This window comes from Alteromonas sp. 07-89-2 (assembly GCF_013113925.1).
Classification (GTDB): Bacteria; Pseudomonadota; Gammaproteobacteria; order Enterobacterales; family Alteromonadaceae; genus Alteromonas; species Alteromonas macleodii.
This window is the reverse complement of the sequence record NZ_VTYM01000002.1, coordinates 115,343-173,013: the sequence shown is the minus strand read 5'-3', so window position 1 is coordinate 173,013 and position 57,671 is coordinate 115,343. Positions and strand designations below refer to the sequence as shown.

Annotated in this window: 45 protein-coding genes (2 of these 45 running past the window's edge); 36 read left to right on the top strand and 9 right to left on the bottom strand. The window is 44.6% G+C overall.

What is annotated here, in order from left to right; translation table 11 throughout:
- From F0261_RS02050 to F0261_RS02015, 8 genes are all read left to right on the top strand, one after another.
- Positions 1-843, top strand: partial view of a DUF2157 domain-containing protein gene (locus F0261_RS02050; protein ID WP_171337092.1) — the 3' portion only. The gene continues 204 nt to the left of window position 1, outside the view; the window shows 843 of its 1,047 coding nt (coding positions 205-1,047); its start codon lies beyond the left edge, outside the window; its stop codon occupies positions 841-843.
- A 94-nt stretch (positions 844-937) separates the two neighbouring features.
- Positions 938-1,657: a DUF4328 domain-containing protein gene (locus F0261_RS02045; RefSeq protein WP_171337091.1), complete on the top strand. Its 720-nt coding sequence runs from the start codon at positions 938-940 to the stop codon at positions 1,655-1,657.
- Positions 1,658-1,924: 267 nt separating this feature from the next.
- Positions 1,925-3,640 (top strand): OFA family MFS transporter, encoded by a 1,716-nt coding sequence (locus tag F0261_RS02040; protein WP_171337090.1) that lies wholly within the window; start codon positions 1,925-1,927, stop codon positions 3,638-3,640.
- A 127-nt stretch (positions 3,641-3,767) separates the two neighbouring features.
- The gene (locus F0261_RS02035; protein ID WP_253819163.1) at positions 3,768-4,814 is read left to right on the top strand and encodes a succinylglutamate desuccinylase/aspartoacylase family protein; all 1,047 of its coding nucleotides are present in this window, start codon (positions 3,768-3,770) and stop codon (positions 4,812-4,814) included.
- A 95-nt stretch (positions 4,815-4,909) separates the two neighbouring features.
- Positions 4,910-5,086, top strand: coding sequence for a hypothetical protein (locus tag F0261_RS02030; RefSeq protein WP_014979255.1), 177 nt, complete (start codon positions 4,910-4,912; stop codon positions 5,084-5,086).
- A gap of 100 nt (positions 5,087-5,186) precedes the next feature.
- Positions 5,187-5,879: an energy transducer TonB gene (locus F0261_RS02025; RefSeq protein WP_171337089.1), complete on the top strand. Its 693-nt coding sequence runs from the start codon at positions 5,187-5,189 to the stop codon at positions 5,877-5,879.
- A 9-nt stretch (positions 5,880-5,888) separates the two neighbouring features.
- On the top strand, positions 5,889-6,491 hold the full coding sequence (locus F0261_RS02020; RefSeq protein ID WP_171337088.1) for an RNA polymerase sigma factor: 603 nt from the start codon (positions 5,889-5,891) through the stop codon (positions 6,489-6,491).
- 2 nt (positions 6,492-6,493) lie between these two features.
- Entirely contained in the window at positions 6,494-7,162 is a 669-nt protein-coding gene (locus F0261_RS02015) for a hypothetical protein (protein ID WP_171337087.1), read from the top strand.
- 93 nt (positions 7,163-7,255) lie between these two features.
- On the opposite strand, the gene cdd is transcribed toward F0261_RS02015, so the two are convergent.
- Entirely contained in the window at positions 7,256-7,663 is a 408-nt protein-coding gene (gene cdd / locus F0261_RS02010; RefSeq protein ID WP_039220705.1) for a cytidine deaminase, read from the bottom strand.
- A 135-nt stretch (positions 7,664-7,798) separates the two neighbouring features.
- Between cdd and nlpI the strand changes: the two genes are divergently transcribed.
- Both nlpI and F0261_RS02000 read left to right on the top strand, forming a co-directional pair.
- The gene (gene nlpI / locus F0261_RS02005) at positions 7,799-8,701 is read left to right on the top strand and encodes a lipoprotein NlpI (protein WP_014949420.1); all 903 of its coding nucleotides are present in this window, start codon (positions 7,799-7,801) and stop codon (positions 8,699-8,701) included.
- Positions 8,702-8,713: 12 nt separating this feature from the next.
- Positions 8,714-10,378, top strand: coding sequence for a sel1 repeat family protein (locus tag F0261_RS02000; RefSeq protein WP_171337086.1), 1,665 nt, complete (start codon positions 8,714-8,716; stop codon positions 10,376-10,378).
- A gap of 35 nt (positions 10,379-10,413) precedes the next feature.
- Here the strand turns inward: F0261_RS02000 and cysZ are convergent, their stop codons facing one another.
- Complete coding sequence (cysZ, locus tag F0261_RS01995) at positions 10,414-11,151, bottom strand: sulfate transporter CysZ (RefSeq protein WP_171337085.1); 738 nt, start codon at positions 11,149-11,151, stop codon at positions 10,414-10,416.
- Between the two features lie 262 nt (positions 11,152-11,413).
- Between cysZ and smc the strand changes: the two genes are divergently transcribed.
- The 3 genes from smc (at position 11,414) to ligA (ending at position 18,879) form a co-directional block, all read left to right on the top strand.
- Positions 11,414-14,953, top strand: coding sequence for a chromosome segregation protein SMC (smc, locus tag F0261_RS01990; RefSeq protein ID WP_171337084.1), 3,540 nt, complete (start codon positions 11,414-11,416; stop codon positions 14,951-14,953).
- 20 nt (positions 14,954-14,973) lie between these two features.
- The gene (gene zipA / locus F0261_RS01985) at positions 14,974-16,551 is read left to right on the top strand and encodes a cell division protein ZipA (protein ID WP_110289635.1); all 1,578 of its coding nucleotides are present in this window, start codon (positions 14,974-14,976) and stop codon (positions 16,549-16,551) included.
- Positions 16,552-16,842: 291 nt separating this feature from the next.
- Positions 16,843-18,879, top strand: a complete 2,037-nt coding sequence (ligA, locus tag F0261_RS01980) for an NAD-dependent DNA ligase LigA (protein WP_171337083.1) — start codon at positions 16,843-16,845, stop codon at positions 18,877-18,879.
- Between the two features lie 224 nt (positions 18,880-19,103).
- On the opposite strand, the gene F0261_RS01975 is transcribed toward ligA, so the two are convergent.
- Positions 19,104-19,631, bottom strand: coding sequence for a DUF2062 domain-containing protein (locus F0261_RS01975; protein ID WP_014949426.1), 528 nt, complete (start codon positions 19,629-19,631; stop codon positions 19,104-19,106).
- Positions 19,632-19,841: 210 nt separating this feature from the next.
- On the opposite strand from F0261_RS01975, the gene F0261_RS01970 reads away from it, so the two are divergent.
- The 6 genes from F0261_RS01970 to F0261_RS01945 all read left to right on the top strand — a co-directional run bounded on the left by F0261_RS01970 (position 19,842) and on the right by F0261_RS01945 (position 27,203).
- Positions 19,842-22,436, top strand: a complete 2,595-nt coding sequence (locus F0261_RS01970) for a DNA internalization-related competence protein ComEC/Rec2 (RefSeq protein ID WP_171337082.1) — start codon at positions 19,842-19,844, stop codon at positions 22,434-22,436.
- Positions 22,437-22,643: 207 nt separating this feature from the next.
- A complete protein-coding gene (msbA, locus tag F0261_RS01965; RefSeq protein WP_014979268.1) occupies positions 22,644-24,392 on the top strand; it encodes a lipid A export permease/ATP-binding protein MsbA in 1,749 nt (582 codons plus the stop codon).
- A complete protein-coding gene (gene lpxK, locus F0261_RS01960) occupies positions 24,389-25,420 on the top strand; it encodes a tetraacyldisaccharide 4'-kinase (protein WP_171337081.1) in 1,032 nt (343 codons plus the stop codon). The genes msbA and lpxK overlap by 4 nt, the downstream gene beginning before the upstream one ends.
- A 5-nt stretch (positions 25,421-25,425) precedes the next feature.
- Positions 25,426-25,620, top strand: coding sequence for a Trm112 family protein (locus tag F0261_RS01955; RefSeq protein ID WP_014949430.1), 195 nt, complete (start codon positions 25,426-25,428; stop codon positions 25,618-25,620).
- A 42-nt stretch (positions 25,621-25,662) separates the two neighbouring features.
- Positions 25,663-26,412: a 3-deoxy-manno-octulosonate cytidylyltransferase gene (kdsB, locus tag F0261_RS01950; RefSeq protein WP_171337080.1), complete on the top strand. Its 750-nt coding sequence runs from the start codon at positions 25,663-25,665 to the stop codon at positions 26,410-26,412.
- Positions 26,413-26,543: 131 nt separating this feature from the next.
- A complete protein-coding gene (locus F0261_RS01945; protein WP_014949432.1) occupies positions 26,544-27,203 on the top strand; it encodes an SDR family oxidoreductase in 660 nt (219 codons plus the stop codon).
- A 158-nt stretch (positions 27,204-27,361) separates the two neighbouring features.
- Here F0261_RS01945 and F0261_RS01940 read toward each other — a convergent pair whose 3' ends face one another.
- Together F0261_RS01940 and rimO are read right to left on the bottom strand one after the other, a co-directional pair.
- Entirely contained in the window at positions 27,362-28,204 is an 843-nt protein-coding gene (locus F0261_RS01940; RefSeq protein WP_253819162.1) for an ABC transporter substrate-binding protein, read from the bottom strand.
- Positions 28,205-28,335: 131 nt separating this feature from the next.
- Positions 28,336-29,796 carry a 30S ribosomal protein S12 methylthiotransferase RimO gene (rimO, locus tag F0261_RS01935; RefSeq protein ID WP_171337079.1) on the bottom strand — a complete coding sequence of 487 codons (1,461 nt, stop codon included), beginning with the start codon at positions 29,794-29,796 and terminating at the stop codon, positions 28,336-28,338.
- Between the two features lie 305 nt (positions 29,797-30,101).
- On the opposite strand from rimO, the gene F0261_RS01930 reads away from it, so the two are divergent.
- Positions 30,102-30,572 carry a DUF2919 family protein gene (locus tag F0261_RS01930; RefSeq protein WP_014976532.1) on the top strand — a complete coding sequence of 157 codons (471 nt, stop codon included), beginning with the start codon at positions 30,102-30,104 and terminating at the stop codon, positions 30,570-30,572.
- A 90-nt stretch (positions 30,573-30,662) separates the two neighbouring features.
- Here the strand turns inward: F0261_RS01930 and F0261_RS01925 are convergent, their stop codons facing one another.
- Both F0261_RS01925 and tcdA read right to left on the bottom strand, forming a co-directional pair.
- Positions 30,663-31,076, bottom strand: coding sequence for a hypothetical protein (locus F0261_RS01925; protein WP_171337078.1), 414 nt, complete (start codon positions 31,074-31,076; stop codon positions 30,663-30,665).
- Between the two features lie 111 nt (positions 31,077-31,187).
- A complete protein-coding gene (gene tcdA / locus F0261_RS01920; protein WP_014949437.1) occupies positions 31,188-31,964 on the bottom strand; it encodes a tRNA cyclic N6-threonylcarbamoyladenosine(37) synthase TcdA in 777 nt (258 codons plus the stop codon).
- A 220-nt stretch (positions 31,965-32,184) separates the two neighbouring features.
- Between tcdA and F0261_RS01915 the strand changes: the two genes are divergently transcribed.
- From F0261_RS01915 to F0261_RS01900, 4 genes are all read left to right on the top strand, one after another.
- Positions 32,185-33,150, top strand: coding sequence for a glutathione S-transferase family protein (locus tag F0261_RS01915; RefSeq protein ID WP_171337077.1), 966 nt, complete (start codon positions 32,185-32,187; stop codon positions 33,148-33,150).
- 84 nt (positions 33,151-33,234) lie between these two features.
- Entirely contained in the window at positions 33,235-34,098 is an 864-nt protein-coding gene (locus tag F0261_RS01910) for a pirin family protein (RefSeq protein ID WP_156078339.1), read from the top strand.
- 115 nt (positions 34,099-34,213) lie between these two features.
- A complete protein-coding gene (locus F0261_RS01905) occupies positions 34,214-34,408 on the top strand; it encodes a hypothetical protein (protein ID WP_014979278.1) in 195 nt (64 codons plus the stop codon).
- 222 nt (positions 34,409-34,630) lie between these two features.
- Complete coding sequence (locus tag F0261_RS01900) at positions 34,631-36,091, top strand: phosphomannomutase CpsG (RefSeq protein ID WP_171337076.1); 1,461 nt, start codon at positions 34,631-34,633, stop codon at positions 36,089-36,091.
- 515 nt (positions 36,092-36,606) lie between these two features.
- Here F0261_RS01900 and F0261_RS01895 read toward each other — a convergent pair.
- Positions 36,607-37,029 (bottom strand): DUF3429 domain-containing protein, encoded by a 423-nt coding sequence (locus tag F0261_RS01895; protein ID WP_014949443.1) that lies wholly within the window; start codon positions 37,027-37,029, stop codon positions 36,607-36,609.
- Between the two features lie 99 nt (positions 37,030-37,128).
- Positions 37,129-38,406: a citrate synthase gene (locus F0261_RS01890; protein WP_014949444.1), complete on the bottom strand. Its 1,278-nt coding sequence runs from the start codon at positions 38,404-38,406 to the stop codon at positions 37,129-37,131.
- A 704-nt stretch (positions 38,407-39,110) separates the two neighbouring features.
- Between F0261_RS01890 and sdhC the strand changes: the two genes are divergently transcribed.
- The 12 genes from sdhC to F0261_RS01830 form a co-directional block, all read left to right on the top strand.
- Positions 39,111-39,485, top strand: coding sequence for a succinate dehydrogenase, cytochrome b556 subunit (gene sdhC, locus F0261_RS01885; protein WP_014949445.1), 375 nt, complete (start codon positions 39,111-39,113; stop codon positions 39,483-39,485).
- Positions 39,479-39,826 carry a succinate dehydrogenase, hydrophobic membrane anchor protein gene (gene sdhD, locus F0261_RS01880; RefSeq protein WP_014949446.1) on the top strand — a complete coding sequence of 116 codons (348 nt, stop codon included), beginning with the start codon at positions 39,479-39,481 and terminating at the stop codon, positions 39,824-39,826. The genes sdhC and sdhD overlap by 7 nt, the downstream gene beginning before the upstream one ends.
- Before the next feature lies 1 nt (position 39,827).
- A complete protein-coding gene (sdhA, locus tag F0261_RS01875) occupies positions 39,828-41,600 on the top strand; it encodes a succinate dehydrogenase flavoprotein subunit (protein ID WP_014949447.1) in 1,773 nt (590 codons plus the stop codon).
- 14 nt (positions 41,601-41,614) lie between these two features.
- The gene (locus F0261_RS01870; protein WP_012518362.1) at positions 41,615-42,325 is read left to right on the top strand and encodes a succinate dehydrogenase iron-sulfur subunit; all 711 of its coding nucleotides are present in this window, start codon (positions 41,615-41,617) and stop codon (positions 42,323-42,325) included.
- A 176-nt stretch (positions 42,326-42,501) separates the two neighbouring features.
- Positions 42,502-45,321 carry a 2-oxoglutarate dehydrogenase E1 component gene (locus F0261_RS01865; protein WP_171337075.1) on the top strand — a complete coding sequence of 940 codons (2,820 nt, stop codon included), beginning with the start codon at positions 42,502-42,504 and terminating at the stop codon, positions 45,319-45,321.
- Positions 45,322-45,330: 9 nt separating this feature from the next.
- Positions 45,331-46,842 carry a 2-oxoglutarate dehydrogenase complex dihydrolipoyllysine-residue succinyltransferase gene (gene odhB, locus F0261_RS01860; protein WP_171337074.1) on the top strand — a complete coding sequence of 504 codons (1,512 nt, stop codon included), beginning with the start codon at positions 45,331-45,333 and terminating at the stop codon, positions 46,840-46,842.
- A 152-nt stretch (positions 46,843-46,994) separates the two neighbouring features.
- Positions 46,995-48,161, top strand: a complete 1,167-nt coding sequence (sucC, locus tag F0261_RS01855; RefSeq protein WP_014949450.1) for an ADP-forming succinate--CoA ligase subunit beta — start codon at positions 46,995-46,997, stop codon at positions 48,159-48,161.
- Positions 48,161-49,033 (top strand): succinate--CoA ligase subunit alpha, encoded by an 873-nt coding sequence (sucD, locus tag F0261_RS01850; protein WP_012518366.1) that lies wholly within the window; start codon positions 48,161-48,163, stop codon positions 49,031-49,033. The genes sucC and sucD overlap by 1 nt, the downstream gene beginning before the upstream one ends.
- Positions 49,034-49,361: 328 nt before the next feature.
- Positions 49,362-52,178: a TonB-dependent receptor gene (locus F0261_RS01845; protein WP_171337073.1), complete on the top strand. Its 2,817-nt coding sequence runs from the start codon at positions 49,362-49,364 to the stop codon at positions 52,176-52,178.
- 130 nt (positions 52,179-52,308) lie between these two features.
- Positions 52,309-53,829 (top strand): tryptophan halogenase family protein, encoded by a 1,521-nt coding sequence (locus tag F0261_RS01840; protein ID WP_110289622.1) that lies wholly within the window; start codon positions 52,309-52,311, stop codon positions 53,827-53,829.
- A gap of 290 nt (positions 53,830-54,119) precedes the next feature.
- A complete protein-coding gene (locus tag F0261_RS01835; protein ID WP_171337072.1) occupies positions 54,120-57,179 on the top strand; it encodes a TonB-dependent receptor in 3,060 nt (1,019 codons plus the stop codon).
- Positions 57,180-57,262: 83 nt separating this feature from the next.
- Positions 57,263-57,671 carry the start of an alpha-1,6-glucosidase domain-containing protein gene (locus F0261_RS01830; RefSeq protein WP_171337071.1) on the top strand. The gene runs 3,923 nt beyond the window's last position, so the window shows 409 of its 4,332 coding nt (coding positions 1-409); its start codon is at positions 57,263-57,265; the stop codon falls past the right edge of the window.

Here is a 57,671-nt window from a genome sequence, read left to right as displayed (position 1 = left end):
GGTGGTGCCTGCATCGTATTTATCTCTATGCTTTATGCTGGCGTGGGCTTAAAGCTTGCCAATTCCTTTGCGCGTAAGCATTTAATAATACCAGCAGGGATCTGTGCCACGTTCGTAGTTTGTTTAACGCCAATTGCTATCTACGGTGCGCAGCAATGGCTAGGGCTATGGCCCGACGACAATACGGTTTTTCGCCAGTTTCACCACCGCATTAAATGGCTATGGTTATATATGGAACTTGGAACGCTAGTAACTGGACTTATCGTAGCATGGCGATATAAATACCCGTTCTTAATAATGCCGATTGCGGTAACGCTCTGGTATATCAGTATGGACGCTGTGATGCTCATTATTGACCATGAGGACTTATGGAACAGCTACACGTGGCAATTCCGAGCACTTGTGTCGATGTACTTTGGCGCGTTGATGACGCTATTGGCGTTCTGGGTGGACATAAGAGCACGGAACACAGCAGATTACGCGTTTTGGCTTTATCTTTTCGGCGTTTTAGCGTTTTGGGGCGGCCTTACCAGCCAAGATTCAGACAGCGAACTGTCTAAGTTTATCTATTTCTGTATAAACCTTGCCATGATTGGCGCTGGTGCTCTGTTGGTTCGACGTGTATTTGTCATATTTGGTGCTTTGGGATGCTGTTTATATTTTGGTCATCTTGCTTCTACCGTTTTTGAAGATAGTTGGCTTTTCCCTGTAGCGCTATCAGCGATCGGTTTAGGCGTCGTATATTCGGGAATTTGGTGGCAAAAGAATGAGGCTCGCATAACAAAGAGTGCGCAAGCGATACTGCCGAAAGCGCTACAGGAACTATTAGCTAATAAAGCTTAGTTCACCTAGGCAGTAAATAAACCAGTAACTAACTCAATACAAATAACAATTAACAAAAGATAACGCTTACGCAGTAGTAAGGGGAAAGAGGTAAATGGAGATGTCGGAAAATAACGTAGAATTTAAGGAGCCTGGTCGCCTCACTACGTGGATAAAGTATTTATTGTACGTACAGGTGGCTTTAGCGCTCATAGCCATTGGTTCCAACTTAATGGAGTATCAACTTTTAACAGATTTTCAAAATGGCGTTTATTTCAATCAAGAAATGGCCGTTGCAGACGCTGAATCCAATGACAAAAGGCAGCAGATAATTGCTTTTTCGTATTTGGCGGTGTTTATCATTTCCGGCATCTTAATTCTTAAATGGATTTATCAGTCAAACCAAAATGCGCGTTATTTAGGCGCTAAAGATATGACGTTTACACCTGCTTGGTCGATAGGTTTCTATTTCATTCCTATTGTGTCGTTATGGAAACCTTATCAAGCGATGAAAGAGATTTGGCAAGCCAGCCAAAACCCTAACAATTGGCAGTTAGAAAAAGCAGGCCCTATTTTAGGCATATGGTGGTTTTTCTGGATCGCCAACAGTGTGGTTGGACAGGTCGTTTTTCGTATGTCCAGAAGGGCACAAGAAATCTCCGAAATAATGAATGTTAATCTGGTTTCGCAGGTTTTTGAGGTCCTATCCATTTCACTAGTCATAGTTACTTGGTTATTGATTAACAACATCTCTAACATGCAAAAAGCACAGCTTGAAGGTGACGTGGAAAAAGCAGAAACCGCAGAAGGTTCTGATTTACAACCCGCAAAATAGTAGTATCCATTTCGCTTGTTGCTCTGCCACAAAGGTAGAGCAACTGTCTTTATAAGACTAAAGTCTTACTCCATATGTAAACATTAAGTAAAAATTAAGTTGCGCGACAGTATCGTTATACTTAAGTATAACAAAAGGTCAGGATGACGCTGGCTCACGTACACATCTTCGTTTCTATACCTTTGATTTAATACAATAATGGGAGCCATACACCCCCAGTAATAAAGCGGCATAGAAACGCGCACAATACATGTAGGGGAAAAATGTATGTCAACTTCAGGAACGGGGGCGCTTGCTTTCTTACGCAAAGAAAACATTGTCGCACCAGATGGTTATAACCGCTGGCGGGTTCCGCCAGCATCTATCGCAATCCACCTTTGTATCGGGTCTGTTTATGCGTGGTCAGTTTTCAACACGCCGCTAACTCGAGACTTGGGCGTTGTTGCGTCTTCTGCTAACGATTGGAGTTTATCTTCGGTTGTTTGGATCTTCTCAGTGGCTATTGTTTGCCTTGGTTTAGCTGCCGCATTTGCGGGTAAATGGCTAGAGAAAGTAGGGCCGCGTTTTGTAGGCGTGGTTGCGGCTTTTTTGTGGGGCGGTGGTTTTATTATTGGTTCGATAGGTATCTCTTCCCATCAACTGTGGCTGCTGTACTTGGGCTACGGCGTACTCGGCGGCTTCGGGCTTGGGCTCGGTTATGTATCACCGGTCTCAACACTCATACGGTGGTTTCCCGATCGACGAGGTATGGCGACAGGCCTCGCAATTATGGGGTTTGGTGGAGGTGCAATGATAGGCGCTCCGCTTATTAGTGCACTGCTTGAAACCTTTCAAAGAGCGCCAGAATACTTAGGTGCAGAAAACATGGTTGCGCTGGTTACCGAAGAAGGGCGTCGTTTTGCAGAGACGGCAGCAGGAAAAGTAGAAGTGGTTATTGCCTCTGCAAATCAAGCAGCCTCGTTCGGTGGCGAAGCCGGTGTTTATGTCGTTGGTACGGGCGAAACTGGTGCGGCATCGACTTTCCTTACCCTTGGTATCGCTTATTTTATTGTAATGATGTTTGCGTCTTTCCAGTATCGCGTACCGAAAGAGGGGTGGAAACCAGAAGGATGGCAGCCTAAACCTGAAGCATCATCGAAAGGGATGGTATCGAAAAATCACGTCCATATTGATCAAGCCCTTAAAACGCCTCAATTTTGGTTGCTTTGGATAGTTCTATGTTTCAATGTTACCGCGGGTATTGGCGTTATTGGCGTAGCCAAGACCATGATCAATGAGATCTTTGGAAACTTAGCTATTGTTACCGCAGGTTTTGCCGGTACCTATGTATTGATGATCTCGGTGTTTAATATGGTAGGGCGCTTCTTCTGGGCGTCTACGTCTGACTACATTGGCAGAAAGAATACCTACCACTGCTTTTTCGTAATAGGTACGCTGCTTTACTTGTCTATCCCATTTTGGGCTGGAATGGGGAACACCACCGCGTTAATTGGGTTCTACATTGCAACAATGATAATTTTCACAATGTATGGCGGTGGCTTTGCAACCATTCCTGCATACTTGGCAGATTTGTTTGGTACCTTACATGTAGGCGGCATTCACGGCCGATTGCTAACAGCATGGTCTACTGCCGGCGTATTAGGGCCATTCGCTATTACTTATTTGCGCAATATGTCAGTAGAGAATGCAATTGCCGATTTAGCGGCAAAAGTCGACCCTGCCGCGTTTGCAAGTAAGTTTGGTGCGCCAATGGCTGACTTGCAAAAATTGGTAGAAGCTAAAACGGTAACGGTTGCACGTTTGCTGGAAATTGCGCCAGCCGGAACGGTAGACCCAACCTCTACGCTCTACAATACCACTATGTATGCAATGGCTGGGTTATTGGTATTGGCATTTATTGCTAACTTACTTGTAAAACCTGTGCGAGAGAAGCATCACGTAGAGAACACGCACCCCGAACTGGAGCCCGCGCAAGCAAGCTAATTTACCAATCGAGAATACCCGCTTTATAGCGGGTATTTTTTTGCAAAGGTGTTTTAAAATACTCTTTATTGATTAAGTTGAAACGTTCTGGCTTACTAGTGCGCTATTTTCTCATGAGTTGTCAGCTATGCTATTTAAGAAGAATCCTCTTGCCTCCATTGTTGTTTCTCTATGCTGTGCGTTTAGCCTCAATGTTAGTGCAAATGCGCCCTATGAATTAATGGGGGTGACAACAAAAACGGGGCAGAAAACGTCATATCTTGCTAAAGAAAACAACATAACTTTGCCAGTGACGGTTATTAACGGAAAAAGTGACGGTCCTGTATTGTTGCTTACCGCTGGTATTCATGGCGATGAGTTTCCATCTATGTATGCGTTGCAGCAACTACAGCAAAGCATTGATCCTAAAGAGATGAGCGGTGTGTTGGTTGTGTTGCACTTGGCAAACTTAGATGGGTTTCACGCAAATAGAATCGCGTTGAACCCTAAAGATGAGAAAAACCTAAATCGGGAATTCCCAGGGAGCGTTGATGGCACACCAACAGAACAGATTGCGGAGCTGCTAACCAGAGAGTTTATTGGCAAAACAGATTTTTTGATCGACATGCATTCTGGTAGCGCAAACCAAACGTTGCTGAATCATGTGTATTCTCCTTTTGTGGGCGACGAAGAACTTGATGCGTTAACATTTGAATTTGCCAAAGCCACGGGCATGCAGCATATCGTTATGTATGGCGACCGCCCAAGAGATCCCAACAATTCAATTTCATACCCTAACACAGCGATGACGAGAGGAAAGCCGGGACTGACGACTGAAATTGGGCATTTGGCACAGACAGATGAAGAATCGGTAGCAAAAGCGCTAGATGTGGCTAAAAACGCCATGTATTTTTTGAAAATGCTGCCAGAGACGCCAAAGCAGCACCCCGAGCCAGTTATCTATGAAACAATCAAATATCCTAAGAGCTCAAAAAACGGGTTCTTCAAAGCTTCTGTGGTGATAGGCGATAAAGTAAAGACAGGGCAGGATGTAGGTGCGGTCACGGACTATTTTGGAAATCACGTTGAAACCATTAAATCGCCCGTTGATGGCACGGTTATGATGGTTAATCAAATGCCAGCCATCAAAGACGGACAGTCTGTTATGGCTATTGGTGTTGAGGTTTCTGAATAAATAAGCTGGTGGCGTAGTTACAGTGGTGATCTAATTAACCTACTCAAACAAATAAATGTTAAAGTTATTTCACGAAATTGTGATTAGGGAATGATATGGACTTTCTTTTTAATGTTTTGATTTGGGTGGGCGTTGTTATTTTTGCCATATTTTTTATTGGATTTATGGCCGCTGCTAAGCTGAATAAACGCCAAGAAGAAAACCGCGCCAATCAGACGTCTGCAGAGCCTACTCGTGAAGGCGAAAAGCCGAGTAACCAAAATAAAAGTTAACCTTTCGTTCATTGTAAAACGTCAACTTTAAATAAAATCGTTCACATTTATTCACCCCTTTATATCAGTTCCCCCGTTTAGTGAAAAAAGGGGGAACATTATGCAAACAACAATTTTACCAAACGCCAACCCAAAGCACTTAACACACCAAAGTGTACTACCGTTTGAAAAAGCGCCTTTCGCTAAACGAGCTTTAGACGCGGCCACAATTGCTATAGCTGGATGTACCGTTACGGCAGGGCTTTTCGTATTAATGGCAGAGCTCATTAAGCAAGACAAAGTAAACATAAGCGAAGCCCCACCGGTGTTCTTTGAGCCGATCATTTACCAACCTGAAGACGAACGGACCATCACTAAAAAACCAATGGTGCCAATTGAGCAGGTAATTAAAACGCCACCTCAAAAAGTTATTGAGATTGACCCTGAGCCCAATGAAGGCCCAGGCGGCTTTGAGATAAAAACGCACATACCTAATACTGCGTTAGATTTGTCGATTAACCTAAATAGTGCGCAAGGTGATATGCAAGCCACACCCCAATTTAGGGTAGACCCCACTTATCCACCTGAGGCCAGTCGCGACGGTATTGAAGGCTGGGTAAAGCTAGGGTTTACGATAAGTGCTAGTGGCTCAGTGTCTGATATTACAGTACTAGATTCAGAGCCCAAGCGCGTGTTCGATAGAGCTGCGCGCAGAGCGCTTAAAAAATGGAAGTACAAACCCAAGCTGAATGGCGGTAAACCTGTTAGTCAGTCAGGTATGGTTGTAGTATTAGATTTCAAACTAGAACAATAAGGACTGCCTATGAGTATAGGCGCAAGCTTGCAAAGCCTGTTTCAAGGCAAGCGCGAAAAAGTGCTGGGAGTTAGCGAAAGGCTGATGCTGCGGTACAGCGCAAAAGGTGATGAAGCATCGTTAGCCGCGCTGTTTGACTTACACAGCCATAAGCTATTTTATTTTTTGAAGGTGTTAAGTGATAGCACTGTTGCAGAAGATATGTGTCAGCGCACTTGGATTAAGGTTATCGAAAATCGTCACTTATTTAAAAGCGGGGATAATTTTCAGGCTTGGCTTTTCACTATTGGTAGGCGAACGCTTATTGATGAATTCAGAAAAAACGCCAAGCTTGAATTTAACAACGAGACAGTTGAGTCGTTTTCGTTAAGCGAGTTACTTAAAAATGCACAGTCTTCGGTAGAGGACGATGTAGCAAAAGGGATAGAAAAAGACGTGTTTAAGGCATGTATTCAGCAGTTACCCTGCAAGCAGAAAGAGGCGCTTTCGCTACAGTTTGAAGGTTTTTCGTTAGCGGAAATCGCCACTATTTGCGGCGCTGAAAAAGAAACGATTAAAACCCGGATACGTTATGCCAAAGACAGCCTTAAAACCATGCTGGAGAAACTGTAATCATGTCTACATCAGATAAAGAGCTACAAGATGCGTTTAAACGCAGCCAGCAGGTACAAAAGCAAAATGATGGAATGAGCGAAAAGGCTAATGCTAGAATTCGTGAAAGGGTTCTCGCGTACAACAAGGCAATAGAAAGTGATAGTGGAATAAAACGCGTATTTGCTGCTACGGCAGCTAATATTCGAGCGTACTTCGCTTCTTCAACCTTACGTTTCACGGCTGTGGCATTTGCAATTGTCGCCATGTTGGGCGTTTACAACATAGGAACATTTCAACGTAACCATTCGTCGCCATTACAGACGGCAGCACACCGTGTAGACATTGTTCAATATCACGGATTCGAAGGGGAAGATAAGCTGCTAGCTGGTAAAGCCGGTACTGATTATAAAGCGCGATTTAATGCCTATACTCAACAATATCTTGAAAGCAATTTAGTCGCCAGAGCGGTTACGTTAGAGCCAGCCACGCTTACGGCGCAAAATGGGTATTGGCTCTTGGTGAGCTGCAAAAATCAGCAAGTTGTGGTTTCTGAAAACCTTATCGCATCATTAAATATTAACGGTCGCATAGAAGGGGATATCAATATTGGCACGCATGTAGCGCTCGCCTTTGATGCGCAAGGAAGAATACTTTCAATTAAACAGTCGAGTAAGCCGTTGATGTGCTGATTTATATGGCGTTTAGCTGGATGCGTTCGTAAACGAAGTAAGGGCGGTGAAACTCGCTCGAGCCTCGATTACGAACAATATTTTAGGAATGACTTATTTGTCTAAATCGTGTGCTCTAAAGGCATTTGGAAGTAACTCACCAATGGTGGTTTCGAATGTCTCGCCGTTTTGACTTACCATGGTAACGGGAGTTTCATCTGGGGCAAATTCAGCAATTTTCTGTCTGCATCCACCGCACGGAAAGCAAAACTCGTCGTTCGGGCTCGCAATAACGATATGCGAAATACGTTTTTGTCCCTGTGTGACCATATTGCCAATAGCTGTGGCTTCAGCGCATTGTCCTAATGGAAAAGCAGCACTTTCTACATTACAACCAGAGAAGGTTTCGCCACTTGGAGTAAGCACCGCAGCACCAACTTTAAAGTTGGAATAAGGTGAGTGTGAGTTTTTCTGTGCGTCAAAAGCAAGTTGTGATAGTTGTTCTAAATTATTTTTCTTCATAGCTACCTGTGTTAACCACCCAATACGCTTTACTTTTATCATCAAATGCGAGAAGGTTGGCGGCATTAGCGCCGCAACAAGCGTATACTTAATACTCAGGCGGTTTTTTCTTTTTTTATAGAATGCTTTTTTACCATGTGCAGAAACGTTAGTCTCATCTTTTTTTCTCTATTCGCTGCTATTTTAACCGGTTGTGCGCAAACACCACCTGTTTCAGAAAGACCACAAATGGGAAACCTGCTTTTAGCCGAACCTGCGCCCATTAATCCTCGTTCCGAAATGGCTATTGCTCGTTACAATCAGGTGCTTACCAGCCCTGCGTTATCAGATGAAGACAAAGCTGAACTGCACTTTCAGCGAGGCATGTTGTACGACAGCGTGGGCCTATCGGGCTTAGCGCAGTTTGATTACACCCAAGCCATTAATTTAAAGCCAGATTTGGCTGAAGCCTATAATTCTATGGGTATTCACTATATTCAGCAGAACGACTTTATTCAGGCTTACGACGCATTCGACTCCACGCTGGAAATCAACCCAGAGTATGATTTCGCGTTCCTAAATCGCGGTATTGCGCTTTATTACGGTGGCCGCGCCGAACTCGCGACCAACGATCTTAACCGCTTTTTTGAAAAAGATGACAGCGATCCATTTCGCGCTCTGTGGGCCTACTTTGCGCATCACGACGTGTCAGAGCTTGAAGGACAAAAATACTTGGCTTCTATTCGACCAACGCTGGACAACCAGCACTGGGCTACTACGCTGGTGGATTTGTTTTTAGGTACTGTTGATGAGAACGATGTACTTAACTCATTGTTAGACGGTGTGAAAAGCCAAAAAGCGTTAACAGACAGGTTGTGTGAAGCGTATTTTTACTTAGGTAAATTTCATACCCAGCGCGGCAACAGCGGTATTGCATCAAATTACTTCAAGCTTGCATTAAGCACCAATGTATTTGATTACGTTGAACACCGCTACGCACGAATGGAACTTAACCGTTTGCGTGAACTAGCTAGCAGCGATCTGGTTAGCGAAGAGTAAGCAGCAAGCGTTATGCGAGGCTTATTTTTAGCAGTGTTCGCACTGCTCATAGTTGCGGGCGATAGCGGACGCTATGTCCCGCAGCTAATTGCTAATGCAAGCAAGGTGCTTACGCCGGCAAGCCTAGTGTCAGATAGCGACCCAACTGAAAAGGCGAGCTCTGCTTCAGTAAATGCTGCCGACGGCATGGAACAGGACAGCACAGAATCTTCTCCCGACGCTCAAACTTCGGCTAATACCGAACGTTTCAATTATTCTAACTATCACCTTAAGCATGATGCACTAGCGCTACTTTGGTTAGCTGCAAAGCAGGGCAGTGAAAATGCACAGGCACGCTTGCTCGGTGAATTTGAGCGTGCGTATAACGAAGGCTTCATTGCTACTGACTATATCGATGAAGCCACTGCAACCTATTTTCTAGAGAAGCTAGTGAATCTTGAAAACGCAGACGCTGCATGGCTGCTGTACCAAATATTAGGTGAAGAAGGTGCGTCACAGCGCTTTATGCGCTTAGCGGCGCTCGGCGAGGTCGCAGAAGCACAGCTTGCGTTTGCAATGTCTACCGATTCGCCAGAAAAACGTGAGAAGTGGCTGGTACGCGCGGCTTCACAAAACTACGTACCCGCACAGGCCGCATTGGCCGATTGGTATCTTCTACACGGGCAACAACAACTAGCGAAACCACTGCTCGCAGCAACAGCAACCTTAGACATGCAAAGTGCATTTAAGTATGCTCGCCTTCTGTGGGACGAAGGGGAATTTTCTGAGGCCAAGCAGCATTTTAGCTTTGCCGCGAAGAAAGGGCATCTTCAAGCGGAAAAAGCCTTAGAGGCCATCAATCTCTACACGCCTTACTCTATAGAGCAAGCATTAAAGCAGTCTCCTTCATTTAACTGGGAGAGTGAAGGGAAGTGTCTTCAGCGTATACAGCCTTTTGCTACCAGTTTGGCTACTATCATGCGTGCGCACAGTCTTTACAACTCATTCAATAACGACAAGCGTCTGCAGAACCTTTCTATTTGCCTGGCCCCGCCTATTTGGCTTAAACCCGATGTACTAAGCTGCGATCCGGATTATAAGAACGCTGGGATCTTAGGCTGTAGTATTACTCCTTTGGCAAGCATTGCGAAAAAGCAGAAATTTAGTCATGCAGTAGTAGTGGCAGAGCAGGGTAAGGCAAATGTTCAAAACGGCGTAATGTACTTAGACATCAGTGACGCTTATTCAGTGTTTGTTCATGAGCTAGCGCACTTCGCAGGCTTCGCTGACGAATATCCTATTGGCAAGGGCATGGCGAATAGGCTGTGCGATGAAGATGGAATAAGCGATTTTGCACCACCAAACCTAATCGTAGATTCTGAGTACTGGTATGCACCTCACAAAACGGTCGAAAATTGGCTAGAGATAGATCCTGCAACCATTATTGCACGCGCCAAAACGTGCACCGTATTGGGGGAAAACAGCTATAAGCCCAGCCGCAGAATTACCTTTATGGAACATCACGATAGCGGCGTGATCCCGCCTTTATATTTGGTACTGTGGCAGCAGCAGCTGGAAAAACAAAATGCCCAGCGAACTATTTCAATGAATTTCTTCCAGGCATTCCACAATAGCGGCAACCAAAAAGAAGCCGCACACTGGTTAGCTGAATACGAAGCGTTTACTGGTGGCAAATAACCGCAGTTGTCATTACTAAAACAATGCACTCGCCACTATTTGGCGAGTGTATCTTTAAGCTCTCTTACCCACATAGATGTTGCACCACAAATTGCTACGGGCATAACGATAAAGTTAACCACGGGAATAAGTGAGAATATATTCACCATCATTCCGAACGTCATCGCTTTCCCTTTGTGTTCGCCAAGGTGCAGGCGCATGCGCGTAAAATCTATTTTGTGGTTGTCGTATGGGTAATCGCAGTACTGAATTGCCATCATCCAGGCGTTGAATAAAAACCACAAGAATTGCCCAATAATGGGCAGGAAAAAGAACAATAACAAAAAACCAATAGCGCGAGGTAAATACCAAACGAGCTTTGTGAGTTCGCGGCCTACTGTTCGAGGAATGTCTTTAACTAAAGACATCACGCCCTCGTCACCTAAATCTTGACCCGTTAAATGACGCTCAACCTTTTCTGATAGAACGCCATTAAACGGCGCTGCAATCCAGTTTGCGAGTGTACCAAAGATGAGTGCGAAAATGAGCAATACGCTAATGACTGCTAGGGGCCACAAGAAAAAGCTGATCGCTGTTTTGATCCAGCCTAACCATTCAGGTACAAGATCTATTACATAAGCGATGCCCATTTCTATTTGGCCAAATAAGAAGTAAAAAGCCACAGAAAAAAGCACTAAGTTTATTGTTAGGGGTACAAAAACAAAACGCTTTAATCCTTTGGTTTTTATAAGCGAAAAGCCTTCAAAGAAATAATGTACTCCGCCTGAACTCATTCGTACTCCTTCGCGTTTGAAACGCTGTGTTTGTTAACTATCTGCTCTATCATACGCGCTTGGCGTATTCTCTGCCTATCTCAGTGAAATGGTAATTGTTACAAGCTGTTAGATTTGGTAGAGTCGAAGCATAATAACAAAAGAATCTTCCGTGTGATTGCATCATTTCTACATCAACTGCTATTTCAGCCGACGGTTAGCTGGTTTCTGGCTAATATCAAGGCGATACCGCGTGCAGCTTTGTGTTTAAGAGGGATGATGTGTGAGGCTTAAAAAGATTAAGCTCGCGGGTTTCAAGTCCTTTGTTGAGCCAACTACTATTCCATTCCCCGGCGAAATGACCGCCATCGTAGGTCCTAACGGCTGCGGCAAGTCGAATGTCATTGATGCTGTACGTTGGGTTTTAGGTGAAAGTTCTGCCAAAAACTTACGCGGCGATGCAATGACCGACGTGATTTTTAATGGCTCTTCGTCTCGTAAGCCAGTGGGGCAATGTAGCGTTGAACTTGTTTTCGACAACAGTGCAGGGCGGATAGCGGGTGAATTTGCCAACTACAATGAACTGTCTGTTAAACGCTTAGTTACACGGGACGCCACCTCTACCTATTTTCTAAACGGCACTAAATGTCGCCGGCGTGATGTCACCGATCTATTTTTAGGAACAGGGCTCGGCCCCCGTTCTTACGCCATCATTGAGCAAGGTATGATCTCGCGGCTTATCGAGTCAAAACCACAGGACTTGCGTGTATTCATAGAAGAAGCCGCGGGTATTTCAAAGTACAAAGAGCGCCGTAGAGAGACAGAAAACCGTATAAGGCACACGCAAGATAACCTTGAACGCTTGAATGATGTGCGCGATGAATTGGGCAAGCAACTCGAAAAATTACAGCGTCAGGCGGCCGCGGCTACTCGTTACAAAACGCTACGTGCACAAGCCAGAGAGCTAAAAGGCCAGTTAGCAGCCCTTCGTTTTCTGAAAAATAGTGAACATATTGAAGCGCTGCAAAAACAGCAGCAAGCACTACAGTTAGAAGTGGACGACTTAGTTGCTCGGCTACAGGGCGATGAAGCGGGGCTTGAGTCGTACAAAACCAAGCAGCTGGAGACAAAGCAAACGATAGACGATCTTCAGCAGCAGCTGTTTACTACCAGTAACGCAATAACACGACTAGAGCAAAATGCGCTGCACGCAAAACAACGCAAAGGGCAGGTAGAGCAAGAGTTAGCAAGAATTCGCGAGCAACATGAATTGCTTAACCACTCTATTGACGAGGCACAGGAAGCGCTTGCAGTATCAAATGAGGCGCTTGAAAACATTGAGCCTGAATTTGCCCTTAAGGAAGCAGAGTTAGAGCATGCCAAAGAGCGTTTTGAAGACGCTGAACAAGCGCTAAGAGAATTTAACGCACAAGCGCGAGCGCAAGAACAAACCTACAATCAACTTCGTCAGAATGTTCAGCAATGCCATAGCCAAATTCAGTCAACGATGAGCATGCAGTTACGCACTTCTCAGCGTATCAGCGAACTACAAGACGAGCTAAAACAGCTAGATGAAGAAGATTTTGCCAGTCAGATTACGCTTTTAGAAGAGCAATGTAGCGAACTCGATTTTGACATTGACGAAGCTAAACAATTGCTTCAAGAGGCCAATCAACGGGTGTCGCAGCAACAAGGCGAAGTCAATGCTTTTGAAGCGAAGCGCCGTGATGTGCAGGGCCAGTTACAAACTGCACTGTCCACAAAAGCTGCGCTAGAAGCGCTTCAGCAAGATGCCTCAAATAATGAAGACGTAACGTTAGACGGAATAGAAAAGCTGTGGCAGCAGTTTAGCTCTAACCAAACTCTTGCACCTTGCGTAGAATCGATTTTACAACACACCAAAGACCCCGTTGTTGCTAAAAGCCATGACATACAGGCACTGCTGCAAAACCAAGATAACTTGCCAAGCGGCATTAAAGTGTTTACCGATAAGGCGTTTGTAAGCACTGCCAAATCCGGTTCATTAGCACACGCTTTATTAACTGAATCTAGCACTAATGAATCGTCAACACAGCGTGTTCCCGCATTTTTTAATGACATTTACCTTTGTAGCAACGATGACGAACTTGCGGAAACGATTGAAAGTGCTTTTGTAAGCGTTCTTGATAAAGAAGATGAACCTGAAGGCCTAGCTAAGGGGTTTACTAGCGCAATCTCGCCTTCAGGGTTGTGGGCTAGCTCGCAGTGGGTAGTGAAACCTGGCGAAGCAAGCGACGGTGCTTTGCAGCGGGCGAACAAAATTAAGGCGCTGGTAGACCGCATTGAAGAAACTGAAAGCCTTATAGATGAAATTGAGCATTCATTAGAGCGCGCCAAACAGGCACTTGAACAGAGCGAAGCGCAAAAGCAGGCTATTCAGAGCGCCTTGGGTGAAAAAGAAAACCAGCGTGCACAGATTAAAAATAAACTTTCTTTGCTTGAAATGCAGCAAGAGCAACAGTCTACACGCACTGCCAAACTTAATGACGAGTTAGCAAAGCAAGAGTTAATGTTAGCGAAAGAAGAAGAGCAGTTAGCTCAGCTTTCGGAAAAGTTAGAGCTTCAAGAGGCACAAATTCTTGAACACGAAGTACACATTGACGATGTGAACGCTAAGCGTGATGCAAATGAGCGAACTACGTCAGAGCTGCGCGCGTTAGTTGATACATTAACGTCGCAAAATCATGAGCTTGCACTTAAGAAGCAGCAACTAGAGAACCATAAGAATTTATATGGCCAACAGGTTACACGTAACCTCCAGCAGCGTGAAGAGTACATAAAAAACAAAGAAAGATTACAAAAAGAACTTACACAGCTGACGTCTCCTGAAGAAATTCAAGAAGCAGAGCTACAGTCGTTGTTAGAGAATAAAGCGGAATTAGAACAGCTGAAAAGTGCTAAGCAAAGTAGTCTTGAAGATATAGAGCAGTGGTTGCGAGAAGCCGAAAAAGGGCATCAAGCTCTGGGTAAAGACATTCAAACGCGACAAAGCAATATCGATAAACTCAACATTGATATTGAAGGCTATCGGGTACGTGCGAATACGATTTTAGAACAGCTTGATGAAACGCAGCAGTCGCTGAAGAGCATTCTAGAAAGCTTACCTGAAGATGCCGAAGAGAAACGCTGGCAAGAAGACCTTGAAAAAACGCAGGCTAATTTGCAGCGCTTAGGTGCAGTGAATTTAGCCGCAGTTGAAGAATATGAAACCCAGTCGGAAAGAAAGTCACATTTAGATACACAGCACAATGACCTTACTGAAGCCTTGGAAACGCTACAATCGGCCATTCGGAAAATTGATAAAGAAACCCGCACGCGCTTTTCTACCACCTTTGAACAGGTTAACGAAGACCTTAAAACGTTATTTCCCAAAGTGTTTGGGGGCGGTTCGGCGTATCTTGCGCTTACCGATGACGATTTGTTAGAAACTGGGGTGACGATAATGGCTCGCCCCCCTGGTAAGAAAAATAGTACGATTCACCTCTTAAGCGGTGGAGAAAAAGCACTAACCGCTTTATCATTGGTGTTTGCTATTTTCAGATTAAATCCGGCTCCATTTTGTTTGCTGGATGAAGTAGATGCACCATTGGATGATGCAAATGTAGGGCGCTTTTGTAACTTAGTGTCAGAAATGTCACAAACAGTGCAGTTTATTTATATCACCCACAATAAAATAGCGATGGAAATGGCCAGTCACCTCACCGGTGTTACCATGGCGGAACCGGGAGTTTCGCGCATGGTGGCGGTAGATGTGGACGAGGCTGTAGCCTTCGCAGAAGCATAACAAAGGGCGAAAGAAATTAAATGGAAGATCAATTACGTCTATTTTTACTCCTTGGAGGCACGGTTTTTATTATCGCAGTGCTTGCCCATGGTATTTGGAAAATTCGTAAAAACAGTAAGCCTTCGGAAAAAGAGCGCTTAGAGCCCCGTCAGTGGCAAGATGATGACAATGATTTCGAGTCCGACGAGCAAGAAGGCTTTGACGAGCTTGGCATTGGCGCGGTGCGCGTGGTTAGCAAATCACAAAACCAAGAGCGTGAGGCTGCAAGCAACGTATCGACGAATACGGCAAAAAGCCCTGCGCATCACGATATCAATGAAAAACATGCTTACAGCAGCGAAGAAGCTGATGACGACGATAGCTTGTCTCAACATGCCACGTCAAAAGAGCACGGTGATGGAAAAGAGGGCGCACACGGTGAGCATGCGGGTAAACGCCCAAGCAGCGTTGGTAATTCCGCTATGCCGTCTGACGGGAAAGAAGAAGCTGAGAAAGCACCAAAGCTCTATGGCTCTGTGGTTACGAATCCGAAGCCACACATGAAAGGGCAAGCTCGTCCCGATGGCGCATCTACAAAAGGTGCTAACAGAGGCGACGAAAACCTTGCCGCGTTCCCTGAACCTCCTGGCTTCTTACTTCGTGAAGGCGAAGAGCAAGAGGAAACGTCTTTAGCGTCGCATGCTCAGCGTGAAGAAAGCGAACAGCCAAATACTCCAAGTAATCAAGAGAGAGCGGATAACGCGCAATCGCATGATCCAATTCAGAGTCAGGCGGGCGGTCATCAAGAAAGTGGGCGTGCAGAGCCAGTTCGTCCTGCACAGAAGTTTTATATCGACCCAACGCTGGAGGAAGAGCCTGAAACAGTGCAGCCGCCGGCTAAAAACGAAAGAGAAGTTGCTGATTTTAGTTTAGATGCACCCGAAGAGTCTGTTTCATCCAGCGATGTTCATGAAGAAAATGAACAGCCTCGACGTTTTGCACGTAATAAACGAAGCAAAACGCCAGTGAGAAGACGTGAAGAGCCGAATTTTGGCGACGATCAAATGCGTATTGATTTTGACACCAGTGAAGCAGCTAGCGCTGATTTTGGCGATGAAAGCTTTAGTGCTAATGAGTCAGGTAATGATGGTGCTGGAAGTACACCAAAGACCGCTAAGTCGTCGATTGAACCTGAGGTTTTAGTATTAAATGTAAGAACGCCAGAAGGCGAGCCCATTTCAGGTGCTGCACTATTACCTATGCTATTAACATTAGGGTTTAAATTTGGCGATCAAGACATCTTCCACCGCCACGTAAACTCAAATGGCAAAGGGCCAGTATTGTTTAGCCTTGCTAACATGTTTAAGCCTGGGGTTTTCGATATTGATAACCTAGAGAACTTTGAAACCCAAGGTATTTCACTGTTTATGATATTGCCTATTGAGGGTGACCCTCATCAAGTGTTTAACATGATGCACAATGCAGCCCGCAAATTGGCAGATGAGTTCGGCGCACAGGTACTTGATGGACGCCGAAGCGTATTAACGAAGCAGGGCTTACAGCAATACGTTGAGAAAATTCGTGAGTTCGAGCGCAAGCGTATGATTGCGCGCAGCTAGCGTTAATTTATCACTTGCGCCTCAATCTTATGGATTATTCATGTAGGTGCAAAAACAAAAAAGGACTTGGCTCATACCCAGGTCCTTTTCTATTGATTAGGGTCTGTTGATCTTTGATGTATAACAAGGGCTAGCAAGCCATAGCATTGTAGCGTGGCTGTTCGTTTCACAACCTGACTGAAATAGATCAGATTTTTGCAGCCCATTTGAAACATACAGTGGCTTGGGCGAATAGGCCTTGGCAACGAATTGTAATACTTTTAACTATTTAAACGGCGTGACAACAACTCCATGTCAGATTCTTTAGAACAAGCAAAGCAACAAATAGCAATACTTCGCAACACACTTAATGAGTACAACTATCAGTACTATGTGATGGATGACCCTTCGGTTCCTGATGCAGTATATGATAGAGATATGCAGGCGCTTATTGCGCTAGAAAAACAATATCCTACGCTTCAAAGTCCGAACTCTCCTAGCCAGAAAGTGGGAGGTGCAGCGTTATCGGCCTTTGAACAAGTTACCCATGATGTTCCTATGCTGTCGCTGGATAACGCCTTTGACGAAGAATCATTGCTTGCCTTTGAAAAACGTTTAAAAGACAGACTAAAAGATTCGGCAACGTTAGATTTTAGCTGCGAACCCAAGCTAGATGGTTTAGCGGTAAGTATTCTGTATGAAAATGGCGAATTAGTGCGTGCTGCAACCCGTGGTGACGGCCAGGTAGGCGAGAATATCACGGCTAACGTGCGTACCATCTCTAATGTTCCGTTAACGCTTCGTGGTGAGCATTATCCTGAGCGCGTAGAAGTGCGCGGTGAAGTGTTTATGCCTCGTGAGGGCTTTGCAAAACTCAACGAACACCAAAAAGAAACGGGGGGTAAAGTTTTCGCCAACCCTCGTAATGCCGCGGCCGGCAGTTTACGACAGCTAGACTCTAAAATTACGGCCAAGCGCCCGCTGATGTTTTATGCTTATTCGCTAGGCGTAGTGCAACCAGAAAGTTTTGAGCTGCCCACAACACACAGCGAGCGCCTTAAGCAGTTGGGTAATTGGGGGCTGCCGCTGTGCCCCGATATCGATACCGCCGAGGGCGGTAAGGGCTGCTTGGCGTACTACAACCACATTTTGGAAAAGCGCGATAATTTGCCGTATGACATCGATGGCGTTGTGTTTAAGGTCAACCGTATTGACCTGCAAAATGCCCTTGGATTTGTTGCTCGAGCGCCTCGCTGGGCGATTGCGCAGAAGTTTCCTGCACAAGAAGAAGTGACTAAATTACTAGATGTTGAGTTTCAAGTAGGAAGGACTGGTGCAATCACGCCGGTTGCCCGTTTAGAGCCTGTGTTTGTAGGTGGAGTAACTGTGTCGAATGCTACGCTTCACAATCAGGACGAAATTTCCCGGTTAGGCGTTAAAGTTGGCGACACTGTGGTGATCCGCCGTGCGGGTGACGTTATTCCTCAGGTGGTGTCTGTGGTAGAAGCTAATCGCACAGGTAGCGAAACTAACATTACCTTCCCAAGCCAATGCCCGGTTTGTGACTCGCAGGTTGAAAAACTAGAAGATGAAGCGGTTGCTCGTTGCACCGGTGGACTAATTTGTGCCGCACAACGCAAACAGGCGCTTAAGCATTTTGCTTCGCGTAAAGCATTCGATATTGATGGTCTGGGCGACAAGTTAGTCGATCAGTTAGTTGACGCTGATCTTGTGCACAGTCCCGCCGACTTTTTCACGCTTTCGTTAGGCGATGTTGTTGGGCTGGAACGCATGGCTGAAAAGTCTGCCAGTAAGCTACTGACATCGCTTGAAGCTTCAAAGCAAACCACGCTTGCCAAGTTCCTATACGCATTGGGGATCCGTGAGGTTGGCGAAGCTACTGCGGCAAACTTGGCTGCGCACTTCGAAACCTTGGAGGCTATTCGCGAGGCGTCGCTTGAAGCACTGGTCGAAGTCCAAGACGTTGGTGAAGTGGTGGCTACCCACATATTTAATTTCTTCAACGAGTCGCATAATACCGATGTTATTGATGCGCTGTTAAAAGAAGGAATTAATTGGCCAGCTATTGAAAAGCCAGATTCGGATAATTTGCCTCTTGAAGGCAAAACGTGCGTTATTACCGGTACGCTCAGCGAAATGGGGCGTTCTGACGCGAAAGCCCGTTTGCAGTTACTTGGTGCAAAAGTGGCAGGCTCGGTAAGTAAGAATACCGACTTTCTTGTTGCAGGTGAAAAAGCGGGTTCCAAATTAACTAAAGCACAAGAACTAGATGTGGAGGTATGGGACGAAGCTGCGCTTATCGCTTTTTTATCTGAGCATGAAAAGTAGCCTGCTTGGCTTAAATTCAATAAGAGAGCTCGGCGTAATGGTTTTCCTGAATAAATTAGCGCCGAACTCATATTGATTGTTACCAATAAAAAACGCCACTTCTACGAAGTGGCGTTTTTTGTAATTCTTGCTCTGTCTTTTACGGCGTACTTTGTACTGAACGTTGTAAGGGGCTTGAGAAAAGGTAAACATTTCTACAAACCCTCAAGTGTAGGGCTCTCACGCTAGTGGGCTTCTTGATTCCGCATTTGTCTGCGTCTTTCCCAGGCTTTTTTCACTTGAAAGCGCCAAACCCAGTTCAAAGAGAAATAACCCGCTAGTCCAAACACAACCGAGCAAATTCCACACCCAACTAGAAATGCAGGGCCGATGGTATTAATGCTTTCTACAACCCACTGCCAACTAAACTGAAATTCAAAATGCTCAGGCTTGGTCCCAAGTACAGTAGTACCAACCTTGTAAGCTCCATAGAATATAGGCGGGATAGTAAATGGGTTAGTCACCCAAACAGTTGCAACAGATAAAGGCAGGTTTGCTCGAAATGGAATAGCTAAACCGGCAGAAAGCCACATTTGAAACGGTACCGGCCAAAACGCGAAAAATAAACCTATGCCAAATGCACCAGATGCAGAACGACGGTTTAAGTGCCAAAGATTGGGCTCGTGCAATACGCTACCAAAAATTTTTAAAGCTTTGTTTTGCTTAATGCTTTGGTGATCTGGCAAAAAACGTCGGATAAATTTCTTAGGCATAAATATCAATGCATCTCGAAAATAAAATCAAAAAAGACAGAAAAAATAACAGTAAATGGAATTGCGCAACATGAAATTGCACCACCCACATTCACTCACTGTCAATTGCTACGTGAAAACATGGTCAATCGTATCACAATTTGCTTAAGCTGTTTTTGCGCTAGCGCAATAAGTGCAGTTTTCTGGCAAAAACTTCCAAGTACTCACAGCATGGCATTGATGATTGCCATTTTAATAATATCTGTGACTATCATTTTATTCATTTCGACGACAAAGCCCGCTGAACATCATGCATTTCCAGAGGTGCTGCTGTGTTGGGCAGTGAGCGGGCTGCTGTCTGGAGTACTTTGGGTGGCGAGTGTAGGGCATTTTTACTACGCTTGGCAACTGCCCCAAGGGAAAATTCAACAAGATGTCACAATTTCAGGTCGAGTTGTGTCGGGGGGATGTGTCTTCGGCACAGCTAGGGTGCCGGAAGCGACTTATCAGTATGTTGTCGCTATTGAGTCGGTCAACCGTGAAAGCACAGCGACATTTCTAGACAGCGGTATACTTTCCCCCTTGCCTAAGCGTGTTTTAACTAGCACGTTTAGTTTCAAAGCTCGTCTTACTCACCAACGTTATGAATTCCCAAATGATCGAAAAAGCGAAGGCTTAGCCAACAAGAAAATCGCATATGCTCAACAGGGAACTAAGGGCGTGCGGCTTCAATCAGTTTCTCCGTCCCAGGTGAAATTAAACTGTTTGCACAACGGCGATACCTTCACCGCAATTGTAAAACTTAAACCTGCATACGGTACGGCTAATCCTGTTGGAGCTAGCCGACAACAGCAGTTGGTTAGCCAATTTATTCATGCAACTGGCTATATCAAGTCGATAGAGCACGATAAAACAAAGCATAATCACTCAGTGCGTTATGAACTTGCTACAACATTGCAGAAGCTAGACCTTGTTCATGAAAAATGGTGGCGCGCATTGCTGCTAGGGGATAAAACGGGCTTTACGTTGGGTGATTGGACGCTGTTACAACGCACCGGCACTGGGCACATGTTTAGTATATCAGGCATGCATCTATCACTTATCGCTGGGGTCTGCTTGTTGTTTTTTAACCCTGTTATATTTTTACTCACGCATGTTACTAGCCTATTAGGCAGAGCGAAATATTGGTTAGTACGTTCAGCCTCCATCAACTATCCGGCAACAGGACGAAAGAACAGAGAGCGGCAAACAAGTAAGATGTTTCAAACCAGCGCGCCAATTAGAGCCTCTGTGCTTTGTGTGCTTATTGCTGCTTGCTCTTGTTACGCGTTGCTTAGTGGAAGCGCATTGCCGGTTGTGCGTGCGCTGATACTGATAACTATGGGGTGCGTGCTGTCTCTTTCTCGACATGCATGGCGGCCAGTAAATGTTGCGCTCACAATGCTTACTTTGAGCTTGTTGCTGTTTCCTCTTTCTATATTAAGCGCTAGCTTTTACTTGAGCATAGGGGCTGTACTGTGCATTTGGTTTTTAGTTGTTGTTTGGGGGCTACAGCGAGCACCCTGGTATGTGTCTTTGTTTAAACTACAAGTAGCGCTTACCGTAATAATGATGCCCCTAACCCTAATATGGTTTGGTAGCGCCAGTTTTGTTGCAATTGTTACCAACTTAATCGCCTTGCCCGTAATAACGTTACTTTTACCTATTTGTTTAATTTCGTTGCTGGTCATTCACTTTGTTGAGTTTAGTTTCTCACAACAAATTATGGGCATGCTTATGCATTATAGTGATGCGTGTTTAGGGTATTTGTTATCGCTTTTGAACGTTCTTAGTCAGTTTTCTGGAAGCGCTATCAATTTTTACGTAAGTAGTGGTGCGGCACTTTGTCTAATTGTCGCTTTTTTTATTTTTCTTTTGCCAACATGGCGGTACAAAGCTATCTGCGTGGGGCTTCTCTTGCTCCCATCGCTAAGCATTTTCCAAAAGTGGTTACCTACCAATGAATCGATATGGGCGCTGCATGTATTTGATGCGGGCCAGGCCAGTGCTATTGCAGTGACTGCGGGAGGTCGGGCTATGATTATTGATTCTGGCGCTCAGTTTAATGGCAATGCTCATACTGCAACGAAACACCTGTTACCTTTTTTAGAAAGTAAGCATATTTCGAATATAGATGTTGTAGTTCATACGCATAGTGACAACGATCATGCAGGTGGCGCATTAGCCATTGAACAACACGCCTTAGCTAAAAAAGCCACTTTCTACACACCAACATTAGGTTGTGAGCGAGGAAAGCGTGTACGCTGGCAGAATTTAACAATCAATTTTCTATGGCCGCCAAATGGCAACAAAGAAGACAACAATGCCATGTCGTGTGTGGTTAAAATAACAAGCGACTCTGGTAGCGTGTTAATTCCTGGTGACATTGAGAAAACAAGCGAGTACGCGTTGATAACCCGTGAAATCATGGATGGTTTTTCAGAGGGGTCTTCAATGGATACTTTAGCGAGTTCTACAAATCTAAGTGCCGACATTCTGATTGCGCCGCATCACGGAAGCAAAACGTCGTCTACCAATGTTTTTATAGAACACGTTGCACCAAAAGCTGTGATCTTTACGCAAGGTTATGAGAATAGATGGCAGTTTCCTGCGTATGTTGTGGCTAAACGTTACGAGCGTTTGGGCGTAACGCAATATTTAACAAGCTATCACGGATATATAAGCGCAACCTTCGATAAGGATTCTTTCCATATAGATTCCCAACGTGGAACGTTGAATAAACGCTGGTATTTACCAGGCATTGCACCACGACACCTCAAAGACTAAGTAATATCGCCAAATGCCAAAAATATTAGCTTGTAACGAAACGAAGATGTGCACGAATACCTTTAAATAGGTATGAATTGGCCACACATTATTCACTTAGTTGGCAGACTAACCAATTTTGCCGCTATATTAGTGAATTAGAGCGAGAACGAGTACAATACTTTCAACGCGTTTTTGTTAACGTTTCAAACAGGTTAAAAAAACTACATGCAACAAGCCGACAACTCGGATTATCAAATTAAGCGCTTTTTACAGTATCTTAAAGCGTATAAAGTGCCTTTCGTTTTTGCCATCATCGGTATGATTGGTTATTCCGCGGTAGATACCTTCGTATTTTCCCAGCTTCAGCCAATGATTGATGAATCACTGGGGAAAAACGACCATGACTATCTACGTCTAGCCGCCTATGCGATCGTGCCGCTCTTTTTGTTACGGGGTGTTTTCAACTTTTTAGGTAGTTACACGCTAAGCTGGATTGGTGCTCAGGTGGTAATGCGCATGCGCCAGCAGTTGTTTGAAAAATACATTCACCTTCCAGTGGCATTTCACGATAATCATGCGGTTGGCGGGCTTATCAGTAAAGTCACCTACGACACAGAGCAAGTGGCTAATGCATCTGGTAAGGCGCTGCTAACATTGGTGAGGGAAGGCGCACTGGTCATCGGTTTGCTGTGTGTCATGTTCTATTACTCATGGCAGCTTTCGCTCATATTTCTTTTAATTGGCCCAATTGTGGCGGTGATTGTTTCTATCGTCAGCAAGCGTTTTCGCGTTGTAAGTAAAAACATCCAACAGTCAATGGGCAACCTAACATCATCGGTAGAGCAAGCGGTGAAAGGTCACAAAGTTGTGATCATGTTTGGCGGTCAAGAAATAGAGCAAAAGCGTTTCGAGCAGAAAAACAATCACAACCGTCAGCAGTCGATGAAACTGAATGTCACTTCTATTTTGAGTGTGTCTTCAATACAGGTAATAGCGTCAATTGCCCTTGCTGTCGTTCTGTTTATTGCCAGCACGCCCGGTATGCTTGAAAAGCTTACAGCAGGCGTATTTATTAATGTGGTCTTTTGTATGGTGATGCTGCTTAAACCTCTTAAACAGCTCACTACCATTAATAACCAATTTCAAAAAGGTATGGCAGCTTGTGCCAGCATTTTTGAAATTCTTGATGAAGCTGACGAAGACGACAACGGGAAAACTAAAGTAGAGCGCGCGACAGGAAAAATTCAGTTTGACGACGTTACATTTTCGTACCCAGGTAAACACACACCCGCGTTATCTAATGTGAGCTTTATCGCAAACCCTGGGCAGTCGATTGCTTTGGTAGGGCGCTCAGGAAGTGGTAAATCGACCATCTCGTCGCTGCTTACACGCTTTTACGTCCCGCAAGAAGGTGAAATTCGCTTGGATGACACGGCGCTCAACGATATTGATCTTAAAGATCTGCGAGCGCAGTTTGCCGTGGTATCGCAAAACGTTACGCTATTTAACGATACCATAGCTAACAATATTGCTTATGGTGCTCGTCAGAACGTATCTCGCAAAGATATCGAGAATGCGGCAAAGATGGCGCATGTTGAAGAGTTCTTATCGAACTTGCCTGAAGGGTTAGATACGGTTATTGGTGAAAACGGCTTAATGCTTTCAGGTGGTCAGCGTCAGCGTATCGCCATTGCGCGGGCGATACTTGCCGATGCTCCCATACTTATTCTTGATGAAGCGACATCTGCCCTTGATACAGAATCTGAGCGTTTGATCCAAGACGCATTAGAAACGCTGCAAAAACGATGCACCAGCATTGTTGTGGCGCACCGCTTGTCTACCATCGAAAACGCAGATTGCATTATGGTAGTGGAGCAGGGGCGCATTATTGAAAAAGGTAAACACAACGAATTGCTTGAAAAGGGTGGTCACTACGCGCAACTGCACGCGTTGCAATTTGGTGAGACTAAGTGAGTCAATCTCAAAGTAAAACCAAGCACGATAAATGGTATTTCGGCCATCCTTTAGTGTGGCTGCTCTCACCATTTGCGCTGCTGTTCTACTTTATTTCGGCAATTCGCCGGTTACTTTTTAAAATTGGATTCAAAAAGGCCTTTAAGGCTAATGCTCCCGTGATTGTTGTTGGCAACATATCAGTGGGCGGCAACGGAAAAACGCCAGTCGTATTAGCTTTAGCCGATTATTACCAGAAGCAGGGCATTAAGGTTGGCATTTTAAGCAGGGGTTATGGTGCTAAATCACCAGAATACCCGCGATTAGTGAAAGGCGAAGATGATGCGTCTGAAGTGGGTGACGAACCTCGTTTACTGGCCATTAGAAGCCAGTGCGACGTTGTTATCGATCCAGTCCGCGCGCGCGGAGCCGCGTACTTAAGTGACGAATTACACTGCGATTTAATTATTTGTGATGACGGCCTTCAACATTACGCACTTCATCGCGACGTTGAAATTGTAGTGATGGACGACAGAAAAGTAGGCAGTGGTTATTTGCTGCCAATGGGGCCCCTTCGCGAAGGACAATGGCGCCTTGGTACCGTTGATGCGCTAATACATAATAGCCGTTCGATGCCGACATTTGGCCATGCTGTAGCGCCTCAATATTTAATGACCTTAATAGCAGGGGACTTCACCTCTGTTTCAAACAGAGTAAGAACCAGTCCCCTTGAAGAGATACAAAAAGTGCCGTGCAGCGCAATTGCTGGAATAGGTTCACCTCAGCGTTTTTTCTCTCAGCTTAAAGAAATGGGTATCCAGCTTTCTTCGGCTACACCGCTGGCGGATCACCATGCGATCACACGGTCAGACATACCGAATGGCAGAGTATTAATGACAGAAAAAGACGCCGTTAAAGCTGCACCTTTTGCTCATAACGACTGCTGGTTTTTACCTGTTACCGCGCATTTAGCGCCAGACTTTTTTAATTTAGTAAATGTGAAACTTGCCAAGGCAGGTTTGAAGATCAACCAAGACGGACAGGAATAATAACAATGGCCTTTGATAAAAAGCTTTTAGAAGTTTTGGCTTGCCCAGTGTGTAAGGGAAAATTAGTTCTGAGTGATGATAGCACCCAGTTAGTGTGTCGATTTGATAGATTGGCTTTCGATATTAAAGATGGCATCCCTGTACTTATCGAAAGTAAAGCAACAGCGTTGTCGTTAGACGATGTTGACGCAACGCGGTAATAAAACGTTAAACTAAGTGGTAAATAAGGGCGAAATAAAGTTATGTCATTTACAGTTGTGATCCCTGCTCGATACGGCTCAAGTCGGTTTCCTGGCAAGCCCTTAGCGCTTATTGACGGAAAGCCGATGATTCAACATGTGGTTGAACGTGCTAAAGAAGCTGGAGCCGATAACATCATCGTTGCCACGGACGATGAACGTATTCAAAACGTTGTGCTTGGTTTTGCTCAAGTATGCATGACGTCTGTCAACCACCAATCTGGAACAGAGCGCATTGCCGAGGTTATCGAAAAAGAAGGCATTGCGAGTTCTACTATTGTGGTTAACGTACAGGGGGATGAGCCATTTATTCCTGCCGAAAACATCAGGCAGGTTGCAGATAATCTTGCCAATGCGCCCCAGTGCCAGATGGCTACGTTATCTACGCCTATTGAACGTGTTGAGGATGTGTTTAACCCCAATATCGTTAAGGTGTTGGTAAACGAAAAGGGTGAGTCTATCTATTTCTCACGTTCTCCTATTCCTTTTGAACGCGATCACATGATGGCAAACCCGCAATCTGCAAATACGTCGCTGTACAAACGCCATATAGGTATTTATGCCTATCGTGCTGAATACGTTAAGCAATATGTTGCCTATGCGCCTAGCTCTCTGGAGCAAATTGAATCCTTAGAACAGCTTCGAGCCATATGGTATGGCGATAAGATTCACTGTGAGGTGGCGATAGCGCCACCGCCAGTTGGAATAGATACCCCGGAAGATCTAGAACGTCTTTTAAAGACTATAAGTTAATAAGAAATGAGTGCTGAAATAGGGCTGATGCTTTTTAGTAAATTAGCAAAAGCCCTTATCTAAACAGCCAGTTCTTATAAAAGGTGAGTGAAACCTTTTAAACGCATACACATAGTAACAAGGGAACCGTTATGAACGTAGTTATTACCGGTGGCAACAGAGGCATAGGCCTTGCGCTCACCAAGCAATATAAAGCACGTGGTGCGAAAGTTTATGCTACCTGTCGAAACAGTTGCGACGAACTAAACAGTGCAGGTGTGACAATCATCAAAGGTGTGGACGTATCTCAACCAGAAATGTTGGCTGAAAAGCTTGCACCTTTAATGGACGTTAACATCGATTTGCTCATTAATAATGCCGGAGTGCTCGGCCGCGAGAGTATTGACGATTGGGATCCAAATACCATCGATTATCAATTTAGGGTTAATGCACTAGGTCCATTGTTAGTTACTCAAACGCTATTACCTGCAATGGCAAAAGACGGTAAAATTGCCATGATTACCAGTCGCATGGGTTCAATGGCAGACAATGGGTCAGGCGGCTACTATGGCTACCGAATGTCCAAAGCCGCACTAAACGCGGCGGGAGTTTCCATGGCGAATGATCTGAAACCCAAGGGAATTGCAGTAGGTATTTTTCATCCTGGATTCGTTCAAACAGAAATGGTGAATGGAGCGGGAGATATTGATGCTGATACCTGTGCTGAGCGTTTGTCACAACGCATAGATGAGCTAAATGTATCTAACGCAGGTCGCTTCATCCATTCAAATGGTGACGAGTTGCCTTGGTAGGTTTAATGCTGGCTTGCCACAAACTCAATCAATAATGCATCACACCAAGAGAGCGCTTACGAAAAGCGCTCTCTTACTTTTAAACTACACCTGTCTTTAACTGCACGTGTCCTTAACTGGACGTGTCCTTAACTACACCGTTCCAATGCGCCCTAGCTTTAGCGCGTCAAATCATACGTATCAATAATTTGCTTAATAGACCCGTCTTTTAGACGAGCGCTAAGGGCTTGGTTAAACTCAGGAAATAGTGATGCGCACTTTGATTTGGCGGAGATAGCAAAATGTACATTGTTTGAAGATATAGGTGACTGGCTTATTCGCATGCCGTCATTTTCTGGGTCGTTCAAGTGGCTTAGTGCTGCGCTTTGTGGTGAAACTGCGTAGTCAGCACGATGTCGACGCATCATTTCATACATTTTATCGTGGTCTTTAACTTCTATTATATTCAAGCTTGATTTAATGCTATCGAATTTTTCACCTAAGCTTATTCCTCGAGGCATCACACCAATATATTGCGCAAGTGCGTTAAGCGAAAGGTCGGTACCTCGCGTTTGAGAAAGTGAAGGAGAAAGCACAACGTAAACCTCTTCTGCTGCAAACGGTGCGGTGATAAGCCATTTTCGACTACGAGCTTCGTTCCAATAGTTTCCCGCCAAAATATCAAGCTCGCCCGCGTCGAGTTTGGATTCTATTCGTTTCCAGGGTAGCCCGGTTTCTATCTTTAGTGTGACACCTAAATCCCGTGTTAGCAGGGTTAGAACGTCAAATGCTATCCCCGTAGCTTTCAACTTTCCTTCAAACTCGTTGAATGCGTAGGGAAACCACTGTTGTGCTCCCGCGGTGTGTAAAGTCTTACACTCTGTACTGGCAAGTGCTCGAGGGTTGAATACAAAAGTCAAAATGAGCAATATGCCAAATGACAAGATGTGGCGGGAAGAGTGTTTCAGTTTGGAGTAGGGTAACATTGCCATATTTTTTTCACGTACCACAGAAGATGGCATTGGTAGTTTTACTTGTTTAATTGTGTATAGGGTCTGTTATACATAAAACCCTATCGACTGGCAATTAGCCGATAGGGTTACAAAAATAACGAATAGATGACTTTCGAGTATAGAGTGCAGTTAATCGAAAGTTACAGCGCGGGATCAGCGACTTCGCCTTCGTCTTCTTCGTCTTGGTCTTCAGACAATACTGCCCATACGTCGTGTTCGTTAGCGTGAATAACTTCAGCCCATACACGATCGCCAGGTTTTACGTCATAAACACCGTTTAAATGAACCAGACCATCAACTTCCGGTGCGTCTGCATAGGTACGGCCGACGGCACCTTCCGCATCAACGCTGTCGATAACAACTTGATATTCGTTACCGATTCTCGCTTGAAGTCGCGCTGCGCTTATTTCGCCCTGTACTTCCATAAACCGTGCAAGGCGAGCTTGTTTCACTTCTTCTGGCACTGGGTCAGGGAGGTCATTTGCTCTTGCACCTTCAACAGGGGAATAGGCGAATGCACCAACACGATCAAGCTGCGCTTCGCGAAGGAAGTCCAATAACTCTTCAAACTCTTCTTCCGTTTCGCCCGGAAAGCCGACGATGAATGTCGAACGAATGACTAATGATGGGCACTGTTCGCGCCACTTTTTAACGCGCTCTAGCACGCGCTCAGCACTACCTGGGCGTTTCATTAACTTAAGAATACGTTTGTTGGCGTGTTGAAACGGAATATCCAAGTAAGGAAGGATTTTACCTTCGTTCATTAGTGGAATTAGGTCATCCACATGCGGGTAAGGGTACACGTAATGTAATCGGACCCAAATGCCCATTTCGCCCAGCTTTTCACACAACTGTTGCATGTGTGCTTTAACCGGCATGCCGTTCCAAAAGCCCGTTCTATGCTTAACATCAACACCATAGGCGCTAGTGTCTTGTGAAATAACCAATAGCTCTTTAACACCAGCATCTTTCAAACGCTTAGCTTCATCGAGTACGTTACCCACTGGGCGGCTGACAAGGTCGCCACGCATAGAAGGAATGATACAGAACGTGCAACGGTGGTTACAGCCTTCTGAAATCTTCAAGTAAGCATAATGACGAGGCGTTAATTTAACGCCGTGATCAGGAATAAGGTCTTCAAACGGATTGTGCTGGGGTTTTGGAAGATGATCGTGTACTTGCTCAACTACCGTTTCGTAGGCATGAGGCCCCGTGATAGCCAGTACATTTGGATGAAGCTCTCTAATTTCGTCTTCTTTAACACCTAAACACCCGGTAACGATAACTTTGCCGTTTTCTTTAAGTGCTTCGCCTATAGTGTCTAATGACTCTTCTACCGCCGCGTCAATGAATCCACAGGTGTTAACGATAACCAAGTCGGCATCGTTGTAGGTAGGGACTACGTCATAACCTTCGGTGCGAAGTTGAGTAAGAATACGCTCTGAATCAACTAAGTTCTTAGGGCAACCTAAGCTAACAAAACCAATTCTGCTGCCATTGCTTTGTTGCGAAGGTTTGTTGTCACTTAATACCTTCACTGGCGTTTCTAGCGTGGTGGTTTTATTTACTACTTTGTTTGGATTAAACGTTTCTACTGTCATCTAAAATATCACCTGGAAAATGACTGAGCTTAAAATGGCCGCGGATTATACAGGAAAACACGCTTGTACGCAGTATATATAATTAGCGACCAAGATATAAATTATTGACGCATTCTCACAGTACAGCCGTAATTTAGGCACTAAACGTGAAAACAAGTGTAAACGGCCACGGGTTTCATTGTAAAAGCGGCACGAACAAGGTTTAAAAACACCTTACTCACCCCCACATTTATCACTTCTTGAAAGTAAACATATCAGAGTTGAATGCGCTTTAGGGTTCAAATTAATAAAATAGAAGTGAATGCATGCTTAAATTACCGCTAACTTTTTATGATGAGTCAGGGCGAATTCTTCCTCCCCGTTGGCTTTACAGCGTGTTTATACTTCTATGCATTGACTGGCTCGCGTTCGTCTTTTCTCTGGCTTCCCGCACTCAAACTAGTGAGCTACTTACGTTCTTTTACCCACAAAAGGAAACGTTAGGGTTGGGGTTAGCGGCAAGTTTACCTGTGTTAATTGCGTTATCTTTGGTTAGTCAACGAGATCGCTTGTGGAAAAAAGGCTTTTTAGCATGGCGCCGATGGGTTATTCCGCTGGCTCAATTGGGGGTGTTGGCATTGTTGAGTGTTCAGCTTTACTACGCTATGCATCATCACTGGGGGTTTGAAACTATTACGGGTGTAAAAATCGTTTTTTACAGTATAGCCTTGTACGCAATTTCAAAAAGTCGTCATTTAAAGTGGATGGTAGAGGATTGGGAAACACCTAACCCCTGAACCTCATTCTCCAAAAACATCTTTATCGGAAATATATTTAATGCACTCAATTGAACAGACGTTAGACTGAGTGCAAAATCTGTGAGAACGTTAGTGGCTGCGTAAGTGGTTCCCCAACGCCTGTTCATAGTAGGCAAATACGCTGATTTGACTGTCGTTAACCAGACGTTCATAGCAAATACCCGCTAAGGCATAGGTATTTTCACCAACCTGAAGAAAAACGGCAGGTGCTTTAGGATTTGACTGATCGTAAATCCATTCACCATCTAGCTTCGCTTTTAAAATTTCTCCAACGTAAGCGCCAAAGATATTACAGATGGTGAATACTGCTTCATCTTCTAACGCTAAATCGTGATATTTATCTACGAAACTAAGTAAAATGTCGTCCACCAGTGCTACGCTAGCGGGTGAGTGGTCGAGTACAATATCGAACTCATCAGCTGCTGTTACCACAGCGTCCTTCGCGCAATCTGCCATTAATTTATTGAGTTCATCAGGTGACATGTTGTTCTCCTTCTCACCGATACTTTTGTTATAACAAGCTAACGCTTAAAAAGTCGTTAAGACAAGGTGTTATAAGTTTTTGACTATTGTGCGCAAGTTATCGGCCAAAGTCTATTTTTGTCCAGTTAATCTATTTATTACACTTGCAGCGGCAAACATACCAAAGGTGGCGGTTACCGTGACCACAGCACCAAAGCCGCCTGCACAGTCTAGTCGAGTACCACCTTCCATTGCAGATTTGTTGTAACAAACCGAGCCGTCAGGTTGTGGGTAGCGCAATTGCTCTGTTGAATAGATACATTCAACGCCAAAGCGGCGTTTTGGGTTTTTACTAAAATTATAGTTACGTCTAAGCTCACTGCGTAGCTTAGCTGCTAGGGGGTCTTGTGTTGTTTTAGCTAAATCGCCTTTAGTGACTTGAGTTGGGTCTATTTGACCGCCCGCACCGCCAACCGTAACAATGGGAATTTTATTGCGTTTACAGTGAGCTATCATCGCCGCTTTAGCGCGAATACTGTCAGTGGCATCGACTACAGCGTGCATTTCTTTGGTTAAAAGCGTGGCCGTATTTTCTGGAGTGACAAAATCCTCAATACAGTTCACTTTGCAAGCAGGATTTATCAAGTGAATTCTCGATGCAATGGCGTCGACCTTTGCTTCTCCTATGGTATTGGAAAGCGCGTGAATTTGGCGATTTGTATTAGTTACGCAAACATCGTCTAAATCAATAAGGGTTATAGTACCTATGCCCGAACGAGCTAGTGCTTCTGCAGTCCAACTTCCCACACCGCCAATGCCGACTACAGCCACATGACTGTTGGCTAAATTATTAGTTTGCTGTGCGCCATACAAACGCACAATACCGCCTAAACGTGGATCATCAGACATGTTTCACTTCACTTAAAAATAAACTAACTCAAAGGCGTGTGTTTACACAAAAACGTGCAAACACGCAAACAGGGCGCGCATCATCTCAAAAGTGGACACTAAAGATCAATACACTCCAGTTTTTTCGAATAATAAATCCGATTTTAAGCGACGTACGTTCTACCCAATACATGTTTAAATGAATTCATTGTTTAATGAAGTAATAAAAAGGGGCAGGCATATGGGCTTACTTGTTGATGGAAAATGGCAAGACAAGTGGTACGACACCAGCAAAAATGGTGGGAAATTTGAGCGCCAAGCATCTAAATTTCGTGACAAAGTCAGTAACGAAGGTGGTTCCACGTTCCCCGCTGAATCTGATCGCTATCATCTTTATGTCTCGTTAGCTTGTCCTTGGGCCCACAGAGCGCTCATATTTAGAAAGTTAAAGGGATTGGAGGAGCATATTGATGTTTCGGTGGTACACCCTGAGATGCTTGATCAAGGCTGGGAGTTTAAAGATTACCCAGGATCAACGGGGGATAAGCTTTATAACTTCGATTATGCGCATCAAATTTATACTAAGGCAGAACCTGAGATAACCACCCGTGTCACTGTTCCAATCCTTTGGGACAAACGAACAGAAACTATCGTTAATAATGAATCAGCTGAAATTATCCGTATTTTTAACAGTGGGTTTAATTCACTGACTAATAATGAAGACGATTATTATCCTAACGCCCAACGTGAAGAAATTGATGCCATCAACAATATGGTGTATCACGACATAAATAATGGCGTGTACAAAGCTGGATTTGCTACAACGCAAGAGGCCTATGAAGAGGCAGTAACTGCATTGTTCTGCGCCCTAGATAGGGTTGAAGAAAGGTTGAGCAAACAACGTTATTTGGTTGGCAGCAAAATAACAGAAGCAGACTGGCGCTTATTTACCACGCTGATACGCTTCGACGCTGTGTATCACGGGCATTTTAAATGCAATAAAAAGCAAATCGCAGACTATCCAAACATCTACGGCTATATGAAAGAACTTTATCAAGTTCCGGGCGTTGCTGAAACGGTAAACTTCGACCATATCAAAAGGCACTATTACTACAGCCATACTATGATAAATCCAACCCAGGTAATCCCCGTTGGGCCAGAGCAAGATCTTATGTCGCCTCACGGTCGCGATAAAATGGGACGTTGAAGCACCCAAGGTCGGTAATACAAAAAGCTAAACGTGAAGCTCGTAAAAGATAGTGAAGGTTAAGATTTAAGGTAGATACACATTATGTCAGTGGTAGTGAGTGAACAAAAATCGATAGAGAAAGTGGTTACAGGTATGCCAACAAGTGATGGCGCGGGGGTGTCGCTTACTCGTATTATCGGACAACCTGATCTACCTCGCCTCGATCCCTTTTTAATGTTGGATTTTTTTGGTTCAGATAATCCAGGTGAATACATTGCTGGTTTTCCACCACATCCTCACCGTGGTTTTCAGACAGTTACTTATATGCTTGCAGGAAAAATGCGCCATAAAGACTCTGTAGGCAATGAGGGGGTTATTGATGCTGGTGGCATTCAATGGATGAATGCGGGCCGAGGCATAATACATGAAGAAATGCCAGAGCAGGAGGAGGGCTTGTTACAAGGCTTTCAGCTGTGGGTGAATCTTCCGGCCGTAGAGAAAATGTCAGCGCCGAACTATCAAGACATACAGCCAGATAGTGTACCTACAGTACACATTCAAGATGCAGTAATCAAAGTGTTAGCAGGTGAAATTGACGGTGTGAAAGGGCCTGTGAAGACAACGGCGGTTGCTCCTACTTTTTTAGACGTTGCACTACGAAGCGGGAGTTCGGAAATTGCACTGGGTTCGGATGAAGCTGCCTTTATTTATGTGTACGAGGGAAACGTGGTCATTAATAGCGGCGAACTTAGCAAAGAAACAATTGTGTCGCAGGGAGAGCTGGGTGTTTTGTCACAAAGTGGCAAGCAGCTATCTGTATCCGCTGATACAGGTTGTAAGTTTATAGTGGTCTCAGGTAAACCTATTGAAGAGCCTGTGGTCCAATATGGGCCTTTTGTAATGAACACTCAGCAGGAAATTGTTCAGGCATTTAACGATTACCAAAGCGGTTCATTAGCAAAGTAGATACAAGGTTTGCCTGATTTGATTCGACGATGGGTAATTATCTATGCGGACTGGTAGTAGACTGGGCTTTTAGTCAATACCTCTTCATTAGGTTCAGCAAGGAGCTGCACTGCCAATGCATTTTGAAAGCGTCGCCGAAAAACATGTGCTATCACTTTTAGAATTTGAGCGTAGTAACAAAGCCTATTTCGAATTGTCTATAGCACCAAGAGAGGCAGCGTTCTATTCATTGGATGGCGTTGGCTACCACATTAGCGAATTGCTTTACTTTCAACAGCAGAAAGTATCGACATCAAGGCGCTTTCCATAACAGTATCTACTTCGAACTCGCGCTTTAAACTCATCGATTGAAAACAGCGTGAGCAAAAAGTTGCGCTGTACAAATTGAATTAGTAATTCACTCCCTCTAATGATTTAATATCGCCATGTCTAATCTCTTTTATGACAATAACAAAGGGGCGTATGCGCTTTTTTGTTGTAAAAGGCGATAATGTAATCATTAATAGTTAAAACACAGGGAATTTCGATCCAAATGGCAACCCCAATTACCTGCTTTAAAGCGTACGATATTCGTGGCGAATTGAACTCGCAACTGACTGAAGATGTAGCGTATCGAATTGGCTATGCTTTTGCGCAAGAATTAAATGCGAAAACTGTTGTTGTTGGTAGTGATGTGCGTCTTACGTCAACACCGTTAAAATTAGCGTTAAGCGCAGGTCTTATAGATGCTGGTGCAACAGTAACCGATATTGGTATGGCAGGAACAGAAGAAATTTACTTCGCTACCAAACACCTTGGCGTTGATGGTGGTATTGAAGTAACGGCAAGTCATAACCCCATTAATTACAACGGTATGAAACTGGTGAAGTCAGGCTCTGTTCCAATTAGTGGCGACACAGGCCTAAACGCGATAAAAGAGAAAGCGGAAGCACTAGAAGATAGCTTCGTGTCAGAGCGATTAGCACACTACACTGAGGGTGCGTTGATTGATGCTGATGCGTTTTTTAACGGTACGGCCCATGTAAAAGAAGACAAGCTTTCTGAAACCGATAAATATGCGGTTAAGTCGTGTATGTCTGACTATGTTTCTCATATGCTTTCTTACGTTAATTTGAGCAATTTTACGCCGTTAAAAGTGGTGGTTAATGCAGGTAATGGTGCCGCAGGCCCCGCGCTAGACGCTATTGAAAAAGAAATGAAAGTGCAGGGTGTTCCGATAGAGTTTGTGAAAGTACATCACAATGCTGATGGTACATTTCCAAACGGCATCCCCAATCCATTGTTACCTGAAAACCGTGCTGACACGGCTGACGCTGTTAAAGCGTCGGGGGCTGATTTTGGCATTGCATGGGATGGTGATTTCGACCGTTGCTTCTTGTTTGACGCTGATGGTGAATTTATTGAAGGATATTATATCGTTGGCTTGCTTGCTGAAGCCTTTATTGAGAAAAACACCGACAGTAAAATCATTTATGACCCTCGCGTATACTGGAATACAGAAGATATCGTAGCGAATGCAGGTGGTACACCTATTAAGTCGAAAACCGGCCATGCGTTTATTAAGGAGCGTATGCGCAAAGAAGATGCGGTCTATGGCGGTGAAATGAGTGCGCACCATTACTTTAGAGATTTTGCCTACTGTGATTCAGGCATGATCCCTTGGTTGTTAATTGCCGAATTGGTGTGTGTGAAAAAGCAAACACTAGCGAGTATGGTAAAAGCGCGAATTGAAGCGTTTCCATCTTCTGGTGAAATTAACAGTAAACTAAAAGATGCTGACGCAGCGCTGGAACGCGTTACAAATAAATATCAGCCACTAGCCAGCGTAATCGATACTACCGATGGTTTGGGCCTGGAGTTTGGCACATGGCGCTTTAATTTACGTAAATCGAATACTGAACCAGTTATTCGTTTAAATGTTGAAAGTAAAGGCGACATTGCGTTGATGGAACAAAAAACCGAAGAGCTACTTTCGCTTATTCGCGCTGAATAATCACGGTACTTTTCGTTATTAACGCTAGGGCCTGTTGACCTTTGGTGTACGAGTTTTGGTCTAAATGGAAGCCTTTCAATCGCGAAACAGTCCTGCAAGCCTAGCGGGCTAAGTTAAAGGACTGTGACAAAGAGTAAAAGGCTTCCATAACGACCCCTTCGGGCAGCGCCTTTGAGCCATCTATACTGCGTTGAATGTTTTCGATTTAGAACCACTAAACCGCCAAACATCCGCCTTGTCTACATGGCACATAGACCGCTGCAAAAATGTACAGCAAAGGTCAACAGGCCCTAGATAAGTAAAAAGCGAAGGCGATAATATAGCGATATTATCGCCTTTTTTGTTTTCGAGATTTATACCTGCTAAATCTTTGTTTATCAATTGCTTGTAAAGGTTATGCGTAACCGCTTTGATTGAGTTAGACACTCGCTTAATCACTGCAGCCTTTTGCCTCTATTACTTTTTTTGCAATTAACTAATGTCATGCCTTTAACGCTAAGCTGTTAGTAACAACGTTAGACGAGCAAGTAAATCATCCAGGCGTGACAGATAACAACGACACTTGTTAATCCCATCCGCAAGCTTATGTAACTTACAATCTGCTCTTTAGGAAGACTAAGGATAAACTTGTCGTAAATAAGTACGGCGACGTAGCTTAGCGATAAAACGCCAAACACCTTCACGTCGTGAGAGAACACTAAACACAACCACCCAATTATGGTCGGCAACATAGCGACTAGCATTTGCTTGTCGTAACGTTGATTACTTATTGCGTCCCACCAATGGATACCACCAAAGAAAGACAATAGCACGGCTGAGTATTGGACAAAGTAAACGGCGCTTTGTGTAAGCGATAACAGGTTAAGCTGATAAGCCAGTGGCATAGCCACAAAAGGAATGAGACCGGCAATACCTAGAAAAACCGCTGAATAGGGCATTGTTGTTCCTTGAAGTAATCTTGTATAAACAAAAATAGCGCCTTAAAGGCGCTATTTTTACTATTAAGCGTAATACTTAGTTCAGTATTTACTAATTTACTACTTAATTGGCGTGTACTTACGCTGGTTATGACCAGTGTAAAGCTGACGAGGACGACCAATTTTTTGTTTAGGGTCGCTCATCATTTCATGCCAGTGTGAAATCCAACCTACTGTACGAGACAGGGCAAAAATACACGTAAACATGTTCGTTGGAATACCAATCGCTTTAAGTACGATACCAGAATAGAAGTCTACGTTCGGGAACAGTTTCTTCTCTGCGAAGTATGGGTCACTTAACGCAATCTTTTCTAGTTCCATCGCTACTTCTAGTAGCGGATCTTTTACGTTAAGCTCGCTTAATACTTCGTGACAGCTTTCACGCATTACTGTTGCACGTGGATCGTGGTTCTTATAAACACGGTGACCGAAGCCCATAAGACGGAATGGGTCATTCTTGTCTTTAGCGCGTGCAATAAACTCAGGAATACGATCAACTGTGCCAATTTCTTCTAGCATGTTCAGACATGCTTCGTTTGCACCACCATGAGCAGGACCCCAAAGTGAAGCAACACCAGCAGAAATACATGCATATGGGTTCGCACCAGAAGAACCGGCAAGACGAACGGTAGACGTTGAAGCATTCTGCTCGTGGTCTGCGTGAAGCGTAAAGATACGGTCCATCGCACGCTCAACAGCTGGGCTGATTTGATATTCTTCTGCCGGTACAGAGAACATCATGTTCAGGAAGTTAGCTGCATAGCTTAAGTCGTTTCGTGGATAAACAAACGGCTGACCTACATTGTACTTGTAGCACATAGCAACAAGAGTAGGCATTTTAGCAATTAGACGGTGCGCGCTGCGAATGCGCTGTTCTTCATTAGAAACGTCTAAATCGCTGTGGTAGAACGAAGACATCGCGCCAACGGTACCACATAGCATTGCCATAGGGTGGGCGTCGTTGCGGAAACCGTGGAAGAACATGTTAATTTGTTCATGTACCATGGTGTGACGAGTAATTGTCTCTTTAAATTCTTCGTACTGTTCTTTTGTTGGTGCATCACCGTGAAGAAGCATGTGACAAACTTCTAAGTAGTCTGCGTCACGCGCTAGTTCTTCAATAGGGAAACCGCGGTGTAATAATACACCTTGAGCGCCATCAATGTAGGTAATTGAAGACTCGCAAGATCCTGTCGCCATAAAACCTGGGTCGTACGTGAAATAACCGTGCTGGCCTAACGTACGGACATCGATTACATCTTGTCCTTCGGTGCCAGACAAGATAGGAAGCTCGATTTCCTTACCGCCGGCTTTAAGAATGGCTTTCTGATCTGCCATAAAATGCTCTCCTCAGAATGGTTCTGTTTGCAGCGAAAACGGACGAAAATATCCGCTTCGTTGGGAAAAGTGGGCGTATTTGTACTTTATTATGCACCAACAAGTCAATTTAATTGCATATTTGCACAATAAATATTCCGAATTGCTTAAAAAAATACTAGCAATCAGATAACGATTAATTAACTCGTTGGGATTTCACTTTGCCCGATACGGTGCAATTATCAATGGCTTTTCGACAAAGGTAAACCACCGAACGATAAATATATTAACAGGTTAGTTTAAAAAGTAACCTTTTGATGAGGAATAAATACGCATACAGATTAAAAGTGCTTAATTTCTCGTTGCTATGCATAGTTATTCCATTTAGCTGCTGGTAAACTTCCTAACACTGTAATTGCGCTCGTTTAAACGTGTTGCGCTCAATTTTGATCTCTTTTTATTCAAAATAATTATCATAAAAGTGTATATAGCGACTAAAGTCTTACTACGGCACAAAAAATTGTAATTATATACTACGCTGGATATACTCAGCGGTGCTTTGGAAATGGAATAATTATTCTGTTACAGGCATTAAAGAATAATTCACAAATTGTTAACAACTCAATGGATGAGGCAATTAACAGGTTAAAAATCGAATTCACTTACTCAGGACATAATAAAGGTAAGAAATTCATTATCCCCTACGGATTAAACAGGCATACATTGTGAAAAAGCAAAGACCAGTAAATTTAGAACTCAATACTATTAAATTTCCGCCCTCTGCTATTTCGTCAATTCTCCACCGTGTAACCGGTGTTGCAATGTTCTTCGCGCTACTTTTTGTTATCTGGGCATGGGCAGTTTCTGTTCATTCGCCTGAAGGTTTCGCGGACGTACAAGCAATCATGGACGGTTTCTTTGGAAAATTTGTCGCAATTGGCACAGCTTCAGCGCTGACATATCACATTCTAGGCGGCCTAAGACACGTTGTTATGGATTTAGGTCACTGGGAAGAATTAGAGTCGGGTAACACAAGTGCAAAAGCAGTAATCGCACTTTGGGTTGTACTGACCGTAGTATTGGGAGTTGCATTATGGTAACCAACCAAGCAAGCATTAAGCGTGACGGCGTACAAGACTACGTTTCACTTCGCGCTACAGCAGCAATTATTTTCGCGTACTCGGTTTTCATGGCGTGGTTCTTTATTACCACCGATAACCTAACGTTTATCGAATGGCGAGGGTTGTTCTCTGGCCTGGCTATGAAAGTTTTCACATTGGCAGCACTAGTAGCAGTGATGATCCACGTGCGCATCGGCCTTTGGCAGGTGCTTACAGACTATGTTAAATCAGCAGGTCTGCGCGCGGGACTTCAATATATCTTAAATATCATCGCATTCGGCTATGTAGCTGTTGGCCTATTCGTATTGTGGGGAGTGTAAAATGAGTTTACCCGTTCACGAGTTTGATGCAGTAGTAATTGGTGCTGGCGGTGCAGGTATGCGCGCAGCACTACAGATTTCGCAGTCTGGTAAATCATGTGCACTGTTATCAAAAGTATTTCCAACCCGTTCTCATACTGTGTCTGCTCAAGGTGGTATTACTGTAGCACTTGGTAATTCACACGAAGACAATTGGGAATGGCACATGTATGACACCGTTAAGGGTTCTGATTATATCGGTGACCAAGACGCTATCGAATACATGTGTAAAACTGGTCCAGAAGCAATTATCGAAATGGAAAATATGGGTCTACCATTTTCTCGTTTCGAAAACGGTAAAATCTACCAGCGTCCTTTTGGCGGTCAGTCTAAGAACTTTGGTGGCGAGCAGGGCGCTCGTACAGCAGCTGCAGCTGACCGTACTGGTCACGCGCTTCTACACCTTCTTTACCAGCAAAACGTAAAGAACAAAACAAAAGTTTTCTCTGAGTGGTATGCACTTGACCTAGTTAAGAACCAAGACGGCGACGTTGTGGGTTGTACCGCGATTGATATCGAATCTGGTGAAGTAGTTTACTTCAAGTCTCGCGCTGTCGTATTAGCAACAGGCGGCGCAGGTCGAATTTACGCATCTACTACAAACGCACACATCAATACCGGTGACGGTGTTGGTATGGCACTTCGTGCAGGTGTTGCAGTTCAAGATATGGAAATGTGGCAGTTCCACCCAACGGGTATCGCTGGCGCAGGAACATTGGTAACAGAAGGTTGTCGTGGTGAAGGTGGTTACCTTCTCAATAAAGACGGCGAACGTTTCATGGAACGCTATGCGCCTAACGCGAAAGACCTTGCTGGTCGTGACGTTGTTGCGCGTTCAATGATGACTGAAATTCGTGAAGGTCGCGGTTGTGAAGGCCCATGGGGTACCCACATTAAGCTTAAGCTTGACCACCTTGGTAAAGACGTTCTTGAGTCTCGTCTACCTGGTATCCTTGAACTTTCACGTACGTTTGCGCACGTTGATCCAGTGAAAGAGCCAATTCCAGTAATTCCTACATGTCATTATATGATGGGTGGTATTCCTACCAACGTTGATGGCCAATGTCTAACGGTTGATGAAAACGGTAACGACAAGGTTGTTAACGGTCTATTTGCATGTGGTGAGATTGCCTGTGTATCTGTACACGGTGCGAACCGTCTTGGCGGTAACTCACTTCTTGACCTTGTTGTATTCGGTCGCGCGACTGGTTTACACCTTGGTAAGACATTGTCTGAAATGGCACCAACACGCGACGCATCAGAGTCTGACCTTGAAGCCTCTATGACGCGTTTCAACCGTTGGGAAAATTCAGAGAAAGGTAAGGGCGAAGACCCAGTACAAATTAAGAAAGACTTGCAGAAATGCATGCAGCTTAACTTCTCAGTATTCCGTGAAGGTGAAGCAATGGCGGAAGGTCTTAAAGAACTTAGCGAAATTCGCGAGCGTCTTAAGCATGCACGCCTTGACGACAAGAGCGCAGACTTCAATACCCAGCGTATTGAATGTTTAGAGCTTGATAACCTAATGGAAACCGCGTACAGCACAGCAGTAGCAGCGAACTTCAGAACGGAAAGCCGTGGTGCTCACAGCCGCTTCGACTTCCCGGACCGTGATGACGATAACTGGTTATGCCACAGCATCTACGATCCGAACACTGATAAAATGCTCAAACGTGAAGTGAATATGGCGCCTAAGCTTAGGGAAGCATTCCCGCCTAAAGTGCGTTCATATTAAGAGAGGCAACGATCATGCAATTAACTTTTTCGATTTATCGTTACAACCCAGAAGTAGATGCGAAGCCTCGCATGCAAGACTACACTCTAGAAGTAGAGGAAGGTCAGGACATGATGGTGCTAGACGCGCTACTTGCACTTAAAGAGCAAGATCCGACGCTTTCTTTCCGTCGCTCTTGCCGTGAAGGTGTGTGTGGTTCAGACGGTGTGAACATGAACGGCAAAAATGGCCTTGCGTGTATCACTCCTTTATCTGCACTGGGCAAAGGTAAAATAGTAGTACGTCCACTTCCAGGTCTACCTGTTGTACGTGACCTTGTTGTTGATATGACGCAGTTCTACACACAGTACGAAAAGATTAAGCCGTTCTTAATCAACGACAGTAAGCAGCCGCCAGCGCGTGAACACTTACAGTCACCTGAAGAGCGTGCGAAACTTGACGGTCTTTACGAGTGTATTCTATGTGCATGTTGTTCAACTTCATGCCCGTCATTCTGGTGGAACCCTGATAAGTTCATCGGTCCTGCCGGTCTGCTTCACGCGTATCGTTTCCTTATCGATAGCCGTGATACGGCAACTGAAGAGCGTCTTAACGACCTTGATGATGCGTTCAGCGTATTCCGCTGTCACGGTATCATGAACTGTGTAAGTGTATGTCCTAAGGGCTTAAACCCTACAAAAGCGATAGGCCAAATTAAGTCTATGCTTTTACAACGGGCTGTTTAGTACTATATTCTGATAACTTCCTAAAGTTACAGATAGTGATGCTCTAAATAGCCATCCCAAAAGGATGGCTATTTTTTTATATATTCGCTGTTATAACACTTGGTTATGCTGAGAATAACCTTATAATACATCTTGATTGTTAACTAGATTTTATAAAACGTAGCAAGGCAAATTAAATGCAAGAAAGCGTGATGAAAGCGTGGTGGGATTCCTCGCACATGGCAGGTGCCAACGCTGCCTATGTTGAAGAGTTGTATGAAACTTATTTAGAAGACCCGCAAAGTGTCTCTGAAAATTGGCGACAAATCTTCGATAACCTCCCCAAAGTCGATGGCGTAGAGTTAGAAACCAATCATACAACAATTAAAAATCAATTTAGGCAACTTGCTGCGTTAGGGCCAACCGCCCGCATGTCTAGTCCGTCTGTGCCTTCTGCAAGTGTTTCAGACGACAGGCAAGTTAAAGTTCTTCAGTTAATCAATGCGTTCCGCTTCCGCGGTCATCAGCACGCAAACCTTGACCCACTAGGTCTATGGAAACAAGAGCGTGTACGCGACTTAGAACTTTCTCACCACAGCCTTTCTGAACAAGATTTCGATTCAGTATTCAATGTAGGTTCGTATGCCATTGGCAAAGAATCAATGCCATTGGGTGAACTGTTTAAATCGTTAAACCGCACATACTGTGGCTCTATCGGTGCAGAGTACATGCATATTACCGATACTGAACAGAAACGCTGGTTGCAACAAAAAATTGAATCTGTTCAAGCAAAGCCTGAGATTTCTCGCGACGAAAAGTTAGGAATTCTTAAAGGTCTGACTGCAGCTGACGGAATGGAAAAGTACTTGGGTTCTAAATTCCCAGGGGCAAAGCGTTTCTCTCTAGAAGGCGGAGATGCACTTATTCCTATGCTGAAAGGTTTAATCACCAAGGCTGGCACTGCAGGCACCAAAGAAGTGGTTATCGGCATGGCTCACCGTGGCCGTTTGAACGTGTTAGTTAACGTATTGGGTAAAAACCCATCGGTGCTGTTTGATGAATTTTCAGGTAAGCACGACGACTCACTAGGTGCGGGTGACGTGAAATACCACGCAGGTTTCTCGTCTGACTTCGCAACACCTGGTGGCAATGTTCACTTAGCACTAGCGTTTAACCCGTCTCACCTTGAGATTGTAAACCCTGTAGTTATGGGTTCTGTACGTGCACGTCTTGCACGCCGCAATGATGACACAAATACAGTTCTGCCTATCACTATTCACGGTGACTCGGCAATTGCTGGTCAGGGTGTAGTACAAGAAACCTTCAACATGTCGCAAACTCGCGGCTTTGCTGTAGGCGGTACGGTTCGTATTGTGGTAAATAACCAAGTTGGTTTCACCACATCGAAGACTGAAGATACCCGTTCAACGCAATATTGTACTGACATCGCGAAGATGGTACAGGCACCGATTTTTCACGTGAACTCAGACGATCCAGAAGCGGTTGCCTTTGTTACGCAGCTTGCGCTTGAATACCGCAATAAGTTTAAGAAAGACGTAGTAATTGACCTAGTTTGTTACCGTCGCCATGGTCATAACGAAGCGGATGAGCCAAACGCCACGCAGCCGTTGATGTACCAAAAAATTAAGAAGCACCCGGTTCCACGTGTTCTTTATGCTGACCAGTTAATAGCTGAAGGTGTGATTGAGCAACGTGACGCAGACCGCTATCTTGAAGAATATCGTGAAGCGCTCGACCACGGCGCGTGCGTTGTTGAAGAGTGGCGTCCAATGACAGAGCACAGCGTTGACTGGTCTCCGTATCTTGGCCACGATTGGGATACACCTTATGACGGCGCATTGTCAGTTGAAAAGCTTAAAGAGCTGGGTGAATCGATTACCACTATTCCTGAAGAGCACAAACTTCAGTCTCGCGTCAACAAGCTGTATCAAGATCGTAAAGCGATGGTTGCTGGCGAGAAAATGCTTGATTGGGGCATGGCTGAAAACTTGGCCTATGCAACTATCGTAGATGCCGGCGAAGATATTCGCATTACTGGTCAGGATTCTGGCCGTGGTACTTTCTTCCACCGTCACGCGGTGTTACACAATCAAAAAGATGCGTCGACATATATGCCACTACAGCATATTCGTGAAGGACAGGGCGAGATCGAAATTTACGACTCTGTGCTTTCAGAAGAAGCGGTTATGGCATTTGAGTATGGTTATGCGACAGCGGAGCCTACGTGTCTAACTATTTGGGAAGCCCAGTTTGGTGACTTCGCTAACGGCGCTCAGGTTGTATTTGATCAGTTCTTGAGCTCAGGTGAAGCGAAGTGGGGCCGTTTGTGTGGTTTAACCGTTTTACTTCCACATGGTTATGAAGGCCAAGGCCCAGAACATAGTTCTGCGCGTCTTGAGCGATTCTTGCAAATGTGTGCTGACCACAACTGGCAAGTGTGTGTACCTTCAACGCCTGCTCAGGTTTACAACATGCTTAGACGCCAAGTGGTTCGTCCAATGCGTAAGCCGCTGATTGTAATGTCACCTAAGTCACTATTACGTCATCCAATGGCTGTATCTTCGTTAGAGGAACTTGCAGAAGGCAAATTCCATAACGTAATAGGCGAAATTGATGATATCGATCCGAAGAATGTGAAGCGTGTTGTTATGTGTTCAGGCAAGGTTTACTACGATTTGTTAGACCAACGCCGTAAAAATGAGCAAACAGACGTTGCAATCATCCGTTTAGAGCAACTTTATCCATTCCCACAAGAAGAATGCGCTAAAGTTGTGGCACAATACAGCCACGTAAAAGATTGGGTTTGGTGTCAAGAAGAGCCTCAAAACCAAGGCGCTTGGTACTGTAGCCAACACCATTTCTGGCAAGCAATTCCAGATGGTGCAAAATTAACATATGCAGGCCGTGATGCATCCTCGTCACCTGCAGTAGGTTATGTATCCGTTCACAACCAGCAACAGAAAGCCCTGGTTGAAAACGCACTCACAATTAAATAAGGAACAGTAATGACAATTGAGATAAAAGTTCCGGTTCTACCTGAGTCAGTTGCCGATGCCACCATTGCAACCTGGCACGTAAAGGCCGGTGACGCAGTTAAACGAGACCAGAACCTGGTTGATATTGAAACTGATAAAGTGGTTTTAGAAGTTGTGGCGCCAGCGGACGGTACAATTGGTGAGATCCTAAACGAAGAGGGTGCAACTGTTTTAGGCGAGCAAGTTATTGCTAAACTAGAAAAGGGTGGTGCTGCTGCACCAGCTGAAGCTAAAACAGAAAGCAAAAAAGAAGACGATTCAAAATCAGATGCGGCTCCAGCGGCTTCTGGAAAAACATCTGATGTTAAAGTACCAGTACTTCCTGAATCTGTAGCTGACGCGACAATCGCAACGTGGCACGTAGCTGTAGGTGAAGCAGTTTCTCGCGACCAAAACTTGGTTGATATCGAAACTGATAAAGTAGTACTAGAAGTTGTTGCTCCTGCAGACGGTTCTCTTGCTGAAATTATCGCAGAAGAGGGCGCCACTGTAACAGCTGAAGAAGTGATTGCTAAATTTGTAGAAGGTGCAGCAAGCGGCGCTTCTGCTCCTGCAGCGTCAAGCGAAAGCGATGACAGTGACGAGAGCAGCGATGCGCTTAGTCCTTCTGTTCGTCGTTTACTTGCAGAAAAAGGTGTTGACGCAGCTAAAGTGAAAGGCACTGGCAAAAATGGCCGTATCACTAAAGAAGATGTAGAGAAATACCTTAAAGGCGGCGACAGCTCAGCGAAGGCAGCGCCTGCTGCGTCTGAATCTGTTTCTGCTGACTTACCAACGGGTAATCGTACCGAGAAGCGTGTTCCTATGACGCGTCTTCGCAAGACAATTGCTAACCGTCTTCTTGAAGCGAAGAACTCAACTGCAATGCTAACAACGTTTAACGAAGTAAACATGAAGCCAATCATGGACCTTCGTAAGCAGTACCAAGACAGCTTCGAGAAGCGTCACGGTATTCGCCTTGGTTTCATGTCTTTCTACGTGAAAGCGGTAACCGAAGCCCTTAAACGTTTCCCTGAAGTTAACGCGTCTATCGACGGTGATGACATTGTTTATCACAACTACTTCGATGTATCGATTGCTGTTTCTACACCACGTGGCCTTGTAACACCAGTACTTAAAGATACTGACACACTAGGCATGGCAGGTGTTGAAAAAGGAATTAAGGAACTAGCACTTAAAGGCCGTGACGGTAAGCTGTCATTGGCTGAACTACAAGGTGGTAATTTCACAATCACCAACGGTGGTGTGTTTGGTTCACTAATGTCTACACCAATCATTAACCCGCCACAGAGCGCTATCTTGGGTATGCATAAAATCCAAGATCGCCCAATGGCGGTTAATGGCAAAGTAGAAATTCTACCAATGATGTACCTAGCGCTTTCTTATGACCACCGTATTATCGATGGTAAAGAATCAGTAGGTTTCTTGGTAACCGTTAAAGAGATGCTTGAAGATCCAACACGTCTACTTCTAGACGTATAAGACTTTCGTCTCACGGAATTGTGGTTAGGCGTTTAGCTTGTGTATGCTTGCTTTGCGCCTAACGCAACGCTGATATTTGCCCTATAATATCAGTCAAACTAATCAAGTCGCATTTGCGGCTTTTGTCTTACTAAAAATCGGATAGAAACACCATGAATTTGCATGAATACCAAGGTAAGCAGCTATTCAAAGAATACGGTTTGCCTGTTTCTGAAGGATACGCAGCAGACACTGCTCAAGGTGCTGTAGAAGCCGCTGACCGAATTGGCGGAAACGAGTGGGTAGTTAAGTGTCAGGTACACGCGGGCGGTCGCGGTAAAGCTGGCGGTGTAAAGCTAGTTAAAAACAAAGACGACATTCGCGCTTTCGCTGAAAACTGGCTTGGCAAAAATTTGGTGACTTTCCAGACTGACGAAAACGGTCAGCCTGTGAGCAAAATCCTAGTTGAATCTTGCACAGATATCGCTAACGAGCTTTACCTTGGTGCAGTAGTTGACCGTACAACCCGTCGCGTTGTATTCATGGCATCTACTGAAGGTGGCGTTGAGATTGAAACTGTTGCAGAAGAAACTCCAGAGAAAATCCTTAAAGCTGAAATCGACCCAATTGTAGGTCCTCAGCCTTATCAAGCGCGCGAAATGGCGTTTGCTCTAGGTCTTTCTGGCGTACAAATCAAGCAATTCACTCAAATCTTCCTTGGCCTAGCTAAGATGTTTGAAGAGCTTGACGTTGCGCTTATCGAAATCAACCCGCTAGTTATCAAAACTGACGGTAACCTACACTGCCTAGACGCAAAAGTAGGTATCGATGGTAACGCGCTATATCGTCAGCCTAAGCTGAAAGATATGCAAGATCCTTCACAAGAAGATGCGCGTGAAGCTCATGCTGCTCAGTGGGAACTAAACTATGTTGCGCTAGATGGTAATGTAGGTTGTATGGTTAACGGTGCAGGCCTAGCAATGGGTACTATGGACATCGTAAACCTACACGGTGGCAAGCCAGCTAACTTCCTAGACGTTGGTGGCGGCGCAACTAAAGAGCGTGTAGCTGAAGCATTCAAAATCATCCTTTCTGATGACAATGTTAAAGCGGTATTGGTTAACATCTTCGGTGGAATCGTTCGCTGTGACATGATTGCAGAAGGTATCATTGGTGCGGTTAAAGAAGTTGGCGTAGAAGTACCTGTAGTTGTACGTCTTGAAGGTACCAATGCAGAGCTTGGCCGTGAAGTTCTAGCGAACTCTGGTCTAGATATCATTGCTGCTGAATCGCTAACTGATGCAGCGCAGAAAGTTGTTGCTGCAGCGGAGGGCAAATAATGTCTGTATTAATTAATAAAGATACTAAAGTAATTTGTCAGGGTTTCACTGGCGGTCAGGGTACTTTCCACTCTGAGCAAGCAATTGCTTACGGTACGCAAATGGTTGGTGGTGTAACACCAGGTAAAGGCGGTACTGAGCACCTAGGTCTTCCAGTATTTAATACTGTACGTGAAGCGGTAGAAGCAACTGGCGCAACTGCAACAGTTATCTATGTACCAGCACCTTTCTGTAAAGATTCAATTGTTGAAGCTGCAGATGCGGGTATCGAGCTAATCGTATGTATCACTGAAGGTATCCCAACGCTAGATATGCTTTACGTTAAAGAATACGTAGAAGCGAAAGGCGTTCGCATGATCGGTCCAAACTGCCCAGGTGTAATCACTCCTGGAGAGTGTAAAATTGGTATCATGCCTGGTCACATCCACAAGCCTGGTAAAGTAGGTATTGTTTCTCGCTCTGGTACACTTACGTACGAAGCGGTTAAGCAAACCACTGACGAAGGTTTTGGCCAGTCTACTTGTGTTGGTATCGGTGGCGACCCAATTCCTGGTTCAAACTTCATCGACATCCTTCAGATGTTCCAAGACGATCCACAAACTGAAGCTATCGTAATGATCGGTGAGATCGGTGGTACAGCTGAGGAAGAAGCAGCAGCGTTCATTAAAGCTAATGTAACTAAGCCTGTTGTTTCTTACATTGCTGGTGTTACTGCTCCTCCAGGTAAGCGTATGGGTCACGCTGGTGCAATCATCGCAGGCGGTAAAGGTACTGCTGATGAGAAATTCAAAGCACTAGAAGACGCTGGCGTTAAAACTGTACGTTCACTTGCTGAAATCGGCAAGGCGCTTCGCGAGACTACAGGTTGGTAAGCTAGCGCTTAACAATTGTGTGATAAAAGCCCGCATTAAGCGGGCTTTTTTGTGCGCGCTTATTAACAACTCTGCAGAAATGCTTGTAACAAAATTACAACTATCTGCCGTAAAAGCCCCGTATAATCCATTTTGTGTTGTTAAATTACATAAAGGCCTGCATATCCTTTGTTAACGGCGTGTTGCACATATTTTATTGAATACGTATGCAGGCAATTGTGCAAACCCTAGGTCCTCTATAGCATTATGCCGACGAGATGTATTGTCATTTAATTGTCATAAGAACAACAAAAAGACAACAACTATAACCGTATGGGACACCCGTTTTATGAAACAATTTAAACCCAACCTAATTAAAGCTGCGCTTATTTCAGGCGGTATGGCGTTTGGTAGTGCACCAGCATTTGCACAAGATGCAAACACTGATGCTGTTGATGAAGCAAATCTTGAAGTAATTCAAGTTAGCGGTATTCGCGGCAGCTTACAGCGTGCTCAAGCAATCAAAATGGATAACACCTCAATTGTTGAAGCGTTATCAGCAGAAGATATTGGTAAGTTACCAGATACCAGTATTGCAGAATCAATCGCACGTCTTCCTGGCGTAACTGGTGAACGTCGTAACGGTCGTACAAGTGGTATCTCTGTTCGAGGTTTTAACGAGAACTACGTTGGTACGTCACTGAACGGTCGTGAGCTTCTAGGTATGGGTGATAACCGTGGGGTTGAGTTTGACCTTTATCCAACGGAAATCATTTCAAACATTCTGGTATACAAAACACCAGAAGCGGGCATGACTACCCAAAATATCGGTGGTTCAATTGACCTTCAAACGGTTAAGCCTCTAACAGCAGAAAGCACGTTTACCGTAAACGGCACGTTCGAGAAAAATGCTGAAGACTCTCCAAACCCAGATTTTGACAACGACGGTCACCGCATTTCTGTAAACTTTGTCGATCAATTTGCCGACGATACGATTGGTTTAGCGCTAACTGTTGCGAGCATGGAGTCTCCACGTCAGGAGCAACACTTCCGCGGTTGGGGTTATGCGGGTGTGAACTTCGATAACGAGCGCCGTGACCTAGACCCTGTAGAAGTTCCTGAAGGTACAGTAGTTCTTGGTGGTCACGATTCATTCCAGCGTTCAGCAATGCTAGAACGAGACTCAATTGCCGCTGTTGTTGAATGGGCGCCTACCGACAAGCTCAATATCCAACTTGATGCACTTTATATCGATTTCGTTGAAGACGACGTACGTCGTGGTCTTGAAGAAGGCGGTGCAGAGTGGGGAACAAGCGCTTACACTATCACTGGTGTTGAAAACGGTCTGGTGACTAGTGGTTACTCTGATGGTTTCTATAGCGTTGTTCGTAACGATGCGCGTCGTCAAGAAGCAGACCTAACCACAGTAGGCATTAATGCTGAATACCAAATCAACGACTCTTGGACACTAGAACTAGATTACTCTACCGGTAAAGTTGAAAAAGAAATTATCGATGTAGAAAGCTACTCAGGTGTAGGTCGTGCTGGTACTGAAGGCCGTCCAATTACTGCACGTAGCTGGGAAATGACATCTTCTGGTGTAATGTTCTCTGACCACCCAACTATTGCACCGGTTGACCTTACCGACCCAACACTTATTAGCCTTGCAGGTCCGCAAGCATGGGGCGCTCGTCCGTTACTTGAGTCTGATGCACAGGATGGTTTCGTAAACCAGCCGCTTTTCGAAGAAGAGCTTGATACCCTTCGTTTCGACGTTAAAGGCTATGTAGATTGGGGTGTGGTAACTGGCCTATCTGCTGGTGTTGTATATTCTGACCGTTCTAAATCTAAAGACAATAACGGTGCTTACCTAACAGCGCCTTCATATCCTGGAAATGCTCCTATTCCTGAAGTGCTAGGCGTAACGAACCTTAACTTTATTGGAATTGACGGCGTGCTAGCGTACGACTCGCTAGGTCTTTTCGAAAGTGGTTATTACGATGAAAGCGATGCAAGCCGCGTTCAAAACGATCGCTTAGGTGATACTTATACCGTTGATGAAGAGCTACTTACCCTTTACACCAAACTAGACTTGGAAATGGAAGTTGGCGATATTTGGGTGCGCGGTAACGTAGGCCTTCAAGTAGTAAGTGCAGATCAAGAATCAACAGGTTTCTCTGCAACGTCTGACCGCGAGGGTTACACCATTGCTAGCCCTGTAACAGGTGGCGCAGACTACACAGATGTTCTTCCAACACTTAACCTTTCAGCAGAAGTGGCTGAGGGACAATTCGTACGTTTGGGTTTGAGCAAGGTTATTTCTCGTCCGCGTATGGATGATATGCGTCCTAATACTCAGGTTACGTTCTCATTCAACGACAACCAAATCACTAGCCCAGACATCGAAAATGGTCCATGGGGTGGTAGTGCTGGTAACCCTGAATTGCGTCCACTTGAAGCAAACCAGTTTGACCTAGCTTATGAGAACTACTTTGCAGATACAGGTTATGTAGCTGTGTCGTTCTTCTATAAAGACATTAAAAACTGGCACCGCAGCACATCAATTGTGGCTGATTTCACAGAGTTTTATATTCCTGAGCTACATCAGGGCTCTGAAGGTCAAACTCCTGTATTGTTCACAGGTCAAGTAAGCAGTGTATTAGATGGGTTCGAAGGCTTTGTTCGCGGTTACGAATTACAAGGTTCACTTCCATTTGACATGATCCATGATTCACTTGAAGGCTTCGGTTTGTTCGCAAGTGCAACCTTTATGGATGGTGAAGTTGACGCGGCTCCGGGTCAAACTGAAACACGTATTCCTGGACTATCTGAAGAGTCTTACAGTATGACTTTCTTCTATGAGAATGCTGGTTTCGAATTCCGTCTTGCGGCAACAAAACGCGATCAGTACCTAACTGAAGAACGTGGTGTTAGTTTGGCGTTAGTTGATGCAACGAAGCAAGGCGGTACGCTTGTTGATGCGCAAATTGGCTATGACTTTAGCGAGTCTGGTATCGAATATCTAGAAGGCCTACGTGTTACTTTACAAGCACAGAACCTGACCGATGAAGATGATATTCAAGCGTCAGCGGCTGACGGCCGTCAAATCACGCAGTTCCAAACTTATGGAACGAACTACTTGCTAGGATTTAACTACAAGTTCTAATTTCTTCGTGTGTGTAAAGCCACCTGCTGCTTTTTGTTTTAGCTTGTGCTAAAAGAGAGAGCAAATGGTGGCTTTTCTTTTTGTATGAAAGGAACCCTTCAAAATTTTTGGTACGAATTGCGAGAAGTTTATGCAAGATCCTCATAATAAACCGATAAAGCATGTAGTGATTGCCGGCGGTGGAACGGCAGGTTGGTTAGCTGCATCATTAATGAAAAAGGTGTTGGGTAAAGCAGTTGATATTACTCTGGTTGAATCTGAAGCGATTGGTACGGTCGGTGTTGGTGAAGCTACCATCCCCCCAATACGCCTAGTAAACCAAGTGTTAGGTATCGACGAAGCACAGTTTCTTCATGATACTAAAGCAACGATAAAACTTGCTATACGGTTCGAGAATTGGAAAACGAAGGGTGAAAGCTACTATCACACCTTTGGTGCGCCGGGCAAAAGCATGGCGTTTTGTCATTTTCATCACTATTGGGTAAAGGCGCGCCAGCAAGGCCTAAAAGACGATCTGTGGGATTTTGACCTAAATTACCATGCCGCTGAAGCGGGACGATTTGCGCAGATAAATGCCAAAGACCCAGTCGTTGAGCTACCTTTCGCCTATCATTTTGACGCCAGTTTATACGCTCAGTATTTACGAAAGCTGAGTGAAAATATGGGGGTTGTACGCAAAGAAGGTAAAATTTCACGTGTTCAACGTTTTACCGACAGCGGTTTTATTCAAGCACTTCACTTAGAAAGTGGGGATGTGGTCGAAGGGGACTTATTTGTTGATTGCACGGGCTTTAAGGGGCTACTGATAGAGGAAGCGCTGGGCGCTGGTTACGACGATTGGTCTCACTTACTTCCTTGTGATAGTGCCATTGCAGTACCGTCTGAGCGACATGAAAAAACCGCGCCTTACACGCGCTCTATTGCCCACGATGCGGGTTGGCAATGGAGGATCCCACTGCAACACAGAAATGGTAATGGTCACGTATATAGTTCACGCTATATCAGTGATGATCAGGCCTGTGACACCTTGTTGTCAAACTTAGATACCAAACCATTAGGCGACCCTAAACTGATAAAGTTTACGACGGGCAGACGACGTAAGCAGTGGTACAAAAACGTAGTAGCAGTAGGTCTATCAAGTGGATTCTTAGAGCCACTTGAATCTACCAGTATTCACCTCATACAATCTGCAATTGTTCGCTTAATTCAGTTGTTTCCCCACAACGGCTTTGCACCGAGCTTGGAAACGGAATATAACAAGCAGTCTGAATTAGAGTTTGAACAAATCAGAGATTTTCTTGTTTTGCATTACACCGTAAATGAGCGAACCGATAGCGCCTTTTTCAATGATATGCGAAATATTACTTTGCCCGATTCCTTAGCACATAAAATTGCGTTGTTTAAAGAAAGCGGAAATCTGCTACGAGAACAAAATGACCTATTCCTTGAAAGCTCATGGCTACAGGTCTTGTACGGTCAGGGGATTACTCCTAAGGATTATCACGGTTTGGTAAACAGTGTGCCTGAAGTTCAGTTAAATCAAATGTTAACAAGACTGTTGGAAATCAAAAAAGAGCCCATTGCTAAGTTGCCGACACATGACGAGTATATAAATGGGATGGTTGCAAAGTATAAACGCGCAATGAGTTGAATAATTTCATATGGTTAGAAGTGCTGCGAGCGAACGCATTAGCTAACTAAACAGGTAAAGGATAAAGCAGCCAAAAGGCTGCTTTATTCGTTTTTAAGGATGAATTGTTACAATTTTGCTGGTTTTTTACTAGCAAATTAAAAATATGTTGCGCTGATGTAAATGAATACGTATGCATAGCATTGCTCCCTTTTTATACAAAACAGTAGTATTTGGTGTTGAACCATAAGAGGCATTTTTGGGTGTGGTAGTCCTAAAAGTGTCGATAATAAACAAGGAATGGGACACCAATGAAAACATTCAAACCCAGCACTATCATGGCGGCCTTGATAAGTAGTGGGGTCGCGTTTAGCGCAGCTCCACTTTATGCCCAAGAGTCACCAGACACCTCAATAGACGAAGTTGAACGACCACAAGAAGATACCTTAGAGCGTATTGAAGTACGTGGTTTTAGTACCAGCTTGATCCAATCACTAAACCAGAAACGCTTCTCCGATACGGTTTCTGAACAAATATCTGCAGACGATTTGGGCGGACTTCCCGATGTGTCGATGGCGGATGCACTGACCCGCTTGCCGGGTATCTCTGCGGTAAGAACCGGAGGGCAAGCCGCGCAGATAAACATTCGTGGTCTATCCGGTGACTTTGTGTTTTCTACATTAAACGGTAGAGAGCAGGTATCGACCAGCGGAAGTCGGGCAATTGAGTTTGATCAGTATCCTTCAGAGCTTATTAGTGAGGCAGCGGTTTATAAATCACCCAAGGCATCGCTTATTGAGGGGGGTATAGCGGGTACGGTGGAACTTAAAACTGCATCACCGCTTGCCATTGAAGAGCAGCATAAATTCAGCGCCAACATGCGTGGCATGTACAACGATAGAGCGTCAGAGGTGAGTGATGCTACAGAGTATGGACATAGACTGAGTTTTTCATACCAAGGTAAATTCCTTGACGATACGCTAGGTGTATCACTAGGTTATGCTCGTTTATTCCAACCGAGTGTTTCGACTCAATTCATTGGTCTTGCCTACAATGGTGTAACGGACGTAGACGGGATTTACACAAATTCTGAGTGTACCGAAGAGGAAATAGCGCCTAACTGTGAACTCATTTCAGAGGGTTTTGAAATGCAGCACAAGGGCGGGGAAGAGACTCGTGATGGTTACGTTGCGGCGTTTGAATGGTCACCTATCGATACCTTTACACTTAAAGCTGATGCTTTCATTTCTAAATTTGATTCCGAAGCCTTTGCCCGTGGCTTTCGCGTTAAGCTAGGCGGAATAAATGCCGGTATAACTAACCCTGTAGTAGTTAACAGGAGCGTAATTGGCGGCACATTTTCTCGTACAGACAATAGCTTTACCCGTGTTGAGTTGGTAAACGACGACAATCAAGATTTCGACAGTGTTACCAACTTAGGCGTGAATGCTAGTTGGGAGATATCGCCAGATTTAGCGGTTCAGTTTGACGTCTCCCGCTCAAGTGCTGAAAGCGACTTCAGAAACGGCTTACTGTGGTCGCTTGTTGGCGAAGACGCGACAGCGGCAAACCCCGTGTTCGACGAAAACGTCCAAATATCTTATTTGCTCAACGGTTTAAACTTACCTGATATCGGTTTCAATCAAAGTGATGCTTTCACAGATTTAGACCGAGTAATGGTAAGTAAATACGGTATTTATCCGTATGAAAATAAAGATGAGTTAGACGCCTATCGCGTAGACTTCCAATATTATGTCGATGTGCCAATCATTTCTGGCTTTGAATTTGGCTATCGTTACTCAGACCGAGAATATAGCAACGACCGCTCTGTATTTGAATACGGAAACGACAGTGCATTTTCAGTAAGCGAGCCACCGCTAAGATTAACATCTGACATGGTCGAAGAGGTAAATTGGAGCGGTGATTTTGGTTATTTTCCAAGTTATCTTTCCGTTGATCTAGACAGTGCACTTAATGCTTGGTTCCCAGGCGGTAGACCACAGCCTGTTCAAACGTGGGGGCCAGGTGCTGCCGGTGTAATTAACGCTCCAGAAACAGGTACTGCTTCAACAGCATGGACACTACAAGAAAGTGGGGATGTATTTGAAACTGTGAATTCTGCTTACTTGATGGCAAACATTAATACAGAAATTGGCAGTATTCCTGTTACAGGTAATGTTGGTGTTCGTTACGTTAAAAGTAAACAGAGTTCAACGACGCTACAGCGTGCTACTCGGTTTATTGAAGATTTAGAGACCGGAACATCGGTTGAAGTTAGTGATCCTACGGCTGGAGCACAAAACATTACCGACGACGTAGGGTTAATCAATAACTTTTATCGCCCAGCGTTGATAAGTCACGAATATTCTGACGTTTTACCTTCAATTAACCTGAACTTTAAACTTACAGATGACACGCAACTTCGTGTAGCTGCTGCAAAAGTGATGGGCAGAGCGCCAATAAACCGTTTTGCCGCGAATGCGTCAACGACTATTGAACCTGTTACTGCTTTCCAAGACAGAGATTCGGGCGAAATTACGCTTTCCAACCCTACAGCAAGGGTTAGCGGTAACGCTCGTAACAGCCCTTATTTAGAGCCATTCTATGCAACTCAATACGACGTTTCGTGGGAGTATTATTTCTCAGATACGGAAGGCGCATTAGTTGTTGCTGGCTTTTACAAAGACATTGAATCGTTTGTAGAAGACATCGAAATAGATCCTTATGATTTTGAAGAAAACGGCATTATTATTCCTGACAATGTAAGCGTGCCGGTTTACTTGACGCCAGAGTTTGCAGGGCAGGAAGCCGAACTAGCGCTCGATGAAAATGGCGACCCTATCTTTATTACCGTCCCCACTGAAAATGGTAGCTACAGCACAGCCGTAAACAATGCCGAAGGTGGCTATATTCGAGGTTTAGAAATCGCCTATACGCAAATTTATAGCATGCTGCCTGGCATGTGGTCAGGCTTAGGCGTTAGCGCAAGTTACTCTTACACCGAAAGTGAAATTCAACGCACGCTAGGTGATGACGTGTATGCCGCTAACTTACCAGGTCTTTCTGAAAACGTTGCTACGCTAACCGTGTTTTGGGAATACGAAGGTTTTGAAACTCGCTTGTCCAGCCGATATCGCGATGCATTTGTTTCGCAGCAAGTAGCGGTAAACGACCAGGTGGTTAACTTTGATGAAGAATTGGTTATTGATTACCAAGCGTCGTACGAGATTAACGACAATTGGAGCGTACTATTTCAAGTTAATAACCTAACAGACGAGCCAACGAAGAGCTATTTCTCATCAGAAGAGCAAACCGGCACTATCCAATACTTTGGAACGCAATATTACCTAGGGATGACATATCAACTATGAAAAACAGCATCTTAGGTAATTTATTTAGCAACACGACGGAATATTCGGTTGCCAAAAGTAGCGAAAATATTCAGGAGAATTCTATGTTTACTAAAAAAAGAGTAGTGCGCGCTGCGTTACTCGTAGTAGGCGCATATACACTTGCAGGTTGCGGTGGCTCGGGCGTAGAGTCGGGCACCAACGATCTGCTTACCTGTGAGGTTCCAAATGTACCTAATTCATCAGGTACGGCTTGTGAACCGTCACCACCTATTCAATGCGATGCGCCGCTCGTACCTAATGAAGCGAACGATGCATGTGAAGCCGGTGCTGATCCAAGTTTACCTGCACCTGTATTTACCCCTTCATCTAATCAAGCTGTACTTTATTATAATCGGGCTGCTGTTGACGCTGATAACTCAAGTAACGATGCAGCTTATGAAGGCTGGAGACTACATACTTGGAACAATGACGAGTGTGATGCTTATGCTGACGCAGACACGGATTGGGCCA

Bases quoted from the DNA above. Each gene is read 5' to 3' on its own strand.
- F0261_RS02035 (WP_253819163.1), top strand. From the start codon at position 3,768: ATGCTATTTAAGAAGAATCCTCTTGCCTCCATTGTTGTTTCTCTATGC.
- F0261_RS01840 (WP_110289622.1), top strand. From the start codon at position 52,309: ATGCAAGATCCTCATAATAAACCGATAAAGCATGTAGTGATTGCCGGC.
- sucC (WP_014949450.1), top strand. From the start codon at position 46,995: ATGAATTTGCATGAATACCAAGGTAAGCAGCTATTCAAAGAATACGGT.
- zipA (WP_110289635.1), top strand. From the start codon at position 14,974: ATGGAAGATCAATTACGTCTATTTTTACTCCTTGGAGGCACGGTTTTT.
- F0261_RS02000 (WP_171337086.1), top strand. From the start codon at position 8,714: ATGCGAGGCTTATTTTTAGCAGTGTTCGCACTGCTCATAGTTGCGGGC.
- F0261_RS01970 (WP_171337082.1), top strand. From the start codon at position 19,842: ATGGCATTGATGATTGCCATTTTAATAATATCTGTGACTATCATTTTA.
- F0261_RS01835 (WP_171337072.1), top strand. From the start codon at position 54,120: ATGAAAACATTCAAACCCAGCACTATCATGGCGGCCTTGATAAGTAGT.
- F0261_RS01955 (WP_014949430.1), top strand. From the start codon at position 25,426: ATGGCCTTTGATAAAAAGCTTTTAGAAGTTTTGGCTTGCCCAGTGTGT.
- F0261_RS01900 (WP_171337076.1), top strand. From the start codon at position 34,631: ATGGCAACCCCAATTACCTGCTTTAAAGCGTACGATATTCGTGGCGAA.
- F0261_RS02020 (WP_171337088.1), top strand. From the start codon at position 5,889: ATGAGTATAGGCGCAAGCTTGCAAAGCCTGTTTCAAGGCAAGCGCGAA.
- rimO (WP_171337079.1), bottom strand. From the start codon at position 29,796: ATGACAGTAGAAACGTTTAATCCAAACAAAGTAGTAAATAAAACCACC.
- F0261_RS01915 (WP_171337077.1), top strand. From the start codon at position 32,185: ATGGGCTTACTTGTTGATGGAAAATGGCAAGACAAGTGGTACGACACC.
- F0261_RS01890 (WP_014949444.1), bottom strand. From the start codon at position 38,406: ATGGCAGATCAGAAAGCCATTCTTAAAGCCGGCGGTAAGGAAATCGAG.
- F0261_RS01905 (WP_014979278.1), top strand. From the start codon at position 34,214: ATGCATTTTGAAAGCGTCGCCGAAAAACATGTGCTATCACTTTTAGAA.
- F0261_RS01910 (WP_156078339.1), top strand. From the start codon at position 33,235: ATGTCAGTGGTAGTGAGTGAACAAAAATCGATAGAGAAAGTGGTTACA.
- kdsB (WP_171337080.1), top strand. From the start codon at position 25,663: ATGTCATTTACAGTTGTGATCCCTGCTCGATACGGCTCAAGTCGGTTT.
- F0261_RS01865 (WP_171337075.1), top strand. From the start codon at position 42,502: ATGCAAGAAAGCGTGATGAAAGCGTGGTGGGATTCCTCGCACATGGCA.
- tcdA (WP_014949437.1), bottom strand. From the start codon at position 31,964: ATGTCTGATGATCCACGTTTAGGCGGTATTGTGCGTTTGTATGGCGCA.
- F0261_RS01870 (WP_012518362.1), top strand. From the start codon at position 41,615: ATGCAATTAACTTTTTCGATTTATCGTTACAACCCAGAAGTAGATGCG.
- F0261_RS01975 (WP_014949426.1), bottom strand. From the start codon at position 19,631: ATGCCTAAGAAATTTATCCGACGTTTTTTGCCAGATCACCAAAGCATT.
- msbA (WP_014979268.1), top strand. From the start codon at position 22,644: ATGCAACAAGCCGACAACTCGGATTATCAAATTAAGCGCTTTTTACAG.
- sucD (WP_012518366.1), top strand. From the start codon at position 48,161: ATGTCTGTATTAATTAATAAAGATACTAAAGTAATTTGTCAGGGTTTC.
- odhB (WP_171337074.1), top strand. From the start codon at position 45,331: ATGACAATTGAGATAAAAGTTCCGGTTCTACCTGAGTCAGTTGCCGAT.
- F0261_RS01930 (WP_014976532.1), top strand. From the start codon at position 30,102: ATGCTTAAATTACCGCTAACTTTTTATGATGAGTCAGGGCGAATTCTT.
- cdd (WP_039220705.1), bottom strand. From the start codon at position 7,663: ATGAAGAAAAATAATTTAGAACAACTATCACAACTTGCTTTTGACGCA.
- F0261_RS02045 (WP_171337091.1), top strand. From the start codon at position 938: ATGGAGATGTCGGAAAATAACGTAGAATTTAAGGAGCCTGGTCGCCTC.
- F0261_RS02040 (WP_171337090.1), top strand. From the start codon at position 1,925: ATGTCAACTTCAGGAACGGGGGCGCTTGCTTTCTTACGCAAAGAAAAC.
- F0261_RS01925 (WP_171337078.1), bottom strand. From the start codon at position 31,076: ATGTCACCTGATGAACTCAATAAATTAATGGCAGATTGCGCGAAGGAC.
- F0261_RS02025 (WP_171337089.1), top strand. From the start codon at position 5,187: ATGCAAACAACAATTTTACCAAACGCCAACCCAAAGCACTTAACACAC.
- sdhD (WP_014949446.1), top strand. From the start codon at position 39,479: ATGGTAACCAACCAAGCAAGCATTAAGCGTGACGGCGTACAAGACTAC.
- nlpI (WP_014949420.1), top strand. From the start codon at position 7,799: ATGTGCAGAAACGTTAGTCTCATCTTTTTTTCTCTATTCGCTGCTATT.
- sdhA (WP_014949447.1), top strand. From the start codon at position 39,828: ATGAGTTTACCCGTTCACGAGTTTGATGCAGTAGTAATTGGTGCTGGC.
- cysZ (WP_171337085.1), bottom strand. From the start codon at position 11,151: ATGAGTTCAGGCGGAGTACATTATTTCTTTGAAGGCTTTTCGCTTATA.
- F0261_RS01945 (WP_014949432.1), top strand. From the start codon at position 26,544: ATGAACGTAGTTATTACCGGTGGCAACAGAGGCATAGGCCTTGCGCTC.
- F0261_RS01845 (WP_171337073.1), top strand. From the start codon at position 49,362: ATGAAACAATTTAAACCCAACCTAATTAAAGCTGCGCTTATTTCAGGC.
- F0261_RS02015 (WP_171337087.1), top strand. From the start codon at position 6,494: ATGTCTACATCAGATAAAGAGCTACAAGATGCGTTTAAACGCAGCCAG.
- F0261_RS01940 (WP_253819162.1), bottom strand. From the start codon at position 28,204: ATGCCATCTTCTGTGGTACGTGAAAAAAATATGGCAATGTTACCCTAC.
- F0261_RS02030 (WP_014979255.1), top strand. From the start codon at position 4,910: ATGGACTTTCTTTTTAATGTTTTGATTTGGGTGGGCGTTGTTATTTTT.
- ligA (WP_171337083.1), top strand. From the start codon at position 16,843: ATGTCAGATTCTTTAGAACAAGCAAAGCAACAAATAGCAATACTTCGC.
- F0261_RS01895 (WP_014949443.1), bottom strand. From the start codon at position 37,029: ATGCCCTATTCAGCGGTTTTTCTAGGTATTGCCGGTCTCATTCCTTTT.